At 60.5% G+C, this 57,671-nt stretch carries 45 protein-coding genes, 1 tRNA gene and 1 pseudogene (1 of these 47 running past the window's edge); 29 read left to right on the forward strand and 18 right to left on the reverse strand.

All coding sequences use genetic code 11. From position 1 onward, the window contains the following. The 4 genes from ACSHXH_RS08320 to ACSHXH_RS08335 all read left to right on the forward strand — a co-directional run. Positions 1–345, forward strand: a 345-nt coding sequence (locus ACSHXH_RS08320; protein ID WP_435671324.1) for a phosphoribosyltransferase family protein, incomplete at its 5' end; no start/stop codon positions are given. Positions 346–404: 59 nt separating this feature from the next. Further along, a complete protein-coding gene (locus tag ACSHXH_RS08325; RefSeq protein WP_435671325.1) occupies positions 405–824 on the forward strand; it encodes a CBS domain-containing protein in 420 nt (139 codons plus the stop codon). A gap of 61 nt (positions 825–885) precedes the next feature. Next, the gene (locus tag ACSHXH_RS08330) at positions 886–1,164 is read left to right on the forward strand and encodes a glycine zipper 2TM domain-containing protein (protein WP_435671326.1); all 279 of its coding nucleotides are present in this window, start codon (positions 886–888) and stop codon (positions 1,162–1,164) included. Between the two features lie 23 nt (positions 1,165–1,187). After that, entirely contained in the window at positions 1,188–1,739 is a 552-nt protein-coding gene (locus ACSHXH_RS08335) for an HPF/RaiA family ribosome-associated protein (RefSeq protein WP_435671327.1), read from the forward strand. A gap of 73 nt (positions 1,740–1,812) precedes the next feature. Here ACSHXH_RS08335 and ACSHXH_RS08340 read toward each other — a convergent pair whose 3' ends face one another. Next, on the reverse strand, positions 1,813–2,583 hold the full coding sequence (locus tag ACSHXH_RS08340; protein WP_435671328.1) for a Crp/Fnr family transcriptional regulator: 771 nt from the start codon (positions 2,581–2,583) through the stop codon (positions 1,813–1,815). Between the two features lie 208 nt (positions 2,584–2,791). Here ACSHXH_RS08340 and ACSHXH_RS08345 point away from each other — a divergent pair, with 208 nt between their 5' ends. From ACSHXH_RS08345 to ACSHXH_RS08360, 4 genes are all read left to right on the forward strand, one after another. Beyond that, positions 2,792–3,250 carry a host attachment protein gene (locus tag ACSHXH_RS08345; protein ID WP_435671329.1) on the forward strand — a complete coding sequence of 153 codons (459 nt, stop codon included), beginning with the start codon at positions 2,792–2,794 and terminating at the stop codon, positions 3,248–3,250. Next, on the forward strand, positions 3,247–4,047 hold the full coding sequence (locus tag ACSHXH_RS08350) for a Crp/Fnr family transcriptional regulator (protein ID WP_435671330.1): 801 nt from the start codon (positions 3,247–3,249) through the stop codon (positions 4,045–4,047). Before ACSHXH_RS08345 ends, ACSHXH_RS08350 begins: the two co-directional genes overlap by 4 nt. Before the next feature lie 136 nt (positions 4,048–4,183). After that, the gene (locus tag ACSHXH_RS08355) at positions 4,184–4,708 is read left to right on the forward strand and encodes an Hsp20/alpha crystallin family protein (RefSeq protein ID WP_435671331.1); all 525 of its coding nucleotides are present in this window, start codon (positions 4,184–4,186) and stop codon (positions 4,706–4,708) included. Between the two features lie 269 nt (positions 4,709–4,977). After that, a complete protein-coding gene (locus ACSHXH_RS08360; protein WP_435671332.1) occupies positions 4,978–5,268 on the forward strand; it encodes a YgiT-type zinc finger protein in 291 nt (96 codons plus the stop codon). Here the strand turns inward: ACSHXH_RS08360 and ACSHXH_RS08365 are convergent. The 3 genes from ACSHXH_RS08365 to ACSHXH_RS08375 form a co-directional block, all read right to left on the reverse strand. Further along, positions 5,265–5,780 carry a hydrolase gene (locus ACSHXH_RS08365; RefSeq protein WP_435671333.1) on the reverse strand — a complete coding sequence of 172 codons (516 nt, stop codon included), beginning with the start codon at positions 5,778–5,780 and terminating at the stop codon, positions 5,265–5,267. The genes ACSHXH_RS08360 and ACSHXH_RS08365 overlap by 4 nt on opposite strands. A 97-nt stretch (positions 5,781–5,877) precedes the next feature. Then, entirely contained in the window at positions 5,878–14,157 is an 8,280-nt protein-coding gene (locus tag ACSHXH_RS08370) for a GH36-type glycosyl hydrolase domain-containing protein (RefSeq protein WP_435671334.1), read from the reverse strand. A 92-nt stretch (positions 14,158–14,249) separates the two neighbouring features. After that, positions 14,250–15,266, reverse strand: coding sequence for a universal stress protein (locus ACSHXH_RS08375; RefSeq protein WP_435671335.1), 1,017 nt, complete (start codon positions 15,264–15,266; stop codon positions 14,250–14,252). A 567-nt stretch (positions 15,267–15,833) separates the two neighbouring features. On the opposite strand from ACSHXH_RS08375, the gene groL reads away from it, so the two are divergent. Both groL and ACSHXH_RS08385 read left to right on the forward strand, forming a co-directional pair. Continuing rightward, the gene (groL, locus tag ACSHXH_RS08380) at positions 15,834–17,459 is read left to right on the forward strand and encodes a chaperonin GroEL (protein WP_435671336.1); all 1,626 of its coding nucleotides are present in this window, start codon (positions 15,834–15,836) and stop codon (positions 17,457–17,459) included. Further along, on the forward strand, positions 17,452–18,384 hold the full coding sequence (locus ACSHXH_RS08385; protein ID WP_435671337.1) for a DNA-binding protein: 933 nt from the start codon (positions 17,452–17,454) through the stop codon (positions 18,382–18,384). Before groL ends, ACSHXH_RS08385 begins: the two co-directional genes overlap by 8 nt. A gap of 24 nt (positions 18,385–18,408) precedes the next feature. Here ACSHXH_RS08385 and ACSHXH_RS08390 read toward each other — a convergent pair. Both ACSHXH_RS08390 and ACSHXH_RS08395 read right to left on the reverse strand, forming a co-directional pair. Then, positions 18,409–20,412 (reverse strand): annotated as a pseudogene (locus ACSHXH_RS08390) (protein-L-isoaspartate(D-aspartate) O-methyltransferase). Between the two features lie 676 nt (positions 20,413–21,088). Continuing rightward, positions 21,089–21,790: a BON domain-containing protein gene (locus ACSHXH_RS08395; protein WP_435671338.1), complete on the reverse strand. Its 702-nt coding sequence runs from the start codon at positions 21,788–21,790 to the stop codon at positions 21,089–21,091. Between the two features lie 605 nt (positions 21,791–22,395). Here ACSHXH_RS08395 and ACSHXH_RS08400 point away from each other — a divergent pair. Then, positions 22,396–22,581 (forward strand): helix-turn-helix domain-containing protein, encoded by a 186-nt coding sequence (locus tag ACSHXH_RS08400; protein WP_435671339.1) that lies wholly within the window; start codon positions 22,396–22,398, stop codon positions 22,579–22,581. Between the two features lie 1,025 nt (positions 22,582–23,606). On the opposite strand, the gene ACSHXH_RS08405 is transcribed toward ACSHXH_RS08400, so the two are convergent. The 4 genes from ACSHXH_RS08405 to ACSHXH_RS08420 all read right to left on the reverse strand — a co-directional run bounded on the left by ACSHXH_RS08405 (position 23,607) and on the right by ACSHXH_RS08420 (position 27,988). Further along, positions 23,607–23,683 (reverse strand) — tRNA-Arg (locus ACSHXH_RS08405). Positions 23,684–23,960: 277 nt separating this feature from the next. Further along, a complete protein-coding gene (locus ACSHXH_RS08410) occupies positions 23,961–26,108 on the reverse strand; it encodes a malate synthase G (RefSeq protein ID WP_435671340.1) in 2,148 nt (715 codons plus the stop codon). Positions 26,109–26,309: 201 nt separating this feature from the next. After that, on the reverse strand, positions 26,310–26,459 hold the full coding sequence (locus tag ACSHXH_RS08415; protein ID WP_435671341.1) for a DUF2256 domain-containing protein: 150 nt from the start codon (positions 26,457–26,459) through the stop codon (positions 26,310–26,312). Further along, entirely contained in the window at positions 26,459–27,988 is a 1,530-nt protein-coding gene (locus tag ACSHXH_RS08420; RefSeq protein ID WP_435671342.1) for an FAD-binding domain-containing protein, read from the reverse strand. Before ACSHXH_RS08420 ends, ACSHXH_RS08415 begins: the two co-directional genes overlap by 1 nt. 178 nt (positions 27,989–28,166) lie before the next feature. Between ACSHXH_RS08420 and pepN the strand changes: the two genes are divergently transcribed. Beyond that, the gene (gene pepN / locus ACSHXH_RS08425; protein WP_435671343.1) at positions 28,167–30,716 is read left to right on the forward strand and encodes an aminopeptidase N; all 2,550 of its coding nucleotides are present in this window, start codon (positions 28,167–28,169) and stop codon (positions 30,714–30,716) included. Between the two features lie 196 nt (positions 30,717–30,912). Continuing rightward, the gene (locus tag ACSHXH_RS08430; RefSeq protein ID WP_435671344.1) at positions 30,913–31,773 is read left to right on the forward strand and encodes a 1-acyl-sn-glycerol-3-phosphate acyltransferase; all 861 of its coding nucleotides are present in this window, start codon (positions 30,913–30,915) and stop codon (positions 31,771–31,773) included. On the opposite strand, the gene ACSHXH_RS08435 is transcribed toward ACSHXH_RS08430, so the two are convergent. Continuing rightward, entirely contained in the window at positions 31,770–32,489 is a 720-nt protein-coding gene (locus ACSHXH_RS08435) for a transglycosylase SLT domain-containing protein (protein WP_435671345.1), read from the reverse strand. The two genes, ACSHXH_RS08430 and ACSHXH_RS08435, sit on opposite strands and share 4 nt — an antisense overlap. 168 nt (positions 32,490–32,657) lie before the next feature. Between ACSHXH_RS08435 and ACSHXH_RS08440 the strand changes: the two genes are divergently transcribed. The 3 genes from ACSHXH_RS08440 (at position 32,658) to ACSHXH_RS08450 (ending at position 36,058) form a co-directional block, all read left to right on the forward strand. Further along, a complete protein-coding gene (locus tag ACSHXH_RS08440; RefSeq protein ID WP_435671346.1) occupies positions 32,658–33,935 on the forward strand; it encodes a hypothetical protein in 1,278 nt (425 codons plus the stop codon). Positions 33,936–34,019: 84 nt separating this feature from the next. Beyond that, positions 34,020–35,534: an Asp-tRNA(Asn)/Glu-tRNA(Gln) amidotransferase subunit GatB gene (gatB, locus tag ACSHXH_RS08445; RefSeq protein ID WP_435671347.1), complete on the forward strand. Its 1,515-nt coding sequence runs from the start codon at positions 34,020–34,022 to the stop codon at positions 35,532–35,534. A gap of 143 nt (positions 35,535–35,677) precedes the next feature. Further along, positions 35,678–36,058, forward strand: a complete 381-nt coding sequence (locus ACSHXH_RS08450) for a DUF4177 domain-containing protein (RefSeq protein WP_435671348.1) — start codon at positions 35,678–35,680, stop codon at positions 36,056–36,058. A 39-nt stretch (positions 36,059–36,097) separates the two neighbouring features. Here ACSHXH_RS08450 and ACSHXH_RS08455 read toward each other — a convergent pair whose 3' ends face one another. Continuing rightward, on the reverse strand, positions 36,098–36,355 hold the full coding sequence (locus ACSHXH_RS08455; RefSeq protein ID WP_435671349.1) for a BolA family protein: 258 nt from the start codon (positions 36,353–36,355) through the stop codon (positions 36,098–36,100). Positions 36,356–36,430: 75 nt separating this feature from the next. Between ACSHXH_RS08455 and ACSHXH_RS08460 the strand changes: the two genes are divergently transcribed. Continuing rightward, positions 36,431–37,063, forward strand: a complete 633-nt coding sequence (locus ACSHXH_RS08460; protein ID WP_435671350.1) for a DnaJ domain-containing protein — start codon at positions 36,431–36,433, stop codon at positions 37,061–37,063. 170 nt (positions 37,064–37,233) lie between these two features. Here ACSHXH_RS08460 and ACSHXH_RS08465 read toward each other — a convergent pair whose 3' ends face one another. From ACSHXH_RS08465 to ACSHXH_RS08475, 3 genes are all read right to left on the reverse strand, one after another. After that, a complete protein-coding gene (locus ACSHXH_RS08465; protein WP_435671351.1) occupies positions 37,234–38,358 on the reverse strand; it encodes an aminotransferase class V-fold PLP-dependent enzyme in 1,125 nt (374 codons plus the stop codon). 97 nt (positions 38,359–38,455) lie between these two features. Continuing rightward, entirely contained in the window at positions 38,456–38,914 is a 459-nt protein-coding gene (locus tag ACSHXH_RS08470; protein ID WP_435671352.1) for an Lrp/AsnC family transcriptional regulator, read from the reverse strand. Between the two features lie 10 nt (positions 38,915–38,924). Next, positions 38,925–39,380, reverse strand: coding sequence for an Lrp/AsnC family transcriptional regulator (locus tag ACSHXH_RS08475; protein ID WP_435671353.1), 456 nt, complete (start codon positions 39,378–39,380; stop codon positions 38,925–38,927). Between the two features lie 236 nt (positions 39,381–39,616). On the opposite strand from ACSHXH_RS08475, the gene ACSHXH_RS08480 reads away from it, so the two are divergent. The 3 genes from ACSHXH_RS08480 (at position 39,617) to ACSHXH_RS08490 (ending at position 43,161) form a co-directional block, all read left to right on the forward strand. Continuing rightward, positions 39,617–40,711 carry a Hint domain-containing protein gene (locus ACSHXH_RS08480; protein WP_435671354.1) on the forward strand — a complete coding sequence of 365 codons (1,095 nt, stop codon included), beginning with the start codon at positions 39,617–39,619 and terminating at the stop codon, positions 40,709–40,711. Between the two features lie 145 nt (positions 40,712–40,856). Further along, on the forward strand, positions 40,857–41,879 hold the full coding sequence (gene ilvC / locus ACSHXH_RS08485; RefSeq protein WP_435671355.1) for a ketol-acid reductoisomerase: 1,023 nt from the start codon (positions 40,857–40,859) through the stop codon (positions 41,877–41,879). 352 nt (positions 41,880–42,231) lie between these two features. Continuing rightward, positions 42,232–43,161, forward strand: a complete 930-nt coding sequence (locus ACSHXH_RS08490) for a DMT family transporter (RefSeq protein WP_435671356.1) — start codon at positions 42,232–42,234, stop codon at positions 43,159–43,161. Here the strand turns inward: ACSHXH_RS08490 and ACSHXH_RS08495 are convergent. Next, on the reverse strand, positions 43,145–44,881 hold the full coding sequence (locus ACSHXH_RS08495; protein WP_435671357.1) for a serine protease: 1,737 nt from the start codon (positions 44,879–44,881) through the stop codon (positions 43,145–43,147). The genes ACSHXH_RS08490 and ACSHXH_RS08495 overlap by 17 nt on opposite strands. 155 nt (positions 44,882–45,036) lie before the next feature. On the opposite strand from ACSHXH_RS08495, the gene ACSHXH_RS08500 reads away from it, so the two are divergent. The 9 genes from ACSHXH_RS08500 (at position 45,037) to glmM (ending at position 56,420) form a co-directional block, all read left to right on the forward strand. Then, positions 45,037–45,966: a glycine--tRNA ligase subunit alpha gene (locus ACSHXH_RS08500; RefSeq protein WP_435671358.1), complete on the forward strand. Its 930-nt coding sequence runs from the start codon at positions 45,037–45,039 to the stop codon at positions 45,964–45,966. Further along, a complete protein-coding gene (locus ACSHXH_RS08505) occupies positions 45,966–46,670 on the forward strand; it encodes an FkbM family methyltransferase (RefSeq protein ID WP_435671359.1) in 705 nt (234 codons plus the stop codon). The genes ACSHXH_RS08500 and ACSHXH_RS08505 overlap by 1 nt, the downstream gene beginning before the upstream one ends. 3 nt (positions 46,671–46,673) lie before the next feature. After that, the gene (locus tag ACSHXH_RS08510) at positions 46,674–47,201 is read left to right on the forward strand and encodes a DUF6446 family protein (protein WP_435671360.1); all 528 of its coding nucleotides are present in this window, start codon (positions 46,674–46,676) and stop codon (positions 47,199–47,201) included. Next, positions 47,201–49,480, forward strand: a complete 2,280-nt coding sequence (gene glyS, locus ACSHXH_RS08515) for a glycine--tRNA ligase subunit beta (RefSeq protein WP_435671361.1) — start codon at positions 47,201–47,203, stop codon at positions 49,478–49,480. Before ACSHXH_RS08510 ends, glyS begins: the two co-directional genes overlap by 1 nt. Positions 49,481–49,581: 101 nt before the next feature. Further along, positions 49,582–52,161 (forward strand): putative PEP-binding protein, encoded by a 2,580-nt coding sequence (locus tag ACSHXH_RS08520; protein WP_435671608.1) that lies wholly within the window; start codon positions 49,582–49,584, stop codon positions 52,159–52,161. 185 nt (positions 52,162–52,346) lie between these two features. Then, positions 52,347–52,979, forward strand: a complete 633-nt coding sequence (locus ACSHXH_RS08525) for a cell wall hydrolase (protein ID WP_435671362.1) — start codon at positions 52,347–52,349, stop codon at positions 52,977–52,979. A 121-nt stretch (positions 52,980–53,100) separates the two neighbouring features. Then, positions 53,101–54,027, forward strand: a complete 927-nt coding sequence (locus tag ACSHXH_RS08530) for a dihydroneopterin aldolase (protein ID WP_435671363.1) — start codon at positions 53,101–53,103, stop codon at positions 54,025–54,027. A gap of 40 nt (positions 54,028–54,067) precedes the next feature. Beyond that, positions 54,068–55,087 (forward strand): dihydropteroate synthase, encoded by a 1,020-nt coding sequence (folP, locus tag ACSHXH_RS08535; RefSeq protein WP_435671364.1) that lies wholly within the window; start codon positions 54,068–54,070, stop codon positions 55,085–55,087. Then, positions 55,077–56,420, forward strand: coding sequence for a phosphoglucosamine mutase (gene glmM / locus ACSHXH_RS08540; RefSeq protein WP_435671365.1), 1,344 nt, complete (start codon positions 55,077–55,079; stop codon positions 56,418–56,420). The genes folP and glmM overlap by 11 nt, the downstream gene beginning before the upstream one ends. Positions 56,421–56,511: 91 nt before the next feature. Here glmM and ACSHXH_RS08545 read toward each other — a convergent pair whose 3' ends face one another. Together ACSHXH_RS08545 and proS are read right to left on the reverse strand one after the other, a co-directional pair. Beyond that, entirely contained in the window at positions 56,512–56,940 is a 429-nt protein-coding gene (locus ACSHXH_RS08545) for a serine hydrolase (protein WP_435671366.1), read from the reverse strand. Then, positions 56,937–57,671, reverse strand: the 3' portion of a protein-coding gene (proS, locus tag ACSHXH_RS08550) for a proline--tRNA ligase (protein WP_435671367.1). 612 nt of this gene lie beyond the right edge of the window; 735 of the gene's 1,347 nt are visible here — the last part of the coding sequence; the start codon falls outside the window, past its right edge; it ends in the stop codon at positions 56,937–56,939. Before proS ends, ACSHXH_RS08545 begins: the two co-directional genes overlap by 4 nt.

The raw sequence follows: 57,671 nt of genomic DNA on the forward strand, positions 1-57,671 counted from the left end.
GTGGTCTCGGGTACGCACTTTGCCGGCGATGTAGAGGGATGTGCGGTCTACATCGTTGACGACATGATCTGCGGCGGCGGCACGATCCTGCGCGCTGCCGAGGCGGTGCGCGCGCGCGGTGCCGCCGAAGTGCATGCCATCGCGACGCATGATCTGCTGACGGACGCAGCCGTCTCGGCCTTCTCCCAGACCACCCTTGTCGACACGATCACCGTGACAGACAGCGTCGCTGCGCTTGAGACAGCCAGAGGTAAGCTTGGCGACCGGCTACGCATCTTGTCATGTGCCCCGATGATTGCCGATGCGATCAAGCGATTGCACCCGCCGCTTGACGGCAGTCAATGAAACCAACGCGCGATTGATCCTACCATATATCTAAAGCGAAGCTGGAAGGAGTGCTCCAAATGGAAATTGCCGCGGCAATGCATAAACAGGCCGACTGGGCCAGTGCCGACACGCCGGTCAGCGAGGTGGCGAAGATCATGCAAAAGGACGATATTGGCGCGATTCCGATCGGCAAGGATGACAAGCTGATCGGCATGGTCACCGATCGCGATATCGCGCTTCGGGTGGTCGCGGCAGGACGTGATCCGGCAAAGACAACCGCCGAGGAGATCATGACCAAGGGCATCGTCTATTGCCGGACGACCGAGACGGTGGAAGACGCCATCCATCTCATGGACCAGAAAAAGATCCGCCGTCTTCCGGTCCTCGACGACAACAAACGGCTCGTGGGCATGCTGAGCCTTGGCGATATTTCCCATTCGGTCAGCAGAGAATTGTCCGGCGAACTGCTGCATGCGGTCGCGGATCATCACAAGTGACCAGAGGCACGCAACAGGTGTCGGTGGGTTTATGCGGCACCGGAAATCGTGAGGAAATTCTATGAAACATATCTATGCAAATGTGTTGGCCATCGCAGGACTCCTTGCGCTGACAGGGTGCGAAAACCTCACTTCGGAACAGCGGACGGTGGTCGGCGTCACTGCCGGAGCCGCCGCTGGTCTGATTACGGCCGAGGCGCTTGATGCCGATAACAACTGGCGCCTGATCGCCGCGCTCGCCGGGGCGGCGGCCGGTACGCTTGTCGCGCAAAATTCAGCGACCGATCTTTGCGCCTATGCCCGCGGCGACGGCACCTATTTCACCGCGCCCTGCCCATAGCGACCAGAACGAGGACTGATCATATGCAAACCGTACCGATCATCGCTTATCACCATGTCGACCCCTCACCGGCGGTCGAGAATCTTGTGCACCGACGCATAAAGGTGCTGGAACGGCGGGACGACCGCCTCACCGGGTGCGAGGTGACGATGGAGGCGCCACAGAAAAGGAAACGGCACGGGCGTGTCTTCAAGGTTCGGCTCAACCTGCATCTGCCCGGCCCTGATGTGTCGATTTCCCGGGAAATCGCCCAAGGCAGCGCGCAGGATGATTTGATCCTGGCGGTGAACCGCGCGTTCACCGCCGCCGAGAAAGCATTGAAGAAGCGTAAAAAGAAGATGGACGGCATTGAGGTGAAGCATCATCCGCCGGTGCTTCACGGCGAAATCGCTGAACTGGAGCCTGAACTTGGATATGGCTGGGTCCAGGCCGATGATGGCCGCAAGGTGTATTTCCAGCGCGACAGCTTGGCCTCTGACGACTGGGAGCGTCTGCACAAAGGCACCCGGCTCCGGTTCCGCGAGATGCAGGGTGACAAGGGGGCCTACGCGGTGTCTGTGACGATTGCCGGTTGAAGGAGATCAGCCCAGGGGAAAACCCGGACACCCGAAAAAAACCATCGCGATCCACGGCTGAACCTGACCTCGGTCAGTGTTCGGGACGATGGTTCTTCAACAGATCCTGCAGGGTGGCAATGGCCTCGATTTCGTCTTCGTCCGCCACACGGGCCAAGGCTTTTGTGTCCCGGATCAAAATGCGGTCGGGTTCGAGAATGTCGATAGCCCCTTGATCGTTGAGAGAATGCAGGGCGCGAGATATCGATTCCGGCCGTGTGCCCAACAGGTGGGCCAGATCGGCCCGGCTGATAGGTATCTTGACCTCGATGCCCTCCGGCCTCGGCAGCAGAATATGGTCGATATCGCGAAACCGCGAACACATCAGGAGCAGGAACCCGGCAATGCGGCCGACGATCTTCTGGTTTGACAGGACGATCAACCATTCCCGCGCCCGGTCAAGTTCGTTGGTGATGTCCAGCAGGAGTGCGCGCTCAAGGTCCGGCGATTGCGTCAGAAGGGTCTCGAATTCCGTCTTGGGAAATGCGCAGCATTCGACCTCTGTCGCCGCCTCGATGGAAAATTCTGCCGCGCCATCAAAAGCCCGACCGAAAATATCCCCCTGGACAAGCAGCCCGACGATATGCTCCCGCCCATCCGCCAATGTCTTTTGCATTCGCAAGATGCCCGTCAGAACGCAGCCAATGAAGCCCATCTCCTCCTGCGCATGAGCCACTATTTGTCCGGCGGAAAAGCTTTTCACACGGCACATCGCGTCCAGCCTGTCCCGTGTTTCGGGCCGAATCTGCGAAAATGACGTCGATCCCAACAGTCCTTGGCGAACTTTTTTTATCTCGCTGGTCATATCACCATCGCTCCTAGATCAGCTGGCCCACGAGGGCGAATCGCTCCAACTTTTCTAAAACACCTTCAGATAATGCTATCATGAATGTCCCACAACCGCCACGAGCGGCAAACCGTCGGAAGGTGCCGGCGTTGACAGATATCAATGACCTTTCGGCGCGGATCAGCTTCCATCCCAAGAGCGCAAAGTGTTCAGAGTGGGGGATGTGATGCGTTACAAAACATGGGCCTTGGTGACCGATGGCGTCCGTGCCCGCATTCTGCGGGATCTCGAGGACGGCAATTCGCATGACCCGATAGAACTCGTCAGCAAGGCGAAATCGACCCATCTGCGCGATTATCTCTCCGACAAGGCGGGCCGCAGCTTCGCATCGGGTGCCGACGGGCGGCGCTCTGCCATGGAACCCGGATCCGACCCGGTGCTGCGCGACATGCAAGACTTTGCACAGGAAACCTTCAGTGTTCTGGAAGACCATTTTCGCAAGAGGAATCTGACCCGGCTGGCGATTTTCGCCGCACCCAAGATGCTAGGGGTCTTGCGCCGCGAAATACCCGCGTCCCTCAAAGATGCCGTGACCCTCGAACGCGATCTCAATCTCGTCAACCTGCCCGAGGCGGATCTGCGCAACGCCGTAATCCGGGCGCTTGGAAAGGAGCCAAAGACATGATTCAGACTTCAAGTGGTTTGGCAGCAGATGTCGGATGCATTGGCGCCGATGCCACCACATCTCTTGCCCAGTGTCGCGGATGCAAGTTGCGCGGATCACAACTTTGCCGCATCATCCTCGATGAACCATCATGCGGCACCCGTCCGCCAGTCCTCCGCCGACTTGGTCGCGGAAAGCGAATCGTCGGGCAAGGTGAGGCCAGCGGCTTTCTCGGAGTGATCCGACGCGGATACGCACGAAAATCCGTGATAAAGCTGAGCGGCAAACGTACCCTGGTTGGCTTGGCAATGCCTGGAGACATCGTTGGCGGGCTTCCCGAACGGGAGCATGACTATGATTTCGAGGCTGCCACCGACATCGAAATCTGCTTTTACGATAGTGCGACAGCGAAGCGGCAACTGGAAGTAAATCAGCCTTTCCGAAGGCGGATGCTGCAGGAAATAGACCATCAGCACCATCGCCTTCTCGGCCATCTCTGGCGCAATGGCACGTTGACCAGCCGCGAGCGGATCATCGCCTTTCTCGTCAGGGCGGTCGAGTTCATGCCGACCGAGCCACTCCCCGACGGAAGCCTCGTCCTGAGCATGGAAATGGACCGGGGCGACTGGGCCGATCTCACCAACACAGCCGTCGAGACGATCAGCCGGACGTTACGGTATCTGGAAGACAAAGGCCTGATTGACAGCCTTACACCCTACCGGTTCCTGCTTCGCGATGTCGACTTGCTTGCGACCATTGCAGGTGTGGAGCCGCCCGCGCGTCGTACTGGAGCGAATGACAAATATAGGCGGATGTAAACTCGCTTCAGGTCAGTGAAATCTGACGACCGGATGACCGCCGTCAATGCACTGGCGCGCGGTGCACATAGATTCAACGCTGTCATGAAACCTGTGTCCGTGCACAAGCGCGGCCTTGCCAGAAGGAGACCTGATCATGTCCAAGAAGAAGTCCGAGATTGAAGTTCGCAAAGAGACGCCACCAGCCACCGTCGAGGGGTGGCCGTCGATGCTATCCCTCAGAAACGAGATCGACCGATTGTTTGACGATTTCGGCGCAGGACTCTGGCGGCAACCGCTGTCACGCCGGGTTCATTCATTGTTCCCCGCAAGTGCCGAATGGGCGCTGCAGCCGGCGACGGAGCTTGTGGAATGTGACGGTGAATACCGGATCACAGCCGAATTGCCGGGAATGGCCGCCGAGGATATCGACATCAAGATGAGCGACGGAACGATCACCATTCGCGGTGAAAAATCGGAGGAGAAGAAAGAGGAAAAGGAGGACTACCTCGTCAGTGAACGCCGCTACGGCGAATTCCAGCGCACCCTTTCCCTGCCCTCCGGCGTCGACGCCGAATCCGTTTCTGCGGATTTCGCCAACGGCGTACTGACCGTGACGTTGCCGAAGACCCCGGAAGCGAAACAGAAGGAACGCAAAGTGGAGGTGAAATCCGCCGCCTGAGCAGACGGCGCAGTCCGAGGCACGGTGCGCCTCCACCCTATAGAGGCGCACCGTGCCTCGGCAGTCATGTCCCTGACCTGCCCCCAAACTATCGGCTGCCGGGGTTTTCTTTTTGATGGCCATCTTGTGGATCTGGTCGAAGGCCATGGTTGCGCGTTCAACTGTGGCGGAGCCGAGGTTTAGCGCCTCATGGACATTCAAAAAAGGCTGGACCGCCTGAACTTACCCCCCATCTTGCAGCCAATCAGAATTTCAGAAAGGCCTTATGCATGACCGCAACCAACGTCTCGAACGTCAACAATCGACCCGACAGAACTTGCTCCCGTTGCGGCGGGGATGACCTTGTCGAATGCGAAACCACGACATCAATCTGGAGCGGGGAAAAGCCTTATGTAATAGAACAAATACCCGCACTGCGTTGTGAAACGTGTTCGGAAGTCCTGATCAACGGCGAGACGGCGGAAACCTTGAAGCAGATTGGTCATGACGTTCTGAACGGAGGCATGACCGGGCGCACGATCGAGGTTCCGGTAATTGCCTTCCCGGCGCCTTCCTACTAAGCTGCGCGTGTTTCCGCCACACCTACGACGTAGTTCTCGCCATAGGCTTTCGCGCAACGCGGGCAGGTTGTGTAGAAGAAATAGATGTCGCCCGGCGTTCCGCCGCGTTTCCTGACCAAGTCCTGCATCTCCTGATACCAGTTGCGCGCCTCACGATAGGGTCCCTCGAAGACCTTGGTGACGAAGTCCCCGGACAGCGTTGTCATCTCCTCGTTTTCGACAGGCTTGCCGACGGAAAAGTAGTGCTCGCTGGCCCAGGGCGAAGTGTCCCGGGTCAGCACGATGCAGTCGTCCGGGTCAACAGCACAGGCATCCTCGATGTGGCCTTGCACACGGGAAAACACTCGGCCCATATTCAGAGGCACATGCATGGCCGACATCGTCACCGCCCGTACCATGGGCTTGTCGCGAAAATGCAGATCCTGCCCGTCCCATCCCTCGGGGTTGAACTTGGGGCAACACCCCGTCGTGTTGATCGACATGTCGTAGCGTGGCAACTCGTTGATCTGCATCCGCCTCTCTCCTCCATCATCTATTGTTTAACGATAGACAGATCGGCACATCCGACATTGATGGCGTGCAATTCGGCGTTCATGACCTCGCGTTGGCCTATCGCGTGCGCTCGATGCTGCCACGGCGAACTTGCACGCGAACCTGACGGGTAGATCCGTCGGTTGGAAACTCCACGATCGTGCCGTCTTCACTGCTCTCATCCTGTGCGTCGACGGCACCGACGTCGCTGCAGTCGACTTGCTGCACCTCTATCGCAATGGAACCGGCCTGCCCCCGCACCGTCGCACGGTAACCGCTCCAGTCGCTCGGAAGGCAGGGCGCGATGCGCAAGGCACCCCCCCGCAGTTCCAGCCCGAGGATTCCTTCCACCGCCAGACGCCATGCCCAAGCTGCGGCACCTGTATACCAGGTCCATCCGGCCCGGCCTTCGAACGGGGCAGCACCACCGACATCTGCCGGCATGACGTAGGGCTCACCGCGGTATGCGCGCATGTCCTCGGGCCGCGCGCTACGGCGCGCGGGGTTGATCAGGTCGAATATCCGGTACGCTTCATCGCCGTCACCGAGCCGCGCGAAGGCCAGCCCGAGCCACGTGGCCGCATGGGTATACTGGCCGCCATTCTCGCGGATACCCGGAGGGTAAGCGCGAATGTAACCGGGATCGCGTGGCGTCTTGTCGAAGGCCGGTGTCAGGAGCCGCACAAGCCGGTGTTGGGGATCGATCAGATGGGCGGCGGCTGACCGAAGCGCCTGCTCGGCGCGCCCCCGGTTCGGAGCCCCTGCCAGAACCGCCCAGGACTGGGCGATGCTGTCAATCCGGCATTCGTCATTCTGCGCCGAACCCCACGGCACACCGTCATCGTCAAAGGCGCGAAGATACCATTCGCCGTCCCAAGCCGAGCTTTCCGCAACTTGCCGCAATTCCCGAGCACGCTTGCGCCAGAACCCCGCCTCATCCGCCCGGCCAGAATGGTCGGCCAGATCGGCACAGGCGTCGCCGCAATAGGCCGCGAACCAAGCCAGCCAGACGCTTTCGCCGCGCCCGCGAGAGCCGACCCGGTCCATGCCGTCATTCCAGTCTCCGCCGCCGATCAGCGGCAGACCGTGGTGCCCGCTGGTCGCGCCGCGCTGCATCGCGCGAAAACAGTGATCGAGCAGCGTTGCCTCCAGTCCGATCTCGAACGCGGCATAACGGTCCTCCTCGTCCTCGGCCAATGGCGGGGCGGAAAGAAAGGGCACCTCTTCCTGCAGGATGGAAGTGTCTCCGGTGGCGCGTATATAGGCGTGGGTGGCATAGACCAGCCAAAGCATATCGTCCGAACAGCGGGTCCTGACACCGCGGTCCTCCGGCGGGTGCCACCAGTGCAGCACATCGCCATCTTCGAACTGATGGCGCGCGCAATCCAGAATGTGGGCGCGCACGCGATGCGGCTCGGACAACAGAAACGCCATCATGTCCTGCAACTGATCGCGGAACCCGATGCCGCCGCTGGCCTGCTGGAGCCCCGCTCGCGCGAGGATGCGGGACGCGAAAGACTGGTAGGGCAGCCAGCGGTTCACCATCAGATCGAAGGTCTCATCCGGTGTCTCGGCACGGATCGCACCCAGACGTTCCTGCCAGACATCCGCCACAGCCTGAGTGGCCGCAGCCGCCTGTTCCGATGACGCGAATGTCTCGGCGAGCTTTTCGATCTCGGCCAGACTGGTGGCAGATCCAAGCACGAAGACCACCTTTTCCGTCGCGCCCGGTGCGATATCGAGATGCACCTGGTAGGCCGCGCATGCGTCGTCTACCGACTCTGTCCGCCCCCAGGGGCTCCAACGCCGCAAGCCTTCGGGCATTGCTATGCCGCCGGGGCCGAGGAACGCCGCACGGTCGCACGTCATCGCATGCGCCTGTCGGCTGGCGGTCAGGAACGCGATCTGGTCGGCAAACGCCGATGACCAGCCGTTTTGCGCGATCAACGCCCGGGAGGTGCCGTGATAGCCTGTTCTGACATGCGGCTTGGCGGTCGACGGCGTCGCCCCCAACTGCCACTCCGCATAACTGGTCGCTGTGATGCGCCGCGGGCGCGTCGTGGTGTTCTTCAGCTCCAGGCTGATCAGCTTGACCGGTGCGTCCTGTGGCACCGAAATTGAAAGGCGCTGCGCAAGTCCGTGCGATGACTGCTCCCAAACCGTCTCACCCGCCTGGTGTATGATGCGGCATTGCGCCCGATCGCCCCTTGGCAATGGTGTGACTGTCCAGACCTGCGCGGTTTCCTCATCCCGCAGATAGACTACTTCGCCCTGCATGTCCGTGACCGGATCGTTTGACCATGGCGTCAGGCGAAATTCCCCGCTGTTCAGGCTCCAGGTGAACCCCAGCCCAGATTCCGTGACGATCGTGCCGAATTCGTCGTTGGCGATGACATTGCACCACGGCACCGGGGTGGCCTCGCCAGGGCCAACCTGCATGAGATAATCGCCACTTTCGGGTACAAAGCCCCCGAGGCCGTTGTCGCAAACGAGGTCTTGGCGCAGGTCCAAAAGCCCAGGCGCCTCGACCATCGGCGAGCCGCCCGGGTCGAAGACCGGTGGTTTGACGTAGTCTTCTTGCGATGTCGGCAGCGCTGCATCCAGCGTCGGCGCTGCACCATCGAGCGTCACCCGCGCAAGCGTCTCGAGAGCGCGCACTTGGGACGGCGAGATCCGGTCGACGCTGTGCAGATGCACTCCGCCATCGCCGCCAAGCCCCTCGGCGAGTCCGGCATCGCGCAGAGCGTCGCGCAGTCTCGTTCCGATCGGCGCTTCGTAGCTTGAAGCCTTCGTGCCGAGAACCACAAGATCGGAACGCAGACCATTTCGTCTGAGCCAACGCTGCGTACGCACGATGGGGGGCAGCAGATCGGCGTTTTCAGCATCCGCGACCCGAACGAGGATGATCGGGTGATCACCGGAAACGCCAAGCCCCCACAGGTCCGGCTGTCCAGGTCCCGCGATCTCTCCGTTTGCGGCAGCTCGTGCAGTCGGACAGAGCAGACGGGTGGCCAGGCGCTGTGTCCCGGCCATATCCGATGGTGTCAGGCCAACACGATTTGCCTGATCCGCGGCTGACCGTGCTGCATCCTCGAAGGCCCAGTCCAGTGCGGGAGCGGTCGCGTAGCGTTCCGCCGTGTCGATAGCCTCTTGTCGCGAACCTGCTCCGATCGTGAGATATGCGAATGTTGCACGTTGCCCCGGCGCAAGACTGACCCGCGCCCGCAGCGCTGCAACCGGATCGAGCGTCCAACCGGCCGCCTGTGTCATTTCTGCGTTTGCGGCATCGAGACAAGTTCCGTGGCGACCGACCAACGCCCGCCTGTCCGTCTCGGTGCCCACATGGACCACACCCCCATCCTCACACAAAAGTCGGTGCAGCATCACCGGAGGCGCATCTTCGGGCCGTCGTGGACGCCGGGTGAAAACCACGGCGTCCATATCCGATAGGATCTCGCTCCTGACGAATAGCTTGCTGAAGGCCGGATGGCGTTCATGGGCCGCATGAGGCGCAAGGATCGGTTCCGCATAGCTTGTGACATCGACGACCCGACGGCGGTCGTCATGATTGACCAGCGTCACACGCCGGATTTCCACGTCATCCGCCGCAGCGACGCAAATCTCCTGTGTTGCGGCGATGTCATGGCGTTGCAGGTGGAAGGACGCTTTTTCGGCATGGAACATGACATCAACCCACTGCTCGGCCGTGCGCCGGAATTCCCATGTCGCGCCATCCTCGGCATCGCGCAGCAAGAGCCGCGCCGCGCCATCGTCAATGACGGGGTCGCTGACCCAACGGGTCAACGACTGCCCGTGCCGCAAGATACTCCCCGTTGCCGCGCTCGACAGCCAGACCGAGAGATGGCCGTTTCCGAGCGTGTGGACCTGCGGCGCATCCGTTTCCTCGGCGGGCCAGCCGTGCAGCGGGCGTATGCGTCGTTCGATCTGCTCCGGAAGCGTCGAGCCTGCGTCCGGCAACGGCTCGGGGATATACTCCCACGGCACCCGTTCATGCATCAGCAGATCGATGGCCGAAATGCGCGGGTCGCGGTGGAAGCGACGCACGAAGACACTGTTATTGAGCGCGTTGCCAATGGCGGACAGAAGCATGCCCTGGTGGTGCGCCATATAGGTGAAAACCGGCACATGGGTGGCTGTTTCGGGTATCCGTGAAGGCGTGAAGTCAACTGCATCGAAAAATCCGTAGCGCCCCCGGATTCCCAGCGCCTCGAGTCGGCGCAGATTGTCCGCGGCGGCCCCAGGCCGAACCGACAGCGCAAGCGCACTGGCGTAGGGGGCAACCACGTAATCCTCCGCAAGTCCCTGGCGCATGCCCAGCCCGGCCACACCAAACGCGCGATACTGGTAGTTCTGTGCCGTGTCTCGTGCGGCAAACGCGGCTTCTGACACGCCCCAGGGCAAACCGAGCCTGTCCCCGTAGCGACGCTGAATATCGACGGCAGCTTGCTCGCTCTGGCCCAGCAACTGACCCGGCGCGCTGCGGATCAGCAGCGCCGGCATCAGGAACTCGAACATCGATCCATTCCATGACAGGACCGTCAGAGGACCGGAGGAACGTGAGATCGGTCGCCCCAGGTGGAACCAGTGCTCGGACGGAACATCGCCTTTGGCGATGGCGATGTAGCTGGCCAGCCGCGCCTCGGAGGCAAGCAGATCGTAGCGATGGTCGTCCATCCGGTCGAAGCTGAGATTGTAACCGATAAAGAACGTCCGGGTATCGCGGTCGTACAGGAAAGAGAAATCCATTCCCATCGCCAGTCTGTCGGCCTTCTCGGCAAGGGACAACAGGGTGTTGCGCAAAGCCGCCTGTGCGGTCTGTCCGGTGGAAATGGCCGTTTGCAGTTCCACGAACTTGAGGCCCGTTTTCCCGAGGCTTTCAAGGCCATCTTGCATGTGTTCGAACACATCATCGAGCTGCCCAAGCGACATGTCCGGCTTCAGCCGGTCCGCGATCTCGGCACCGCATCCCTCGATCTCCAACCAACCGTCCATCGCCAGCCACGGGCAAAGGGTTTCGAGACCACGCAGGAAGCTGGCCGCGTGATGGCGGCAGCGCTCGAACCAGAAATGCAATTCGCCCGGATCGGCGCCCGGCTTGGCATCCAGGGCTTTCAGGATCGCCCCGGATAGCTTGGGCAAGTCTTCGTCGAGACTCCGACACAGGGCTCTGCGCCAGCCAGCCGGATCATCGCGAACCGCTTCGGCAGTGTCGCAAAGGGCGCGGATCCGCGCCTGTATCGCCTTTGAATGTTCGGTCGGCAGATCTTCGGCCGCCTCCGCCAGGACGCCAAGCGTATCGATGAACCCGTCCCAGAGGGAACGCGACAGCGCCGGGCCATTCGCGGCCTCGATAAGGCCTTCGCGCAGCGTCAGAAGTGCCACCGCGAGGTTGCCACTGTCCACTGTCGAGACATAGCGCGGCTCCAGCGACAGAAGGGTGCGCGTATCGAACCAATTCACGAGATGCCCTTGGTGGCGCTCGATCCGCTCCAATGCCTCAAGCGCATACTCGGTCCGCTGCGCGAGGTCGCGCAGCCCGATATGTCCCAGATCAAGTGCCGTCATGGACGACAAAAATTGCATCCCGACATTCGTGGGCGACGATCGGTGGGCGATTTTCGCCTCGGGATCGGTCTGGTAGTTGTCGGGCGCCAGCCAATTGTCCTCGGGTCCGGCGAAGGTCTCGAAATAGGCCCATGTGCGCCGCGCGATGTGGCGCAACCACGCAACGTCGGTGTCCGAAAGACTGTCCTCCCCGGGCCGCCATGGTCGGCAAATCAGGTACGCGATTTCCGGCGACAATATCCAGAGCGCCAGCAGCGGCAGGGCGCCGGGCAAGGCGACGGGCGCCAGAACGGCCAGTGTTGTCGTCATGGCGAGACCAAGCAAGGGTGCGCCCGCCATTTCGATCCAGAAGCGCGCCCGCGTATCAGCCCCGGTCGCGGCCACGTGGGCAGCGGTCGACCATTCCAGCATCTTGCGCCGCGACACAATAAGCCGCCACAGCGCACGTCCGATGGCATCGAGGCAGATGACGGCCTCGTTCGCCATGAACACGATTTCCAGAAGCCACCGGCCAGCGTGGTCGCGCAATTGTCGCCAGCGGTCCTGCACGGCACCGCGGCGACGCCCGCGCGAGATACCCGTGACGAGATAGGTCACGAGATAGGTGCCTGGGGCCGCCACGAACAGCAGGGTCCAGATGAGTGCCGCTTCGGGGATCACGAGCCAGCCGCAAAGGGCAAGCAGCACAAGAGACGGAGCGATCAGACTCCGGCGGAGGTTATCTACGATCTTCCAACGATCGAGTGCAGACAGAGGATTGCGCAACCGATCCCCGTTGCGCCCCGGTGCCTGCCGGCCGAGCCAGGGCAACAATTGCCAGTCCCCGCGAATCCAGCGGTGCATACGGCGTGCAAAATCCGGATAGCGCGCCGGAAATCCTTCGTAGAGCACGATATCGGATGCCAGAGCCGCCCGCCCGTGCAGCCCCTCGAACAGGTCGTGGCTGACCAGCGCGTTTTCCGGAACCCGGTTCGCGAGGCTGCGCCGAAAGGCCATTGCATCATAAGCCCCCTTTCCGGTGAAAATCCCCTCGCCAAATAGGTCCTGATAAACGTCGGACACCGCGCGGCTGTAGATGTCGATGGCGGTGTCGCCGGTATAAAGCCGCGTGAAGGGCGAAACCGCCCCCGCTTCCGGGGATATCTCGATCCTGGGCTGGATGAACGTGTAACCCGCGACGACACGCTCTCCCTCCCCGGCGAACTCCACCCGGTTGAGCGGATGGGCAAGCGCGCCAAGAAGACTGTGAACCGCACCCGGGGGCGCAATCGTGTCGGCATCGAGCGTCACGACAAACCTTGCGGCGCGCAATCCTTCGGCATCCCCCTCGGTCAGGGGGAAGGCATCCTCGGCCTCGTCATGCAGGAATTCGTTGAACGCTTCGATCTTGCCGCGCTTGCGCTCCCAACCCATCCAGATGCCGTCCGCCTCGTTCCATCTGCGTCGGCGATGGAGCAGGACGAAGGGCGCGGTCTTCTTGTATCGGCGGTTCAACTCGCGGATTCCGTTGACGAGCGCGGCCTCAAGCGCCTGGTCCCCATCCATCACTTGTAGCGCGGCATCGGCAGGGTCGCTCAACAGCGCATAGTGCATCCGCGGATCCGGGTTTGTCAGCATGTGCCGTTCCAGCTGCGCAAGAACGGGCGCAACCTCGTCGGGACTTCGAAAAATGGCCGGGATGATGACGGCGGCTTCGACGCCTTCGGGCAGCCCCTTTCGGAAATCCATCTTGGGCAGAACCCGCGGTGGCAGGATCTGCGTGACAAGCCAGTTGGTCACCGTCACCGCAATGATCGACGCAGGCATTGTGAGCAGCAATGTGCCAAAGGCAAGAGCAACCCCGCCTGCATCCCTGGCCATGAGAAGCGCAAGCGGTACGGCAAGCGCCAATGCGGCAACTCCGAAAAGGCCCGTGACGTAAACCCAACCCGGCCGGCGGAGCGCCAGGCGGCGGAACGCGGCGGCGCGCTTGCTGCGGTAGCCTGCCCGCGCCTCGAATGCGCCACGGCCACCATCGACCAGCCACCATCCGACATGGCTCTGGCGAAGCGACCCCGTATGGTCGCGCGACATGCGAACAGCCTCGCGCGCGATGTCCGGCTCCGACTGTCCGGTTCCTTCGGCGAGGTCCTCGATCGCCTGCCGATACCGATCTCGCGTGTCGAAATCCATCTCAGGATAAAGACCGTCGGGTGACGTGCGCAGGACTGCCTCGACATGGCTTGTCGCTTCGACAAATGCTTTCCAGTCGATCCGCTCAATTGCGCCAAGCGCCATGATCGCGCGCGACAGGGCATCGGTCGGATCCCGGTCTCGCCAGCTCCTAGGCCTCTCCAGCCCTTGAAATGGTTGTGCGAGTTCCGGGACAAGACAACAGAGGGTCGTCATGATTTCTTCAATCGCCACGAGCCTGAGCATCGCAGGGAAAGCCCAAAGCTCGGCGAGGGAGAGCCCCTCCCCGCCTTGGAAATCATCCACGAAAGCCGTGGCAGTGGCGGCGTCGATCTGCGCATGCGTTTTATCAACGTAGTTGCGTGCAGCGAGAAGCGCACGCGGAATTCCATGCGCTTCGGGCAGGGCGGATCGTGCTAAGCGGCGATAGAAGGCCGGCGGCATATCCTCGCGCACCCGGCGCACCGCACGACGCACATGATACTCGTTGTCAAGCAGCCACTCTGCCGCCTTCGAGACTTCGGGCGGTGGCGCGCGGCAAAAGCGCCGCGCCTCATCCAGCCACGCGGGAACCCTGTCGAGGCGCTTCCATACGGGCACTGCCCGCGGCGGACCAGGGTCCACGCCATTGTGCTGTTCTTGATTTTCGGACGCAGCGAGGACAGGTTCGTGCAATGGCGAATACGGCTCCGTCACGTCGCTTGCCGCAAGACGGCCGACCTTCTCGGTGCCGCACCGCCAGCACGATGATTGCTCATCTCCGCGTTCCGGATCAGCAGGACCGGTGTCACGGCACGGGAGAGAAGATATTCCGCAGTGCTTCCGATAGGCAGATCGGGGTCATTTCCCAGCCCGCGGGCCGAAAGCACCACGAGCTCGCCTCGTTCCTCGCAAATAGCCTTCATCAGAGCCCTGCGTGGCTCATCGCCGCTGAGTTGACGGACCCGGTTGCCGTGCTTGTGGGCCGGGAGCAAGCGACGCAAACGCTCGAGCCGGTCTTCGACAGTGCGAGCCGCCTCCTGCTTGAGTTCGCGCCCGAGCGCCCCATCTCCCTTTTCTGTCCGTCCAGCGCCGAGCGCCTCGACAGGCGAAGCCGCGTGAAGAATGACGAGTTCTGCCGCGCGGACCCGCGCAATCGCGGCGGCAAAGCGAAGCGCGGCCTCCGAAGGCGGTGATCCGTCCATCGGCACTATGATGCGGCGGGTCCTGGGAAGCTCACCAGCGATTTCGTCTGGAACAATCAGAACCGATCCGTGAAAGATTTCTGCAAGGTGCCTTGCCGTCCCTCCCAGGCCCCATCGGCTCGGGGTCCCGAAAGCCCCTGCGCCCAAGACCAGAAGATCTACATCGCATCGGAGTGCCTCGTCGTGGATGCACCGTGCGGCGGAACCGCAAGCCACGATCGCACGTATGTCGGTGGTTGCCCCGGCCATGTCGGACATTCGCAGGAGATCGGCAGTCTCATAGCGTCTGGTCAATTCCCAGTCGACGGGATCGGCGCACTGAACCCTGGACGGCCCGGCGGGCACGACTCGCATGGCTGTCAGGTCAGCCCCCGTCTGATTGGCCAGCAAAACGGCTTGTTCCAGTATGGGCGCGGCATCTGGGGACCGGTCGACGCAAGCCATCACATGGTTGAACAGGCGAGCTTTGTTCCCTTTCCCAGGTGGTCGGTCCGCTATGGCCGACCCGGAATGAATTTCAGTCATGGTACCTCCTGTTCACGGGACGCAAAGTTGTTGCACAAGGCGTGGGCTTACTTGCTATCCGCACAGGCGTGGCGTCCATTGACAGGGCGCAATTGGCTCGCCTTGTGCCTGACACTGCCATAACGCGATCAAAGCGGTTTGATGTCATTGATAGCGGTCAATGAAGCGGTTTTGGCTGCGTTTAGAACGGTAAACGTAGCGAGTGCACAAGTTGCTGTAATGTTTCGCCCGAACCCGTTGTCGAGTCAGATCGTGTCGGCGGGCGAGTTGGATACTCGGTGTGTGCGTCTTGGAGCGCAACTCGCGAACATAGTTCATCTGCCTTCGACGACACGAAGTTCGGGCAGCAAACCGGTTGTGTAAATGGTGGGTGGGTAGAGAACGGCGGCGACCAGTCGGTTGCCGCCGTGCTTATTGATAGATAACCCGCTACACCCGAGGTTGCGTCACCGGATGCGGCCTGCAGAGGTATCCTACCTGGCAAAACGTCGGCCCATTGACCGCCATCATCGACAGTAAGATACTGCGGCACCAAATTGGCACGAGACAAATTCGATGGAGGCAGTGATGGCCTACAAAAAGCTGCTGTTTCGATCAGAAGCCCGCGAATCGCTCCTGAAGGGTACCGGGGCTCTGGCGGATGCCGTCCGTATTACCCTCGGTCCGAGGTCCAAGTCCGTTCTTATCCAGAAGAGCTTCGGCGCACCAATTGTTTGTGACGACGGGGTCACCATTGCCAAGGAGTTCCGGCTCAAGGAACGCGAAGAAGATATGGGCGCGCAACTGCTGCGCCAGGCGGCAGAGAGGACTGGTGATGCCGTGGGCGATGGAACCACGACCTCGACACTCATCGCACATTCACTGTTCTCGGAAGGTGTGCGGAACGTGGCTGCTGGCGCTACGGGGGTGGAAATCAGGCGCGGGTTCGAGGAGGCCCTAAACGCCGCCGTGGCGGCTCTGCGCGACTTGTCCCGACCGGTGCAGTCCCGCAAGGAGAAAAGCCAGGTCGCCTCGATTTCCGCGCATGGCGATCAGACGATCGGCGAGCTTGTCGCCGATGCGATGGAGAAAGTCGGTGACGACGGCGCCATCATGGTCGAAGAATCCCGCACGACCGAAACGGTGCTTGAGGTCGTCGAGGGGCTGCAATTCGACCGCGGCTACATCTCTCCCTATTTTGTTACTGATTCCGAGGCATTGACGGCACAACTCGAGGATCCCGCGATCCTGCTGCACGAGAAGAAGCTTAGCGGGCTGCGACCGCTGGTGCCGCTTCTCGAATCGGTGATGCAGGCAGGTCGCGCGCTGCTCATCGTGGCCGACGATCTGGACGACGAGGCGCTTGCGACACTTGTGGTCAACAGACTGCGCGGGACACTCAAGGTTATTGCCGTGAAGGCGCCGGGTTTCGGCGACAGGCGGCGCGCCATGCTGGAGGATATTGCGGCGCTGACAGGCTGTCGCCTTGTTTCGTCCGACCTCGGGGTCGACATCGAAAAACTCACCCTTGATGACTTGGGGCGGGCAACATCCGTTCGTGTCGACAGGGATTCGACAACCATTGTCGGCGGAGCCGGCGACCCGGCCGAGATCAAGGCCCGGATCGCGCAGATCAAGCTGCAGATCGACGAAAGCACATCGGACTACGATCGTGAGAAACTTAGCGAACGTCTTGCGAAACTGTCCGGAGGCGTGGCGGTCATTCGGGCAGGTGCTGCGACAGAGGCGGAGTTGAAGTCGCGCAAGGAGGCGCTGGACGATGCAATCAATGCCACGAAGGCCGCGGTCGAGGAAGGCGTCGTGCCCGGTGGTGGCCTCGCGCTTGTCCGCGTGATCGAAACCGTCGAGACAGTGGCAAAGGAGATGGAAGGCAACCGCCGGACAGGCGTGCTTTGCCTCGCCCGAGCTCTCGGGGCGCCTGCCCTACAGATTGCGGAGAACTCGGCCATGGATGGAGGTGTCGTGCTTGCCGAAATGAAGAAGGGGGCCGGCGCATGGGGGTTCGATGCGGCGCGAAACATCTACACTGATTTGCTGGAGGCCGGTATCCTCGACCCGACAAAGGTTGTCCGCATCGCCCTCGAAAACGCGGTGTCCGTTGCCGGTACGCTACTTCTGACCGAAGCGACGATGGTTGAGGTGTCGGAAGACGACGACAAACCCGCGCGTCAGGCGCTCGACGCCTATGCCTGATCGCGCAGCAGCCGACATGCCGCTTGTGCCGACGCAAAACAAGTTGATTGCTGCACGTTTGAACGAATACGCAGACCTGTTGGAGGCTCAGGGCGACGATGGGTTCCGGATCAAGGCCTACCGCACCGCCGCCCGCGAAATCGAGGCGCTCTCAGATTCCCTCCGCAACGTTTTTGAAACGGGCGGTGCAAAAGCGCTCGTCGCGTTGCGCGGGGTCGGTTGGGGCATCGCCGCTGCGATCGTTGAGATGTTGACAACCGGGCACTGGCAACAGCTCGACCGCCTGAAAGGCAGCCTGACGCCAGAAGCCCTGTTCGGTTCCATTCCCGGCATCGGCGAGAAACTTGCCAGCCGCCTGGTCAATACGCTGGACATCGAAACGCTGGAAGATCTGGAAGCAGCGCTTCGTCTCGGCGAAAAACCTGTCCCCGGCATCGGGCCAAGGCGGCGGGCGGCCATTCTGGCGGTGCTGGGTCAAAGATTGGAGCGACATCGCCGCGAGACTACGATGGCCCATGGTGGTGATGAGCCACCGGTTTCACTTCTGCTGGATGCAGACGCTCTCTACCGCGCCAAGGCCGCAGCCGGAGATTTACGGCGCATAGCGCCGAAACGCTTCAATCCGACCGGCGAGGCGTGGCTGCCGATCATGCACGCCCGGCGCGGTGACTGGCATCTGACCGTATTGTACTCGAACACGGCGCGAGCGCATGAACTCGATCGCACACGCGATTGGGTCGTAATCTATTTCCAAGACGCAGACGGGCCCGAGGGTCGCCGCACCGTTGTGACCGAACGGACGGGTTCGTTGGCCGGAATACGTGTCGTCCGCGGTCGTGAGGAGGAATGCAGACAGCACTACGCGACATCCCCGACCGGCGTCACTGCTGCTGTCAAGAACACGCCACCCCTTGAAACGGGGTAACGCGTTCAGGGGGCAGCACTCTGTTCATGTCCCGAACGGGTAGGTATCGGGCAAGCCCTTGGTTTGTCCGGTCGCCAGCGGCACCACCGCGCTGGTTTCATCGACCCAGATGTATTCGTCGAACTGGCGAGGAAGCTCGGCTTCGAAATAATGGCTGGCAAGCTCGGTCTCGGGGCGATAGATTACGCCGATGGCGCGTTCCAGACGGGGTTTCGAGAGCTCCTTGGCAATGTCGCTCCCGGATCCTGCGCGCAGCGGCAGGATGAGGCCCGGGAGACCGGATAGTTGGAACTGCCGCTCGTAGCTTTGAAGATGCGACGGCGTAATCTGCTTGACCTCCATCGGCCCGTTCCAGTTGCTCGCCGCAGCAACGGTCCCACGATCGGTGCCCATTCCGATCCGGTAGCTTTCGCGGTCAAACCCGCCTGCGCAAAGCTAGCCCAGGTTCCGCTCGCCCCGGCGTGACATTTCGGTCGCCCGAGCATCGCCGATATGGGAATTATGTGCCCAGACCACCGCCCGTGCACCTTCTCCGTGGAATTCCATGACGTTCAGGAGGGTTTCGTACATGTGATCATCGCGAAGATTCCAAGATGCGCGCGAGCCGTAATACATGATCCGGTAATATTTTTCGGCATTCGCCACCAACGCGGCGTTTTGTGCCGCGTCCAGAAATCGCTCGCCATCGTTCAGAACATATTCCTGACGTTTTCGCATCAGATCAATGAGCATCGCGGTCACATCGTCCTCGCAGTTGCGATACGCGCCAGTGAGGGCCGCGTGGCCATAAGCCGCCGGATCGGCCTCCCATGGGCTGAGGCAGCCGTACCGGTGGCGGGCGATCCGGGCGAGATCGGGGTCAACATCTTCCAGATAGTCGATGATTGCCAGTGTCGAGTTGAACAGGCTGTAGAGGTCCAGACCATAAAAGCCGACGCGCGTCAGCGGAGCGCGTGGTGCGTTCCACTCGTGCAGCCAATCGGCAAAGGCACGAACCTCCTCGTTGCGCCACATCCACGTGGGGAAGCGAGCGAAAGCCTGCCATTCCGAAGACGGTGTCTCACGGTGGCGCACATAATGGTCGATGCGGGCGGCATCAGGCCAGTCGGCCTCGGCGGCAACAATCGTAAAGCCCTTTTCCTCAATCAACCTTTTCGTAATGAGCGCGCGTATCCGGTAAAACTCGGACGTGCCGTGGCTCGCCTCGCCAATCAGCACCACGCGGGCATCTCCAATACGCTCCATCATCAAGTCGAGCGGTGCGTTCTCCACCTCCTGGAATGGCTCGGCGAAGGTCCGAATGAGCCTCGGCAAGTCTTCCGTCTGGCGTGGACGGTGCTGGATCAGGCGCGGTGGTGCCGTGTGCGCCTCCTCCGTCTCGCCTTCCCAGCCCTGTTCGCCGATCAGGGGCACGAAACGCACATCGGCCAGATCCTCGCGGTCGAATTGTCCCTTGCCGCGCCGCGTGACGCGGACCAATTCCTGGGCGCGCGGGTCGCTGCCCACGGGTACGACCATCCGTCCGCCCCTGGCCAACTGGGACTTGAGAGTCTCAGGCACGAAGGGTGCTCCGGCTGACACAAGAATCGCATCGAACGGGGCCTCGTCCTGCCAGCCCCGGGTGCCGTCCCCGTGAAAGATGTGGACATTCGTATAACCTGCGTCCTGTAGCGCCGCCGTGGCCCTCGCGGCCAGTGTTCCGTGGCGTTCGATGGCAAAGACCTCGCCCGCGATCTCGGCCAGAACGGCAGCGGCATAGCCCGAACCCGCGCCGATCTCGAGCACCTTTTCGCCGCCATTAAGCGCCAGCGCCTCAACCATATAGGCCACAATATAGGGCTGCGAGATGGTTTGACCGGCATCGATGGGCAGGGGACCGTCGCGATACGCCTGATCTCTCAGGTGGTCGGGCACGAAATGCTCGCGCGGCACGCGTCCCATCGCATCCAGAACCAGCGAGTCGCGCACCCCGCGCGCCCTGATCTGGCGTTCGACCATTTCCTTGCGACGGGCATCGTAGCCGGGCATGTTATGCCTCCTTTCGAGATCTCCCTGGTGGGGGATTTGTAGCGGGGCCGGGACCACAGATGCCCGGCGATCAATACGGTTCAGCCCTCTTACGGAATCTCCGGCGGCGGAGCGGGTGGCACTTCGCCGGGCAAGGGCACCACATCCGGGGGCGTTTGAGGCGGAATTTCGCCCGGCGGTTCGGGATACTCCTCCGGTGGAGTCTCTGGCGTCTCCTTTGGCGGTGCCGCCGGTTCTTCGGTTGGCACCGGCTCAGAAGGTTCACCGCCAACCGCGGGCGTTGCGACCTTTTGTTCAAAATTTTCAGATTGTATCGCCATGACGGTTATTTCTCTTTGTCAATTCCGTCACAAACCTGCATTAAGCGCGCGCGCTCACGCATTGATCGCAGTCAACAGATCCGCCCCGCTATGCTTGCGAGCGACCGTCTAGACAAGCACATGTCGAAGCAGGCTCATATCCTGGGTGAAGCGCTGCTCCGTCTGGCCGGAATGCGCGGATGGTGGCGTGGTCCGTTCTCCGAGATGACCCACCGGCTACGCTCACATTCCTCGCCCAATCCTCGAACATCGGATGAGCGCATGAACTGGACCCAATGCCTATCTGGGTGATAATCTGCTTTCAGGATTCTGATGACCAGGCAAGCAGCTGCGCCGTCCAGTTTGAGATTAAGCGGTCACCGCACCGCCAGGTGATCGATCACGTTCGTCACGCCGGGGGCCGCCCACGCCGCGCGCTCCGCGCTCCTGCGTTCGCCCAGATAACGGACCTTGCCCTCAAGCGTTACGGTCCCGTCATGAACCGCCACGCGGATTCCCGAGGCATCGAGTTCAGCATCGCGCACGAGAGTCTTCTTGATTCGCTCCGATACGTCCGAAGCCTTTACTGACGGCTGGACCTTGAGATGGTTGTTTATACCGGTGACACCCGTCAGCCGACCGATGGTACGCGCCGCGGCATCAGCCTGATACCGCCATTCCACCTCGCCCTCGAGGGTGACCCGGCCCTTGGCGACGGTGACATGGATTTTGTCTTCCGGTACCGAGGTGTTCCACTTCAGCGAGTCTGCGACGCGTTTTGCGATCTCATCGTCGTCGGTGATATGAGCGCCAATTGGTCGGACTTCGATTTCGTCGGCGATCGCACGAACGCCCACGACGTTTTCAACGATATCCAGCGTCGTGATCTTGTCGCTGTAGCTGCGGACATGCCCTGTCAGCGTCACGACACCCTGATCGACTGCCACGCCGATATCGGCAGCATCGATGCTTGGCTCGAAATCAAGCTCGTCGATGATGTCCAGTCGTAGTTGTTTATCAGTCATTTCTTCCTCCATCATGCAAACCATGTCGAGGATTGTATTTTTGCGGACTTTCATTGGCATTGACGGCTCGCAACGACCGTTCCGAAAGGCGCTGGACGAGGACCTGATCTGTCCAGATCAGTGGGTACTCGAACCCAGAACACGCGACTATCCCGCCTGGCAGCTCCTTTCATCTTGGACATGAATTACTGCAGGCATCGGGAACACGAGATTTTCCTGAACCGAACTATGTGGTTGCGCTCCAATTCCCAAACGGGCTTTTGAGCAGTCACCTCCCGGATCAGTTTGCATGCATCCCTCCAAGCCAAATCGCGCTGAACCGCAGCCCGCCTAGCGCCAGTAAGTGTTTCTGCCATAGATGTCGACACCACGGGCCATGCAGCCAGCGCACTGCGCAAGGCACGCGGCGTGCGGCCGGGCAAAGATGGCGTCTGGGTTTCCGCACACTTAGACTTTGCGCCGATCTGATCCAGATGACCCATCGCCGTCAAAGCGGCGCTATCCATCCCTTCGAACCGGCACCCAAGTCGATCGGCAGGCACGCCTCCGGCGCGCAACTTCCCTGCCTCGCCCATGGCGCGCTTCTGTAACCGCCGGATGTAAAAAGCCCAGAACAGCCGTTTGACAATTTCCCAGTCGTGAGTGCGAGGGGCAGGCAGGTGAAAGGACTGAGGGAGATCGCCTTGATCCACGATTTGAAGAAACAGGGTCTCAGCATTTCCGCGATTGCGCGGAAGGTCGGCTGTGATCGGAAGACAGTGCGAACGCATCTTGCACGCGGCCTAGAAGCGCTCGGAAAGATCCTTGATGTTCCCAGGATCGCCACAGCCCTGGAAGACTGCTGAATCGGCCATTGGGCCCGCATCAACTGTCAGGCGACAAGCACTCACCCAATCCGGCTAATGCATTGGGATCATCATGCGCATCTGACAAACGCATGGATATCCAAAGCACCAGACGATCAAGACTCATCTGAACGCCTGAGAGCCAGCGGAGGTTTGCAGCCTCGATCAGAGCCAGTCTATGCCACCAACCTTCTGGGCAGCGAAACAACCGATCATCCAACACACCCGCGCGTCTGGTCACCTTTGAGCGGCGCGCGGCGTGAGCCGCTTCCGCCTTCGCCCTTGCATCAATGACCTCAGGTTTGGGCGGCTCTGTCTGCGGCCCGGAGGGCAATTCGTCCGGTTCTTATTCGACTGGGTCCAAACCGGCACTAATCCCACCCAAAAGTGGTTCGCCACATCTCCGAATAATGGGGGCCGACCCTTTAGGAGTTCTTTAGTGAAGTGAGCGCTTAGATCGCGCAAATGAGCCGCATTCGGATCACATCAGTAGACCGCAGAATACCCGAAAGAGCGCGCTAGAGGCCGACTTGGTATCGCACATTTAGCGCACACAATACCCATCATCTTATTGATAATAAATATTAATCCCTCCAATCCATCATTGGGCCGCCTCTCATTCCAACGTATTGTTTTACAGTAGATATTCTTCATTTGGCAAAATGCTGGCGGCGAATATGACTACGCTAGATTACGGCGCAGTGTGCCAGAATTTGCCCCTCTACGACGACACGTTGCACACACAGTGCACACGAAACTGTCGTCCGCCGCCATATCCCTGCTGTGCTTGCCGGAACCAGCAGCTGCGTCTTTCTCGACGCGATACTTGGCGAGATGAAAGAAGGCGATGCAAGCAGGAACGCTGGAGTCACACGCCTTCGACCAGGAGCACGCGCTAAGGATTCGATGGGTTATCGATGCAACTTCAGCTGACTGTCGAGATTGCACTGCTTACGCGACTTTCCCACGTAAGCACTAGGCCCACAAATGCGCGGAAGAGTAAGTTATTGAGTTATAGTGTTTTTTGGCGCACCCGAGAGGATTCGAACCTCTGGCCTCTGCCTTCGGAGGGCAGCGCTCTATCCAGCTGAGCTACGGGTGCATACCGTTCGCGAGTTGCTTACGCCATGCTTACGCGAGATTTTCGTCGGCATGAAAAGCGAACCCGACATTCGCTCAAACCGTTGTTTAGTCACTTCTTTCTTCCAACACCACCAGCCATCGCCGGACTTGACATCTGCCTTCGGAGGGCAGCGCTCTATCCAGCTGAGCTACAGGTGCCTGACGTCTCTCTACACACAAGGGTTTGGCGGCGCAAACGCAAAAGTCGCCCGGCGGGTGTGTTTTCGCCGGGCCTTGATGCGTGGACGCAGAGCGCCTTACTGCGCCGCTTTTAGCTCCAACCGGCGCTTGTGCAAGACCGGCTCTGTGTAGCCCGAGGGCTGCACGCGGCCTTCGAAAACCAGATCGCACGCCGCTTTGAACGCGATGGTGTCAAAGCCCGGAGCCATCGGCGTGTAGGCCGCATCGCCCGCGTTCTGGCCGTCCACCACAGCCGCCATCCGCTGCATGATTTCCATCACGTCGTCTTTCGACACGATATCATGGTGCAGCCAGTTGGCGATGTGCTGGGCGGAGATCCGGCAGGTGGCGCGGTCTTCCATCAGGCCGACATTGTTCATGTCCGGCACCTTGGAACAGCCCACCCCCTGATCGACCCAGCGCACCACATACCCAAGGATGCCCTGGGCGTTGTTCTCGACCTCGCGGGTGATCTGATCTTTCGACCATTTCTGGAATGCCGCCAACGGGATATCAAGGATCGTATCCACATGCGCCCGGCGACCGCCTTTGCGCAAGCGATCCTGCACGGCAAACACATCGACCTTGTGATAATGCAGTGCGTGCAGCGTGGCAGCAGTCGGCGACGGCACCCAGGCACAGTTCGCACCCGCCTTGGGATGTTCGATCTTCTGCTCCAGCATCGCGGCCATCATATCGGGCATGGCCCACATGCCCTTGCCGATCTGCGCCTTGCCGGACAGACCACATTCAAGCCCGATATCCACATTGCGGTTTTCGTAACCGCCGATCCACGCCTTGCGCTTGATGAAATCCTTGCGGCTGAACGGCCCGGCTTCCATCGAGGTGTGGATCTCGTCGCCGGTGCGGTCCAGAAAGCCGGTGTTGATGAAGGCCACACGATGCTTGGCGGCGCGAATACATTGCTTGAGATTGACGCTGGTGCGCCGTTCCTCGTCCATGATGCCCAGCTTGACGGTGTAGTGCGGCAGGCCCAGCGCCTTTTCGACAAAGCTGAAGGTCTCGTCGGCGAACGCCACCTCGTCTGGCCCGTGCATCTTGGGTTTGACCACATAGACCGACCCGTGATGCGAGTTGCGAAGACCGTCGGTCTTTTGCAAATCATGCTTGGCAATGAGCGCGGTGATCATCGCATCCATCAGACCTTCAAAAACCTCGGTCCCGTCCTTGAGAAGGATCGCCGGGTTGGTCATCAGGTGGCCCACATTGCGCACCAGCATCAGCGCCCGGCCCTTGACGGTCACACTGCCCCCATCCGGCGCGATGTAGGTCATATCGGGGTTCAACGCGCGGGTGACGGTCTTGCCGCCTTTGTCAAAGCTGTCTTGCAGGTCGCCCTTCATGAGGCCCAGCCAATTGGCATAGGCCAGCGTCTTGTCGGCCGCATCAACGCACGCCACCGAATCTTCGCAATCCATGATCGCCGACACGGCGCTCTCCAGACGTACATCCGCCAGACCCGCCTGATCACGGCTGCCGATGAAATGCGTGCGGTCAAAGACCAGTTCGACATGCAGACCGTTGTTGCGCAACAGCACGGCATCGGGGGCTTTGGGATGACCCTTGTAGCCAATAAATTTCGCAGGCTGTGCCAGCGGCATGTCATCCACCAGCAGCGCGCCGTCATGCACATAATAGCGGCGTGCATCGGCATGGCTTGTACCTTCTAGCGGGAAGGCCTCGTCCAGAAACACGCGGGCACGGGCCACGACGCGGGCGCCCCGGCCCTTGTCATACCCACCTTTGGGCGCAGGGGTGCCCATCGCGTCAGTGCCATAGAACCCGTCATAAAGGCTCCCCCACCGCGCATTGGCCGCATTCAACGCGTAGCGCGCATTCGTGATCGGCACGACAAGTTGCGGACCGGGCACACTGGCGAATTCGGGGTCGGTGTTGGTGGTCTCAATCTCGAAATCGTCGCTTTCGGGCAGCAGATAACCGATCTCGGCCAGGAACGCCTTGTAGGCTGCGTGGTCATGCGGCTGGTTGCGGTGGCGGATGTGCCACGCATCAATTTTTGCCTGCACATCTTCGCGGATCGCCAGCAACGCGGCGTTCTTGGGTCCATACTCATGCGCAAGCGTCGACAGCGCGCTCCAAAATGCGTCCGCCTCAACCCCGGTGCCGGGCAGCGCCTGCCCTTCGATGAAGTCAAAAAGCGTCTTGTCGATGTGCAATCCGTGACGGTCGATCCGGCTGGTCATGTCGCAGGTCCCTCGCTGTATACCTTGGCATCCAATTAGAAAGAAAGTTTCCGATCCGCAACAGGGGTGGTCAGGTTTTCTGACCAAAAGCCATGTTTGGATTTATTTGAAAGTCCGGACGCATTGTTTCGCATATCGACAGAGTGCGCAATTTCACACCCCCTCAACAAACGGGAAAATTGGTGCACACAAGCACAGGGCTTACGCCTTGCCCTTTCCACGCCGACACCGGTCCGAGCAATACTTGACCTCGTCCCAAACCTTTTCCCACTTCTTGCGCCATGTGAACGGCAACCCGCAGGTCACGCAAGTCTTGCTGGGAAGGTCAGATTTCTTGCGTTGCTTGGCCATCAAAGATCCAGTGTCAGTTGCGCATCGTCCTGCTTGGCCTTGCGCAGTTTGGCGGTCAGTTTTCTGGGCGCGCGGTCGTTCACAAAATGCCCGGCCGAATCCTTGCGGCTGGCATGTTTGTGAATGACCCGCTGCGTTTCCGTCCAGTCCACGCTGCGGCGCATCCCGAAAATGCGGTCCCGCGCCACCCGTGCGGCCTCGGCCACGTCAATGATCGGATCAGGATACACCCTGCCCAGCACACGCCCCGCCCCGTCCCACATCCACGGCGTTTGCAGATGCCGGTCTGGCACGTCTGCCAATTCGGGCAGCCAATGGCGGGTGAACGCGCCCGTGGGATCCTGATCGGTGCCCTGCTTGATCGGGTTGTAGATGCGCGGCGTGTTGATACCCGTCGTGCCCGCCTGCATCTGCATCTGGCTCCAATGAATGCCCGGTTCGTAATCGGTGAACATGCGTGCAAGGTGCTGGCCCGTGCTGCGCCAATCCAGCCAAAGGTGATAGCTTGCCACGCTGACAACCATCGCCCGCATACGGAAATTGAGCCATCCCGTCGCCTGCAAAGACCGCATGCACGCATCCAGAAACGGCAATCCGGTTTCGCCACTTTGCCACGCGGCCAGGCGCGCGGCATCAGGTTGACGCGGGCGCATCCCTTCATAGGCGCGGTGCAAACAGCGCGTTTCGAGCGCCGGTTCATCTTCGAGCTTTTGCATGAAGTGATCGCGCCATGCGAGACGGGACTGGAACGACTTGAGGCTGCCGCCCCACCCATCCCGCGGCCCGCCTTTGTCCTCGTGCTGGCGCGCGGCTGTGGCTTGCACCACTTCGCGGATCGTGAGAGCGCCGAGCGCCAGATGCGGCGAGACGCGCGAACAGGCGGTTGCCCCGTCAAGCGGCGACGACATTGCCCGGCGATAGGTCTGCCCACGGGTAGTCAGGAACCCGCCCAGCACCGACAGCGCGTGGTCCCGCCCGCCCGTTTGCCGCTTTGGACAGGGGTCTGGCGCGCATAGGTTTGGGATTGCATCAGAAGCCAAAGCGCATGGCGGCAGTGTTTTGGGTGCGATCACCTGCGCCTGACCGACAAAGACATTGCGCTGCCGCGCCCAGCCATCGCGGCCCCGCAGGCGGCGCACAACACCCGACTGCGGCAGTTCAGTCCATCGCACGCCCTGCCCCCGCGCCCAAGCACCGACGCGTTTGTCGCGGGTGTATGTCCAGGCGTTGCCAGTCTCTTCATGGCTGACCATGTGGTCAAATTTGACCGCTTGGTACATATCCTCGAGCACCTGAACCGCGTCGCCGACCCGGATCACAAGATCGCTGCCCAAACCGCGCAGGGCAGTTTGCAAATCGGCCAGAGACTCTTGCAGAAATGCAAACTGGCGACCGGATGTGTCGGAAAGCGCCCAATAGTCAGGCTCGACGATATAAAGCGGCACAACCAACATATCCCGCGCGGCCAAGGCAAGCGCCGGATGGTCATGAATGCGCAGATCGCGTTTGAACCAAAGCAATGTTGTCATGGTTCGCAAGCTAGGGGGCGCGACGCGCATGACCAGAGCATGTAGCGCAAAGACAATTGGGCACCGCGCCAAATGAATATGATCGACGGCCCCACGCGACCGCTACCCGTTTCCCTTCTTCCCAAACCCGGCTTAGACAATACGTCATGCCCAAAATGACCCATACCGGAGCTTCCCGATGAAAGATGCCGCCCCCCAGACGATCTACCTCAAGGATTACACGCCCTTTGGTTTTACCGTGCAAAGCGTGCATCTGACTTTTCGGCTGGCCCCTACAGCAACACGGGTGATCAGCAAGATCGCGTTTGTGCCCAACCCGGATGCGACGGATCGGGCGTTTTTCCTGCATGGCGAAGACCTTGACCTGAAATGGGCCAAGATCAACGGCACCGATGCTTCCCCCATTCTGGCCGAGGACGGCCTGCGCTGCGACGTGCCAGACGGTCCGTTCACATGGGAGTCCGAAGTCGAGATCAGCCCACAAACCAACACCGCACTTGAGGGGCTTTACATGTCAAACGGCATGTATTGTACCCAATGCGAAGCCGAAGGCTTTCGCAAAATCACCTATTATCCGGACCGCCCAGACGTCATGAGCATTTTTACGGTACGTGTCGAGGGTGAAGAAAAGGTAAAGCTATCCAATGGCAATCCCGTAGGCCGCGGCGATGGCTGGGCCGAATGGCACGATCCATGGCCGAAACCGGCCTATCTTTTTGCCCTGGTGGCGGGGGATCTGGTGAACCACCCCGACAGCTTTACAACCCTTTCGGGCAAAGCGGTTGAGTTGAACATCTGGGTGCGTCCGGGGGACGAGGACAAATGCGCTTTCGGGATGGAATCGCTAAAGAAATCAATGGCTTGGGACGAAAAGGTGTATGGTCGTGAATACGATCTCGACATCTTCAACATCGTTGCAGTGGATGATTTCAACATGGGCGCGATGGAAAACAAGGGGCTGAACGTCTTCAATTCATCCTGCGTTCTGGCCTCGCCCGAGACCAGCACCGATGGAAATTTCGAAAGAATTGAAGCGATTATTGCCCATGAGTATTTCCACAACTGGACCGGGAACCGCATCACCTGCCGAGACTGGTTTCAGCTCTGTCTGAAAGAGGGTCTGACCGTGTTTCGTGACGCGCAATTTACCGCTGATATGCGGTCTGAGCCGGTCAAGCGCATCAGCGATGTTATCGACCTGCGCGCGCGTCAGTTCCCCGAAGATCAAGGCCCGCTAAGCCACCCGGTGCGGCCAGAAAGTTTTCAGGAAATTAACAATTTCTACACCGCTACGATCTACGAAAAGGGTGCCGAAGTGATTGGCATGCTGAAAACGCTTGTGGGGGATGATGCTTATACACGCGCTGTTGATCTGTATTTTGACCGCCATGATGGTCAGGCCTGCACCATCGAAGATTGGCTTTCCGTGTTCGAGGATGCGACGGGCCGCGACCTTGCGCAGTTCAAACTGTGGTATTCCCAATCCGGCACCCCCCGCCTCAATGTGTCTGAGGAATGGGCGAACGGGGTCTATACCCTGAACTTTGCGCAACACACCCCGCCCACGCCAGGGCAGGACATCAAAGACCCCAAGGTCATCCCGATTGCGATTGGATTGCTCAATCCTAACGGCGACGAAGTTGTGCCGACAACAGTGCTGGAAATGACACAAGCCACCCAAAGCTTTGCCTTCGACGGGCTGTCCAGCAAACCGGTGCCGTCGATCCTGCGCGGATTTTCGGCCCCTGTTGTGCTCGACCGCGAGGTGAGCCGCGAAGAACGGGCGTTCCTGCTGGCGCATGACACCGATGCGTTCAACCGCTGGGAGGCGAACCGCAACCTGGCGCGCGATTGTCTGGTGGCTATGATCCGCGAAAGGGCCGCACCGGATACCGCATGGCTGGACGGCTTGGAACGTGTGGTCCGTGACGACACGCTTGATCCGGCCTTCCGCGCGCTGATGCTGTCTTTGCCAACCCAGTCAGAGACGGCACAGGTTGTGTTCGAGCTGGGCACCGTGCCTGACCCCGACGCGATCTGGCAGGCATCCGAGGATTTGCGCAGCCATATGGCCAAGGCATGGCAGGGATTTCTGCCAGAGTTGCGCGCTTCGGTTGCGGTGACTGTTCCCTATGCGCCTGACGCGGATCAATCGGGCAAACGCGCCTTGGGATCATCGTTTTTGGCACTGCACACCCGGCTGGATGGCGGCGCGGCGGCGCAGGCGCAATACAACAGCGCCGACAACATGACATTGCAATTGTCAGCCCTGTCACAGCTGATTGCCGCCGGGATCGGTGACACCGCGCTTGGCGCGTTTGAGGATCAGTGGAAAGACGACCGTCTTGTCATGGACAAATGGTTCGGGCTTCAGGTTGGCATGGCCAAACCCGATGCCGCCGTGGATGTGGCCAAGACCTTGGTGAAACACCCCGCCTTTGACATGGGCAACCCCAACCGCTTTCGCGCCGTGATGGGTGGGTTTGCGATGAACCATGCCGGCTTTCACCGCAAGGATGGTGCCGGCTATACATTTCTTGCCGATTGGCTGATCAAACTGGATGACAAGAACCCGCAAACCACCGCGCGGATGTGTTCGGTGTTCCAGACGTGGAAACGCTATGACACGGATCGACAAGCTCTGATCCAGGCGCAATTGCAGCGGATCAAGGCCAAGCCGAACCTCAGCCGCGACACCGATGAAATGGTCAGCCGTATTCTGGGGTGACGCCATTGGGTTTGGGCGGTCATGCGCCCGCGCACCCAAACCCGTGTTGGGAACCGGCAGCGCAGTGCCTGCGTTACAGACCAAGCGGCATGACATCGCGCATCAGACAACCTGCGGGATTTTTGGCTTGCCCATCTGTGCCAAATGTCCTGCGGTTGTCACGCCATTGTCACGCCGCTCTGGCAGGAGACGCCATATGAAAGACCGGATCGACCCTTTGATAGAAGACCGCGCGCCGTGGTTGTATCGCCCCACGCTGGTCGCTGCGTTGGCACGTCCAGCATTGAACCGATTGCTTGGATATGACCGGACGGTCGAACTTGGCCAAGAGATGGAACACCTATCCTCGGGGTCGATCATGGATATCATGGCAGACCGGCTTGCCCGCGATGTGATCATGTCGGGTCAAGGCCATGTGCCCCGACATGGTGCCGCGCTGATCGTGGCCAACCACCCAACGGGGATTGCCGATGGGATCATCCTGCACGCGCTGCTGCGGTCGATCCGGCCGGACGCGTATTACTTTGCGAACCACGACATTCTCAGGGTACTGCCGCAGATGGGCGACAGGATCGCGCCGGTGGAATGGCGCAAGGACAGGCGCAGCCATGGCAAAACCCGCGAGACGATGATCTTTGCGCGCAAGGCGGTCGAAGAAAGTCGGCTTGGCGTCATTTTCCCGTCCGGACGTCTGGCCAAGCGGCGCGGGTTTCGGCTTCATGAACGGCCTTGGATGGCATCGGCGGCGATGCTTGCGCGAAAATTCAACCTTCCAGTGATCCCTGTGCACCTTCAGGCGCGCAACTCGGCCTTGTTTTACCTGTTCGACGCAATCCATCCGACGCTGCGGGACATCACGCTGTTCCACGAAACACTAAACAAAAACCGCCAACCCTTTGAGATCAAAGTCGGAGAGCCAATATCCCCCAAGGCGCTGCCAGAGAATTCGGAAGACGGGATCGCGCTGTTGCGCCGGGCAACCCTTGCGCTTGGAGAGCCGCAAAAACAAGGTGTGTCGCTTTTGGCAGCGTCGCGGTTTCCCCTCCGGCGCGCCTAGTACCCTTGCGTCGACACAACGCCGTCCCACAGGGCGCGCACAGGCCGTGCGACAGGGCGCAACGACCGCGACAGACCTGCGCAATAAGGCTGCGACCGGGTCCATTTCATCATGTCGGCGCGCTTGGAACCGCTGTGAAACGGGCCCCAGTCTGCCGCAACGCCGCGCATGCCGTGGGACACAACACCATCGCGCGGCACGGTCACGGCCATGATACGCAAAGCGCATTGCAGGTTGGCCGCTCCATTCTTGAGCGCATCGCGAGAGGTGGCATTGCAGCGATAGCCGCGCGCCGTGGCGGGCAGGATTTGCAAAAGGCCGTACCATTTGCCGCCGCCACCGACCGCCTTGGGCTGATAAGTGCTTTCGTGTTTGGCAAGCGTCGACAACAACCCGATCCAGAACGCTTCGCGCCCTGATGAATCGTTGGTGACATAGGCCGGGCACCAGTCACCGATATCCTGGGGCACCGTCCGGGGCAGCACGCTGGCGTGGCTGCGCAACGCGGTCAGGGCGGCGCGCGACCAGCGGTCAGCCTCGCTCCGGTGGCTCCAACGCATATCGGGAAGGGGTGTGTAGGTTCGCGCAACCGGGCGCAAGGACACGGCGACCGCGTTCGTTGACGATCCGTCAACTATTGTGGCAGGTGTCGCAGAAACAGAACCGGCAAGGCCAAGCACAAACACCGCCACGCCTATGATCCCCCAGCGCGACATCGCATGGTGTCTTTCCGAATTTTCGCCCGAAATCAAGAAAAAGCACATCGCGGGCGCAGACTGCGCGGGAAATCGCGCACGCTTGGCCGGCTGGCCGACCCGTGGCCCCCACCCTCACGACGCCCCCGGAATACCCTTGCAAGATCGTTTTGACGCCAGATTTGAGACATGATTTCCCGCTACATCCTTGGCAACAGCCCTGCCCGTCCGGCCACTGTACCGGACAAACCGAAAGCCTGCCAAATGCCTGTTCTGGACAACCTGACCACCTTGATCCGCAAAGCCCGAAGCGCCTCGTATCCCGGTGCGTTGTCCACTTCTGTTTTGCATATCGAAGCCATGCCATTGGTGCCAAAACCAGACATTCCTTTCCTCAAGACCAGCGAGGAAGAAGACCTTCACGATGCCTTGTTCGAGGCGGGTCTGTATCTTGCACGGCAGGACGCATGGGGCACGCTGGGTGACCGCATCCGCACCGCCGATGTCAACCGCGCGACCACACCGGGCGGTGTGCCAGAAGCTGATATTCTTGCCGAGGGTGCGCGCGCCGATGCGGTGACGGCGGCCACACGGGCGGTGTCATTGGGGGACGAGCTTGGTGCGGTGTCGATCACGAACGACATGCAGCTGGTGTTGGACGAGACCAATTTTGATCACGGTGTCGCCTATGTGGTGGCCACCGCGCATATCGACATTGGTTGGGCATGGCGCGGCGAAGGCTGGCGGCAGGATATTCCCGCAGCCCACCGCGCCGCCTTTTTCCGCCACTTCAAATCTGCCGGTGCCCTTATCGACCGCTATGACGCATTTGAACTTGATTCCCCCATGCTTGCCGCTGTGCGCTGTGCGCTGCTGTCATCCGAAACGCGCCCCCGCATCCGGGCCAGCGATGATTACGAAGACCTGATTGATTTGGCCCCTGGCATTGCCAAATACATGCGCGCGCTTGGCAATCATATGTTGCCGCGCTGGTTCGGCAGCTATGAACGGCTGGACCACGAGGCGCGTCGCACGATGGAGCGTACCGCGGATATCTGGGGTGCGGGCGGCTATACCTGGACCTACCTTGATGCGCTGAGCGTCGATGACGACGCTTTTGCCCTGCTGGATGCCGAGCTGTTTTGCAGTGGCCTGCGCGATATCCTGACCCGCCAAAGCGACCAGCACACCGCCAATGTCTTTGCCGCCTATACCGGCACCGCGCTGATCACAAATGGCGTCAACCTTGATGCGCGCAAGCAGATTGCGGCCTGTTTCGACTGGATCGTGACCGATCACCTGACCGAGGTGCATCCGCGTGTGTGGTATGCGGCCAAAGGCGTTTGGGCATCGCGGCTTGACGATCAGGACCGGCTTGCAAAGGGGCGTCAACGGGCCTCGGCGGCATTGACCCGCCACGCCCGCGGACTTGCGCCACTGACCGCACCTTTGGCGGATGACGCATAGGTTCCCAAAACCGCACACCGCCCCCTTGCCCCCTGCCCCCCTCTGGCGTATTCCACGCGGCGTTAATGCCCGAGAGGATGAGCCATGTTGGACCTGAGTTTTGAGACCCCGAAACCCAAGGTGATCGCCGGGGCCAAGCACGACTGGGAACTGGTGATCGGGATGGAGGTCCACGCCCAGATCGCCACGAAAGCCAAGCTGTTTTCCGGGGCATCGACGCAATTTGGCGCGGAACCCAATTCCAACGTCGCCTTCGTGGATGCCGCCATGCCGGGCATGTTGCCGGTCATCAACGAGTTTTGCGTCGAACAGGCAGTGCGCACTGGGCTGGGCCTGAAGGCGCAGATCAACCTTGTCAGCGCCTTTGATCGCAAGAATTATTTCTACCCCGACCTGCCACAAGGCTACCAGATCAGCCAGCTTTACCACCCCATCGTGGGCGAAGGCGAAGTGATCGTGGACATGGAGCCGGGCATCGCGCGGCTGGTGCGGATCGAACGCATCCATATCGAGCAGGACGCGGGCAAGTCGATCCACGACATGGACCCGACAATGTCGTTTGTCGATCTCAACCGGACCGGTGTGGCGCTCATGGAAATCGTCAGCCGCCCCGACATTCGCGGCCCCGAGGAAGCGGCGGCTTATGTGGTCAAGCTGCGCCAGATCCTGCGCTATCTTGGAACCTGTGATGGCAACATGCAAAACGGCAGCTTGCGGGCGGATGTGAATGTGTCGGTGTGCCGCCCCGGTCAATACGAAAAATATCAGGAAACGCAGGATTTTTCCCATCTCGGCACCCGCTGCGAAATCAAGAACATGAACTCCATGCGGTTCATCCAGATGGCGATTGATTTTGAAGCGCGCCGTCAGATCGGCATTCTGGAAGCGGGCGGAACGATTGATCAGGAAACGCGGCTCTACGACCCTGACAAGAACGAAACTCGGTCCATGCGGTCCAAAGAAGAGGCGCATGATTACCGCTACTTCCCCTGCCCCGATTTGCTACCGCTTGAGATCGAGCAGGCATGGGTTGACGAGATTGCCGCGTCCCTGCCCGAGCTGCCAGACGCGAAAAAAGCGCGCTTTGTCAAAGATTTCGGCCTGTCCGAATATGACGCGGACGTGCTGACGGCGGACACTGCGAACGCGGCCTATTTCGAAAGCGTTGTGTCTGCCTGTGGCGACGGCAAGCTGGCCGCGAACTGGGTGATCAACGAATTGTTCGGACGGCTCAAGAAAGAAGACCACGACATTACGCAAAGCCCGGTGTCACCGGTGCAACTGGCTGGCATCATTGCGCTTATCAAGAACGGCGATATCTCGGGCAAGATCGCGAAAGACCTGTTTGAGATCGTCTATACCGAAGGCGGCGACCCGGCCGCGATCGTGGAGGCGCGCGGCATGACCCAGGTGACGGACACTGGCGCGATTGAGGCGGCAGTGGACGAAATCATCGCGGCCAACCCGGCGCAGGTGGAAAAAGCCCAGCAAAACCAGAAACTTGCGGGTTGGTTTGTGGGTCAGGTCATGAAAGCCACAGGCGGCAAGGCCAACCCTGCGGCGGTCAACCAGATCGTGACGTCAAAGCTCGGGCTTTGACGTTGGGCTGACGCTAGGCCGATACCAGTTCTTGCCTTTTTGGCGGCACGCGTGTGTTGGACAGGGCGTGCCTATCCTACGGGGCTGGTCTCGGGCCGTACGCTTGGGTATGAGGGCGACGGTTCAGTTGTGAGGCGTGTTGCATGTTTGAATACAAGGTGGTTCCAGCCCCGGTAAAGGGGATCAAGACCAAAGGCGTCAAAGCACCTGAGGCGCGGTTTGCGCTTGGGGTTGAAGCGGCGATCAATGCGCTGGCGGCGGATGGTTGGGAATACCTGCGTTCAGACGTCCTGCCATCGGAAGAGCGGGTTGGGCTGACCGGATCAGAGACGCATTGGCGGACTCTGCTGGTTTTTCGTCGTGCACTTGTCACCCCCCCTGCATCGGACACGGCACAGGCGCGGGTTGAACCGATGTTGACGGCGGCCCAGGCTGATGTCGCCGAGACGGCCTCAGACGCTGCGCAAACCCCTGCCACCAAAATCGAGTTCGAAGAGGGCCTTGAGGAAACGCGGCCTGCCTGAGCGGTGGTGGGCAAGGTTGCCCACCCGAAAAGATGTAGCTTACGTGTCGAGATCCATCGACAGCGCGTGAATGGCCGCGACCAGCTCTGGCCCCAAAGCGCTGTGCACCATGCGGTGACGGCTGATGCGGGACTGTCCGGCAAAGGCGTCCGAGCGCAGGATCACGTGAAAATGGCTCTCGCCGCCTTCTTGAAATCCGGAATGGCCACGATGCGCTTCGCTGTCATCGCGCACTGTGAGTTCCCGCGGAGCAAGGGCTGCGCGCAATCGTGTTTCAATCTGTTCGGTTCTCGTCATTTTTTTCGCGTCCTGCACCTTACCTCTGTCGCGTTATGGTCTAGACTGTTGCCTCCGAGTCGAAAAGGGCAGGCAATGAGCAAATCAGATCCATTCGGTTTCGATATGTCGATCAAGTCGGCAAAAAAGAAGAACCCCCGGGGCCGACGGGGTATGTCGGGCGCATCCGAAACGTCGGTGCGCATCTGTGACCATGAGGGCTGTGAGGAAGCGGGCAAGTTCCGTGCGCCAAAAGCGCCGGACGTGCTTGATGACTTTTTCTGGTTCTGCCAAGAGCATGTGCGCGAATACAACAATAAGTGGAATTTCTTTGACGGAAAGACCGAGGCCGAGATGAACGCGCAGGCGTCCTCGGACAAGGTGTGGGAACGCAACACCAAGGACTGGCGCGATCCCGAGGCCAAGGCCTGGGCCCGATTGGGGATTGAGGACCCGCATCAGGTGCTTGGCAACAACGCAACGCGCAACCCCGGAAAGGCCGGCAGCTCGGCGGGCTTTAACAAACGATTGCCGCCCACAGAACGCCGGGCGATTGAGATCCTTGAGGGCAAAGACAGCTGGACCAAGGCGGAAGTGCGCAAGTCCTACAAGGCGTTGATCAAGGTGTTGCACCCGGACATGAACGGCGGCGACCGATCGCAGGAAGAACAGTTGCAGCTGGTGGTCTGGGCCTGGGATCAGATCAAGGACAGTCGGAATTTCAAGTAGCGGATCAGCGGGATGTGGCGGACAGATCTGCCCACCCTCTGCGTGCTGACCCGACCAAATCTGGTTTTGCGTATTTTCAAAAAGAAAAAGCCGGGGATGGCGCGCTGTCCCCGGCTTCTTCTTTTTTCATATATGCCCGTGGCCAAAACTTGGCTGGATGTGTCTTTGGGTCAAAGCACGTCGTCAAGAACCCGTTTTAGGCGCGCGACGGTGGCATCCACGTCATAAAGCTTGTCGAGGCCAAACAAGCCAAGCCGGAAGGTGCTGAATTCGGGCGGCTCATCGCATTGCAGCGGCACTCCGGCCGCGATTTGCATGCCGCGCGCGGCAAAGGCGCGGCCAGATTGGATTTCGGGGTCTTTCGTGTAGCTGACAACCACGCCCGGCGCGCCGAACCCGTCTGCCGCAACGGACTGGATGCCACGCGCTTTCAGATCGGCGCGCACAGCATTGCCCAGCGCCCATTGCGCGTCTTTGAGTTTGTCAAAACCGTATGCCTGCGTTTCCAGCATGGTATCGCGGAACGCCTTTAGGCCGTCAGTGGGCATGGTCGCATGATAGGCGTGGCCTCCACCCTCATAAGCCAGCATGATCTGGTGCCATTTCTTGAGGTCGGTGGCAAAGCTGTTCGACGTGGTGTCCTGCATCCGGGCAACCGCTCGATCCGACAGCATCACGAGGCCCGCGCAGGGGGTCGCAGACCAGCCTTTTTGCGGGGCAGAGATCAGCACGTCGACGCCTGTCGCTTTCATATCGACCCACGCACAGCCGGACGCGATACAATCAAGCACCATCAGAGCGCCAACTTCGTGGGCGGCAGCGGCAAGCGCGGTCACGTAGTCGTCAGGCAGGATGATGCCTGCGCTGGTTTCCACATGCGGCGCAAAAACGATGTCGGGTTTTTCGGCGCGAATGCGGGCGGTCACGTCCTCGATGGGTGCAGGCGCGAACGGAGCCCACGCTGCGTTCCCGGTTTGGCGGGCCTTGATCACCACTGTGTCGCCACCAAACTGGCCCGCATCGAAAATCTGCGTCCAGCGATACGAGAACCAGCCATTGCGCACGATCAGGGTCTTGGCCCCCTGCCCGAACTGACGTGCGACCGCCTCCATCCCGTAGCTGCCGCCACCGGGCACAAGCACCACCGCATCGGCCTGATAGACCTCTTTCAGCATGCCCGAGATATCGGTCATCACTTTTTGGAAGCTGACGGACATGTGATTGAGCGACCGGTCGGTGAAAACAACCGAGAATTCATCAAGACCTGTGGGGTCAACTGTGTCGAGCAAAGCCATTGGCGTGCCTCCCTGAGCGTTTGCACCGGGGTAACCGCTGGGGCGCGGTATGGCAAAGTCTACTTTGGTGTACCGACACGGAAAGCCACGTTCGAACTTAGCCGATCGGACCCGGAAGGCGCTCTTCGGAAAGCAGGACATTGGCGTCAATATTGCCCACCCCGGGCAGCGTCATGATGCGTCGGCGCAGAACGCGTTCGAAATCGGCAATGTCCCGTGCCACCACCCGGAGGCGGTAATCATACGAGCCAAGCACATGCTCGACGGTTTGCACTTCGGGGATTGCTGTGACGGCACGTTCGAAATCTTCAAGACTGACGCGGCCTTTGGTGGCAAGCTTGATCCCCAGAAAGACCGTGACGCCAAACCCAAGCGCTTGCGCATCAAGGTCGAGCCGGTGGCCCCGAAAGACACCTGCGTCCTTGAGACGTTTGAGCCTGCGCCACGCAGCGGGCTGGCTGAGGCCAAATTGGCGGCCCAATGCGCCTGCACTGATAAGCGCATCTGCGGCCACGGCGCGGATCATGGCACGGTCGGTGTCGTCAAGGTCGATCACGGCGGGGCCCCTATATGGGTAATGTTTCGTCGAACTTGACGCGGGCGACATGCATCAGCGCTTCGACATCAGCGATATGCGGCAGGGTCAGCAGCTTGTCCCGGTAGACCTGCTGGTAATGCGGCATGTCACGGGCGATCACGGACAGGCGCGCATCGACTTGCCCAAGAAAGGTTTGCGCCTCGATCACCTCGGGGACAGAGCGGGCAGCAGCGAGGAATTCATCGAAAGCGCGCGGCTGGGTCTTGTCAAGCTGGACTCGCAGCGAAACTTCTACGCTGTAGCCGAGGGCTGCCCAATCTATGACCGTGGTGACGGCGCGGAGGATACCTGCCTCGCGCATCCGTTGCAGACGCCGCGCGCAGGTCGCCGTGGACACCCCAGCAAGATGCGCAAGCTCGGCGATGGGCAGGGTCGGGTCGGTCTGGAATCGGCGCAGGATGCGTTTGTCAGTATCGTCGAGCATGAATTCTACGACTCTGTATCATTATGGGCATGTATTTCTCGCAAATATCGGATCATTGGTCAAATGGCTGCGCGGAATGCAACATGATGCGGAACCACACGCCGCGTCACACAAAAGCCTTTGAAACCTGGTGGGGGATTTCATACACTTGACGTAAGGGCGCGCGAAAAAAGCAGCGCCCACGGCAGGTGCAGGACGTGGCCGAGCGAACGATATACATTTTTGCCAAAAGCACGGTGACGATCACCCGGGATCTGGGCGGCGGTGCGACAAATCAGGGCGATGTCATCGGCGCGGCGCTGAACGGTGATGCGTTCAGTTGGGAGAATCCCAGTAACCTCAGCCTGACCTTTTCCGGACCGATGGTCGGCCTCACCTTCAATGACAGTGATGGCATACTGACGGATGACCCCTATTCCGGGGCAACCGTCGTAGATCAGCAGCTGACCGCGCCGGTGACGATCAACGGCGTAACCTATACCCCAAGCAGCGAGACGGTGCGGTGGCGCAACCCGCAGCCCGTGACGGTCGAAAACGAATACGAGGTCACGCTTTTTGATGGGGCGGGCACAGCCTATCGCATGGTGGGCGTGTCGATCACACAAGGCTATTCGACCACCGTGGTGGGTGTCACCTTTGACGGGCCTGCGCCATCTGCGGGCACTACGCTGCGTTATATTCAGGGTGTGTCGAGCTATGGCGGCAGTGGCCAATCGGTCCCCATTCCGACGGCGGCGGTGTGTTTTCTGGCGGGCACGATGATCGAAACGGCGCAAGGCCCCTGCCCGGTCGAAACTCTGACCGAAGGCCAGTCTGTTCTGACATTGGATCACGGATATGAGCCGATCCGTTGGATTGGCCATGGCAAAGTATGCGGGTTTGGTCGGCTTGCGCCTGTGTGCATCGCTGCCGGGGCGCTGGGCAATCGACGCGATTTGTACCTGTCGCCCAATCACCGGGTGTTGCTGCGGTCCCCCTTGGCGGAGTTGTGGTTCGGTCAGCCAGAGGTGCTGGTGCCAGCCAAAGCTTTGGTAAATGGCGGCCCAATCCGGTCGGTTCCGATGGCGCGGGCCGACTATTACCACATCCTCCTTGATACGCACCGAATGGTGTTTTCTGAAGGAATCGCTACAGAAAGCCTTTTTACCGGAGCCATGGCCCGGAACATTTTGGATCCCGACGCGCTCGCTGAGCTATACGCGATATTCCCGTCACTGGCCGATGACGGCATAGAGCTGAGCTATCTCGGGCTGACTGTGCGGGAAACACAGTCACTGATGCGCGGTGCGACAGGGTGCGCACTTCACTCTGTGCAGCTGTGCGCTGCATGACGGAACAAATTACGCATGATTTTCTCGCAAAATGTCAAATTTTTGCATGACGTCAGCAAACATATTGAAAATTGCAATAAATTTGACGGCACATTGATCCTGCCGATGCCTATGATGCGCCGGACATCACTGAAAGGACAACCCGATGCGCGTTTACTATGATCGCGATTGCGACATCAATCTTATCAAAGACATGAAAGTGGCCATTCTGGGCTACGGCAGCCAGGGCCACGCCCACGCGCTGAACCTGCGGGATTCCGGTGCGAAGAACGTCGTTGTGGCGCTGCGTGAAGGCTCCCCCTCGGCCAAGAAAGCCGAAGGCGAAGGCCTTAAGGTTATGGGCATCGCCGAAGCGGCGGCCTGGTGTGACCTGATCATGTTCACCATGCCCGATGAGCTTCAGGCAGAAACCTACAAGAAATATGTGCATGACAACCTCAAGGACGGCGCGGCGATTGCCTTTGCCCACGGTCTGAACGTGCATTTCGGCCTGATCGAACCCAAGCCGGGCACCGACGTCATCATGATGGCCCCCAAAGGCCCCGGCCACACCGTGCGCGGCGAATACACCAAAGGCGGCGGCGTGCCCTGCCTTGTCGCGGTTCACAATGACGCGTCGGGCCGCGCGCTCGAAATCGGTCTGAGCTATTGCTCTGCCATCGGTGGCGGCCGTTCGGGCATCATCGAGACCAACTTCCGCGAAGAGTGCGAAACCGATCTGTTCGGCGAACAGGCGGTTCTGTGTGGCGGTCTGGTCGAACTGATCCGCATGGGTTTTGAGACGCTGGTTGAAGCCGGGTACGAGCCGGAAATGGCGTATTTCGAGTGCTTGCACGAAGTGAAGCTGATCGTGGACCTGATCTACGAAGGCGGCATTGCCAACATGAACTACTCGATCTCGAACACGGCCGAGTACGGCGAATACGTATCCGGTCCGCGCATTCTGCCTTACGCCGAGACCAAAGCGCGCATGAAAGAGGTTCTGACCGACATTCAGACCGGCAAATTCGTGCGGGACTTCATGCTGGAAAACGCTGTGGGTCAACCGTCGTTCAAAGCAACACGCAAGATCAACGATGCGCACCAGATCGAAGCCACTGGCGAAACCCTGCGTGGCATGATGCCGTGGATTTCGGCTGGCAAGATGGTCGACAAATCGAAGAACTGATCTCAGCGATCTGTTGTGATTTTTGGGGCGGCCTTTACGGGCCGCCCTTTTTCCGTTGTCAGCCCCCCGGACACGATGTGTTGACGTATCTCAGCTTTGCGCTGACGCAAAACAGTTTTCCCTTTCTACATATCGTCTTTGAGCTGCACCACACACCACGCCAACAGCGCGAGAAGAATGACGATGGGTAGAATGAAAAACGCGTCCATTTGGTTCTCCTGATAGGATCTGGGCCCAAGATTTGGGTGTTGATGCGCCAAGAGCGCACCCCTAAAGAGCTAGTTGCCCCGACCACAGTTGCAATGTTTTGCGGCATGTCCGGTGGCCACATCGTCAAGGATGCCCAATACTTATGCAAAATCCACCCGAAATCACCCCAGTGAACTGGGTCATGGTCGGCGTGCTGGGCCTTATCTGGGGTGCCACATTCCTGTTCATCGAATTGGCACTTGAAGGCATCACACCCTTCTGGCTGGCCGCAGGGCGGATCGGGTTTGCGGCACTTTTGGCGGTTGCCGTCTGGCGCTGGCGCGGCGGGCGGGTGTTCACCACACAGGACACAGCGTGGACGCCCCTGGTGGCCTCTGGCGTGCTCAACTCGGCGATCCCGTTCATGCTGCTGAGTTGGGGGCAACAAACCGTCACATCGGGCTTTGCCGGAGTGTCGATGGCAACGGTGTCGCTGATCGTGCTGCCGCTGGCGCATCTATGTGTCCCCGGAGAACAGATCACACTACGCCGGTTGATCGGGTTGATCATCGGCTTTGTGGGCGTAACCGTCTTGTTGGGCGGACAGGTCTTTGCCTCAAGCGGCGATCCGTTGGAACCGTTTGGACGGTTGGCCTGCCTTGGCGCTGCAGCCTGCTATGCGGGCAGTTCGGTGCTGGTGCGCCGCTTGCCGCCGATTGATCCGTTTGGCCTCGCAGCCCTGTCACTGGTGTTTGGATCCTTGCTTGTCGTGCCCACCGCCTGGGCTGTTGAAGGACCGCCGCCTATGCCGGCCACGGACATTCTGCTGTTGATCGCCATTTTGGGATTGATCCCGACAGCAGGCGCAAATCTCTTGCGTATTCTGGTCATTCGCAGCGCCGGACCCGTGTTCATGTCGCTGGTCGGCTATCAGGTACCGATGTGGTCGGTGATCCTTGGCATCGTGATCCTGGGCGAAGCGTTCACGCCCGTCCTGTTGCTGGCGATGGGGTTGATCCTGCTCGGCATGTGCATCACCCAATGGGGCGCATTGCAGCGGTTGTTCCGGCGCAAGCCTAGTCCCAACAGCTGACCAGAACGGTCATTGCCGCAGCCTTTTGTGTCAGGTCCACCGGGTCGAGCCGTGCAAGGGCTGGTGTGATCTGAGGCGACACACCGGCCCGTTCCAGAAGCCCGCGCAGGGCAGAGCCCTTGGCGGCAAAGTTGACACCGTCGGGCAATTGCCGCCCACCCGCGCTGTGCGGGACCAACATGCCAAGCACGGCACCACCCTCGTCAAGAACCGGACCGCCCGCATCCCCATCAAGCGTGGTGATGTCGAGACGGCTGAGTGTGTCTTCACCATTCAGACCTTGCAGATCGGACAAGCGGCCAAAGGTCATGGTCGCCGATGGCAACACGCCCCCGAACGAAAACCCGGCCACAGCGATCTCGGATTGCAGGCGCGGGCTGCCATCGCGGAACTGTGCCACGGCATTGGGGGCCAGCGGCTGCGTTGCGCGCAGTACGGCAATGCCCAGCGACGGATCGGTGGCCATAACCTCGGCGTCGTATTCAGTGTTGAGCGTGATCCGGCCACATTGCGCCACGGCGGCTTGGGTGGTGACCACCCTGCCCTGACGGTCAACGAAAAAGCCCGATGCGGTCAGCTTGGGCTTGCGAATGCTAAGACCCGCAACAAGGTCGATGCGCTGGCTGTCTTCGGCGATGGTGGCAGGGTCCAACACCCCGTCAATGGGTGCAAAGCTGCTTTGCATGGCGGCCAGAATACGGGTGCGGCGCTCTTCCTCTCCGGTGGGCCAGATCAGGGTGAAGCCCTTGATCGCATCCCCGTCAAGCCGCGCTTCGGTGTGGGACACGATGCGGCCATTTTGCCCGGTCAGGGTAAAGCTGTCGCGGTCTCGATCGCGGTCGCCTTCGAGCGGGACAATGTCGAGGGTCTGCATGATCTCATAGAGACCGGAAAGACGGTCGCGGTCGCCCGGTTGGCTGATAAGCAGGATGCGTGCGCCCTCGACCGTGCCGGTCGGCTCAAAATGGGCAAACGGGCTGTCATAGCGATCAAACGCCACAGCGCCCAAAGGCAGATCAATAGCGATGCCAGCACGGGTGTCGCGCACGGTCTGGATATCCATACCGTCCAGCACCGCATTGAATTGACGGAAGAGTTCACCGCGCTGCGCAGTGGTCAGGACGCCAGTGTTCTCCAACCCGTTGGCCGATTGCCAGTTGCGCATGGCAGCGCGGGTGCCACGACCAAACGCACCGTCAATGGCCGCGTTGTAAAACCCCGCCCATTGAAGTGCAATTTGCAGGTCTTCACGCTCTGCACGTGTCAAAAGCGCCTCTGAGGCGGCAGCTTCGCGCGGGGATTCGTCGGGTACAACGGGCAACGGTGCGGGCTCTGGTTCAGGTGCGGCGGTGACCACAGGGTCCTCGACGACAGGCGTGCTGACCGCGGGACCGGCGCCAATCGGCCAAATGCGCTGACCGTAGCGATCGGCATTTTCAACATAGCTGTCGCTTGGGATCAGGCGTTGCGCACGCAGGTCGCGCAGCACACGGGTCGCCTCGTCGCGCGGATACGGGCCAAGTGCGATACCGTACCACCCAAGGCCAAGGTCAAAGCCGTTCACATCCGGCAGGATAGCAGCAAAGTCGCGCAGACGGTTTTCGGTCACCGACAGGCTGGGATGCGCTTCGATTTGAACAAACGCGTTGTCCTGCGCCGCTGCCGCATGGACCCACACGACAAGCGTCGCCACCACCGAAAAGAAAAGTTTGCGCATCATACCGAAAGCCACCTAACCGAAAAAAGCCGTTTCAACGTCCCGCTCTACCAAGAATGGGTCGACACTGGAACGCGAAAATTAGGCGCTCTCGCGCAATTGACCCTTGGACCCCATGCGCCTAATCAGACGCCAGAACAAACCGGGGTGCCATCGCCATGGATCAGACCATCACGAAGCCACGCAGTTTTCAGGAAATCATCCTGCGGCTCCAGTCCTACTGGGCCGATCGGGGCTGTGCGATCATGCAGCCCTACGACATGGAAGTCGGTGCTGGCACTTTCCACCCGGCCACGACGCTGCGGTCGCTTGGGTCGCGCCCTTGGGCTGCGGCCTATGTGCAACCGTCGCGCCGCCCCACCGATGGGCGCTACGGTGAAAACCCAAACCGTTTGCAGCATTATTACCAGTACCAGGTGCTGATCAAACCGTCACCGCCTGACCTGCAAGACCTGTATCTCGGATCACTCCGGGCCATTGGGATCGATATGGCGCTGCACGACATCCGTTTTGTCGAGGACGATTGGGAAAGCCCGACGCTCGGCGCGTGGGGGCTTGGCTGGGAAGTGTGGTGCGACGGGATGGAAGTGTCGCAGTTCACGTATTTCCAACAGGTTGGCGGGCATGATTGCCACCCGGTGTCGGGCGAACTGACCTATGGGTTGGAACGCTTGGCGATGTATGTGTTGGGTGTCGATCACGTTATGGATATGCCCTACAATGATCCCGACGCGCCGATTGCGTTGCTCTACGGCGATGTGTTCCGCCAGACCGAACAGGAATATTCCCGCTGGAACTTTGATGTTGCAGACACCGATATCCTGCTGCGCCACTTTGAAGAGGCCGAGGCGGAATGTGCCCGCATTCTGGATCAGGACGCCGACGACCCCAAGACCGGCAAGCGGATCATCATGGCGCATCCCGCCTATGACCAATGCATCAAGGCAAGCCATATCTTCAACCTGCTGGACGCGCGCGGCGTGATCTCGGTCACCGAACGCCAGTCCTATATCGGGCGGGTGCGGACACTGGCGAAACGCTGCGCTGATGCATTTGTGCAAACCGAGGCCGGGGGCCTTGCCGCCTGATGGCACACGCCAACCGAAATACGGCTTTGCGGCGGGCCAAATACGGTCTGATGCAGCACCTTCCGGGGGCGCTTGGGCAAAAATATCGCCGCAAGCTGCGCAAGCTTGTCGACACGCCCCGTGCCGAAGCCGCATTTCGCGCGGCCTTGGCCGGGGCCGAGGGCCAGATCTGCATCGACCTCGGGGCCAATCTGGGTCAGCACACACGCATCATGGCGGCGCAGGCCGCCAAGGTCTATGCGTTTGAGCCCGACCCTTGGACAGCAGCGGAACTGCGGACCCGTCTGGCCGACATCCCCAATATAGAGATTGTCGAGGCCGCCGCAGGCACGGCCGAGGGAACGTTTCCGCTTTATCGGACCGCGTCCTTTGACAGTGACCCTGAAGAACAATCGCAATCCTCCTCGCTCATGGCGGCGAAACGCAACATCGACACCAGCAGCGCGGTGGATGTTGCGGTGATCGATTTTCCCGCCTTCCTGCAAAATCTGAATGCGGATATTGCGGTGATCAAAATGGATATCGAAGGGGCGGAAGTACCGCTTCTGGAGGCGCTTTTTGACCATCCGGTAAAATCCCGGATCAAACATCTGTTTGTCGAGACCCACGAAAGCCGTATCCCCGAGCTACTGGAGCGCACAAACGCGCTGCGCAGCCGGGCTGCGCAAATGACACAGCCCCTTGTGAACATGGATTGGAAATAGACGATGACCGGCAAAATCCTTAGCATCGTCATAGCCGTCAGTGCCGTGATCGCGGGCGTCGCAATGTATTACCTTCAAGTGTATGCATTCTACGACACAGTTACTCCGTCTGGTACGGATGATGTCCAACTCACCACGCTGGACGGCACGCGCGAGGTTATTCTTTATGAGGATTTCCAAGCGATTGACTCCGAAAGCTCGCCCATCCGGTTCAGAGCGTGCTTTACCACGCAGACGCCCATCTCGACCCTGTCGGCGACCTATGAGCCCTATCCGGGCGCAGCCCCGCGCAACGCGCCGGGGTGGTTTGAATGCTTTGACGCCGACGCCATCGGCAACGACATCCGCGATGGGCGCGCGCAGGTGTTTACCAGCCAGCGCAACCGCGAATTCGGGATCGACCGTGTGGTCGCCATCACCGAAGATGGACGCGGCTATATCTGGCACGAAATCAACGATTGCGGCGACAAGGCCTATGACGGCAGCCCGCTGGGCGACGACTGCCCTGACCGCGAAATTGGAGGCAATTGATGCCCGACCTTATGATCGAGCTTTTTTCCGAAGAAATCCCCGCCCGCATGCAGGCGAAGGCCGCGGATGACCTTAGGACGCGCGTGACCAATGGGCTGGTGGATGCCGGTCTGACCTATGCCGGGGCTGTGGCTTATGCGACGCCGCGCCGGTTGACATTGCGGGTCGATGGCCTGACCGATCGGTCCCCGGATGTGACCGAAGAACGCAAAGGCCCGCGCGTCGATGCGCCCGAAAAGGCAATTGACGGCTTCCTGCGCGGGGCTGGCGTGACGCGCGCCGATCTGGTGGAGCGGGACGAAAAGAAGGGCCGCGTGTTTTATGCGGTGATCGACAAACCGGGCCAAGCCGCGGCTGACATCGTCGCCACCGTGCTTGAGGACACGATCCGCAATTTCCCGTGGCCCAAGTCGATGCGCTGGGGGGCCGGATCGTTGCGCTGGGTGCGCCCGTTGCACCGTATCCTGTGCGTGCTGACGCGCGAAGACGGCTCAGAGGTGGTGCCGCTTGATGTGGACGGCATCGTGTCGGGGCGCAGTACCGAAGGGCACCGTTTCATGGCGCCCAGTGCGTTCGATGTGACCAGCTTTGATGATTACGAGGCCAAGCTCAAACGCGCCTTTGTGGTGCTCGATGCCGCCGAACGGGCCGAGGCGATCTGGCAGGACGCGACCAATCAGGCCTTTGCCAACGGTCTTGAAGTGGTTGAAGACGCGGGACTTTTGGCCGAAGTGGCAGGGCTTGTGGAATGGCCGGTTGTGCTCATGGGTACGATTGGCGCAGATTTCCTGGGCCTGCCGCCCGAGGTATTGCAGACCTCCATGAAAGAGCATCAGAAGTTCTTTTCGGTGCGCAATCCAAAGACCGGGCGGATCGAACGGTTCGTCACCGTCGCCAATGTTGAAACCGCCGATCACGGCGCGACGATCCTTGCGGGGAACCAGAAGGTGCTGTCAGCGCGGCTGTCGGATGCCAAGTTCTTTTGGGAGAACGACCTGCGCGTTGCCAAGGATAGGGGTTTGACGGCGTGGACAGACAGCCTGTCGAACGTGACCTTCCACAACAAACTGGGATCGCAGAAAGCCCGGATCGAGCGGATCGCCGCGTTGGTGCGGGAGCTGGCCCCTATGGTAGGCGCGGATGCCGAACTGGCGGAACAGGCGGCGCGTGTGGCGAAGGCCGATCTGGCGTCGGAAATGGTATATGAATTCCCAGAACTTCAGGGGCTTATGGGGCGCTATTACAGCGATGCGGCAGGGCTACTTTCGGAAGTTGGGGTTGCGTGCCAGGAACATTATTCGCCGTTGGGGCCGTCGGACGATGTGCCCTCAACGCCGGTATCCGTGGCCGTGGCGCTGGCCGACAAGATCGACACGCTGACCGGGTTCTGGGCGATTGACGAGAAACCCACGGGGTCGAAAGACCCGTTCGCGCTGCGCCGTGCGGCGTTGGGTGTTATTCGGTTGGTGTTGGAGAATGGGTTGAAACTTAGCCTGCGGAAAAGCATTTCGCAGGCTTGGGAAACGATTGCCGTCAACGGTGACAACTCTGCGATTGCTAGCGAGACGACGACATATGAGACCGACGAGAAACCCCGATTTAGTATCATTCAGCTGGACAAAAAGGAACTGCGGTCAAAAGACTGGCCAATTGTTATGCTCATGAAATCAAGTGAATTGAGCCTACCGGGTGAACAACCTTGGATCAATCCGAATGACATCCAAGCAATTATTCTTGGCCGGCGAATTGTTGAGGACGATCTCCTCTCCTTCTTCCACGACCGCCTCAAGGTCTACCTCCGCGACCAAGGCGTGCGGCATGACGTGATTGACGCCTGCATTGCGATGCCCGGCAATGATGACCTCGCGCTTTTGGTCAAGCGGGCCAAGGCATTGCAGGCCGTACTTGAGACAGAGGACGGGGAAAACCTTGTGCAGGGGTTCAAGCGCGCCAACAACATCCTGACCCAGGCCGAGGAAAAGGACGGGGTCGAATACTCCTACGGGGGCGATCCTAAATTCGCCGAAGACCCAACAGAGATCGCGCTGTTCGAGGCGTTGACCAAGGCCGAGGCCAGGATCAAACCCGCCATGCAGGCGCAGGATTTCAGCGCGGCAATGGCGGCAGTGGCCGATCTGCGCGGGCCGGTGGATGCGTTCTTTGAGGCGGTGCAGGTCAATGCAGACAGCGCTGTCCTGCGGCGCAACCGTTTGAACCTGCTCAGCACGATCCGCACGACCTGTCTGCAAGTGGCGGATCTGACGCGCATCGAGGGGTGATTTTTCCACCCGGCACGGCAGTGCAAACCCCGGCTTGGCCTTTTGCAATGATGCGCTGATCTGCGCCATCAATGCCCCTTGTCAGACCGCGCTGCAAACGTATGCTGCGCGGAACTCCAAGAGGTGCTGCGGTGCAGAAACCAAGTCCTGACAACCCGGATGTGACGCTGATCACAGCCACGTCACCCATGACCACCCCCACCCACGGGGGCCGCGCGAAGTGTTTGCAGCGCTTGGTGCGGCTGGATTTGCCTGTACCGCGCACGGTGGCGTTGTCTTTTACAACCGTGCACCAGATCGCAGCGGGCTATCGTCCCGATGTGACGGGTGTTTTGGCGCAATTCGATCCCAACGCGTTGCTGTGTGTGCGACCGTCATCGGAAGACCCCGATTGGGGCGGTCCGGGTGCAGTGCTCAATATCGGGATGAACGATGCGCGCTATGTCGATCTGTGTGATCAGATCGGCAAGGCGGCGGCGACCGAGATTTATCTGCGCTTTGTCGTGAACTACGCCGTGGATGTGGCGCGCCTTGATGCCGAAGGGTTCGACGATATCGACGGCGACGATCATGATGCGCTGATCGAGGCGTTGCAGCTCTACGAGGAAGAGGCGGAAGAACCGTTCCCGCAAGACCCGGCGGTGCAATTGGCCGAAATCCTGCGGTCCATGGCCCGGGCGTGGGAAGGCACGACAGCCCGGCTTTTGCGGCAGGCCAAAGGTGCGCCCGTCGATGCGGGGCTTGGCCTTGTGGTGCAGGAAATGGCGCTGGGTCTGGGCAGCGGTGAATGCGGATCGGGGGTGTTGCAGCTTGTCAATTCCGTAACGGGCTTGCCGCAAGTCACAGGCCGATACCTCAGCCAGAGCCAGGGGCGCGAGGCGCTGGACGGCGGCGCGGAATCGATCTTCCTTGAGAAAGACCCGCGCGGCCCGTCGCTTGAAGACTTGGCTCCAGAAGCGTTTGCCGCGTTGAAGGACCACGCGGCGTTGATGCGCGCGCGGCTGCGTGAAGAAATGCAGATCGAGTTCACCATCGAAAATGGCCGCTTGCACATTCTAGATGGGGTCCGGGTCGATCGCAGTGCGCGTGCAGCGTTGCGGATCGCGGTGCGGCTGGCCGAGGACGGGATCATCACCCGGCAAGATGCTGTCATGCGGATCGAACCGCGCGCATTGTCTGAATTGTTGCACCGGCAGGTCGCGGCCAAAGCCAAGCGCGACGTTCTGGGATCCGGCATTGCGGCAAGCCCCGGCGCCGCAACCGGGCGCATCGTGTTTTCCTCCGAAGCCGCACAGGCAAGTGCGGCGCGCGGCGAGGCCTGTGTGCTGGTGCGGCGCGAGACCAGTCCCGAGGACATTCGCGGCATGCATGTGGCGTCAGCAGTGCTCACCGAACGCGGCGGCATGACCAGCCACGCTGCCGTGATCGGTCGCGGGCTTGGACTGCCCTGCGTTGTGAACGCGGTGAACCTGCGCTTTCAGGTCAAGCGCAAATCGCTTGTCGCCAGCGACGGGCGGCTTTTGCGCGAAGGCGACGAGATCACGGTAGACGGCACCAATGGTCAGATCCTTGCCGGATCGGTCGAGATGATCGAAGCGGTGTTGGACGAGACCTTCCGCACCTTTATGAGCTGGGCCGACGCAGAGCGCGATATCGGTGTGCGCGCCAATGCCGACACGCCGGCGGACGCGAAAACCGCGTTGCATTTCCGCGCCCAGGGGATCGGGCTGTGCCGGACCGAACACATGTTCTTTGAGGCCGAACGCCTGACGCCGATGCGCGAGATGATCTTTGCCCAGAACCCCCAAGACCGGCAAGCGGCGTTGGAATTGGTGCTGCCGATGCAGCGGGCGGATTTTCTTGAACTGTTCCAGATCATGCAGGGCCAGCCCGTGTGCATCCGTCTGTTTGACCCGCCCTTGCACGAATTCCTGCCGACCAGCCGCGCCGGTCAGCGCGAGCTGGCCGAGGCGCTCGATATTCCGGTCAGCGATGTCACCCGCCGGATCGACAGCCTTGCGGAATATAACCCGATGCTGGGGATGCGCGGCGTGCGACTGGGCATCACCGTGCCCGAGATTTACGATATGCAAGCCCGCGCGATCTTTGAGGCGACAGTCGAAGCAGGGCGCGAGGGCATCACCGTGGTGCCAGAAATCATGGTCCCGCTGGTGTCAGCCAAGCGCGAGGTTGAACTGGTGCGCGCCCGTGTCGAGGCTGTGGCGGCCGCCGTGCGCACCGAAAGCAGCACTGAATTCACCTACCGTTTGGGCGTTATGGTCGAGACACCGCGCGCCTGTTTGCGGGCAGGCGATATCGCCGAGCACACCCACTTCCTGAGTTTTGGCACCAATGACCTGACTCAGATGACCTACGGCCTGTCGCGTGATGATGCCGGGCGGTTCATGTCGGAATATGTGCGGCAGGGTGTGTTTACGGAAGACCCATTTCACATCCTTGATACAGAAGGGGTGGGAGAATTGTTGCGGCTGGGCGTGGTGCGGGGTCGTGCCGCGCGTCCAAACGTGGTTTTATCTATTTGCGGTGAACATGCCGCCCATACCGATTCGATTGCCTTCTGTCGGGCAGCGGGATTCGACTATGTCAGCTGCTCTCCGTTCCGGGTTCCGGTGGCGCGACTGGCTGCCGCACAACTTGCGTTGGCCGACAAGATACGGTAGCAATCGGCACCTTTCGGCCCAGATTTTGCCACAATCCGGCAAAGCCTCTGAGCTGTGCACGGAGCGCATAGCCCCATAACTTGTAGAAAATAAATTTTTTCTGTAACAGCCCGTCGAACGCGCGGCGCTGCTATCTTTTTGTGCATCTCGCCGCCACCCACAACACTGCGAGATGAACACTCCGCATGACGCGATTGTTTGCTTTGATTATGGCGGCCGCCGTCCTGGCGTCCCCGACCTTTGCGGAAAGGTCGAAGGACGCAGCGCAAGGTCTTGTTGCGCGAGAACACATTGGACTGAAATCCGCCGGTCAAGAGCATTTGACATCGCTGGTCACACCGGTTTCTCGCAAGGGCGCGATATACAATGCATCCTGGCTGAATGCACAAAGCAAGGCCTCGGGCGGCGCGCAATGGGAATGTCTGGCCGAAGCGCTGTATTTCGAAGCGCGCGGCGAAACGGTCAAGGGCCAGTTTGCGGTGGCCGAAGTGATCATGAACCGGGTCCAGAGCGCGCGCTTTCCCAACAGCGTCTGCGGCGTGATCAATCAAGGCACCGGCAAGAAATACCAATGCCAGTTCACCTATACCTGCGATGGCATTCCCGAACGCATTCATGAACCCCGCGCCTGGGATCGGGTGGGCAAGATCGCCCGCGCCATTCTGGATGGTCGCGCGCCGATGAACCTTACCGATGGAGCCACCCACTACCACACCACTGCTGTGCGCCCGCGCTGGTCGCGCACCTACACCAAGACGACGGCCATCGGTGTGCATCTGTTTTACCGCCACACATGGCGCGTCAGTTCCAACAGCTAAGCGGCGCTGCGCCCGATTTCGGTCGATCAATGTCGCAGGCGGTGCCTCGATTGCCCTTTCGCGGCATTTTCGTTCGGGGCATCCTCTGATAGCCCGGTCACGACCGAACCGGAGACCCGCCATGAGTTCTGAAATTCGACTTGCCTTCGCCCACCCTTCGGAACGGGCGATTGCCACGGCGCATGAGGGGCCGGTAGACCGCATTTCGCTGCGCGACCATATCGTCGAGGTTGAGATCGGCGCTTTTCAAGCCGAGCGCGGCACCACGCAGCGGGTTTGCTTTAACGTCGTCGTCGAAGTCCAACCAATCGTTGGACATATTGACGATGATGTGGACCGCATCCTGTCCTATGATCGGGTGACCGAGGCGATTGCGACCGAGCTTGCGGCAGAACGGCTCAACCTGCTTGAAACACTGGCCGCCAGGATCGCCGAACGCATCTTGCTCGAGCCGCAGGCGTTGCGCGCTTTTGTGCGAATCGAAAAGCTGGATCGCGGCCCCGGCGCGCTTGGCGTCGAGATCGTGCGGTCCCGGTCGGATCTGGACGGGCCTATACAGGACAGCAGTCAGGAACGCCCGCATCCGCGCGTCGTGTACCTGTCGAACGACGCGGTTCGATCTGCCCATCTCGGGGTGTGGATCGACCAGCTGGCAGCTGACGCTGTGCCGTTGATCCTCTGTGTCGGTCTGCCCGATGGCCCCCGTCCAACTGTAGGGAGCCCGCTGGCACAAAGGCGCATTGATCTGCTGGCCATTGAACAGAATGGCTGGACGCTGGCTGCAAAGGACGGGCGCTGCAAGGTGGTGGCCACCCGAACCGAACTGGATTGGGCGATGAAGAACGGTCAGCTCTGCATATGGGCCCCATCAAAGATCGTGCTCGATGCCGTTACAGGGCCTGACAGCAACACAACCGACACGGTTGCGCTGACGACATGGTTTGCCCAAGAAATGGACGCGCGCGACCTGTTGGTGATCGGGGCGGATGCGCCGACATCCGCCACCTTGCCCGTGCGCAGCGTCCCCATCGACGAAACCCTGCTCTAGCTGACTTGCAAATGCCCCATTTGCATTTCATGGACGCGGTATGACGATCTATTTTCGCCCTTTGCCCCAATCCGGGATTTTGCGTCCAAGGGATGCCTTACCTTTGGCGGGTGGACCGCTTTGGTTTACCGACCTTGTGGCGCTGCGCCGGGATGCTGTGCCTGAGATCATCCCGGCGAAAGCCGCGCCAGACACGGTGCTGGAGCGCCTGACCACCCCGCGCGCGGCCATTGCGGGCTGCGACATGGGGCGCGTGACCCTGATGGGCATTCTTAATGTCACCCCCGACAGCTTTTCCGACGGGGGCCGGTACCACGCGCCAGAGGCGGCCGTGGCACAAGCCCGCGCGCTTGCCGCGGACGGTGCCGGTATCATCGACATTGGCGGTGAAAGCACCCGCCCCGGCGCTGCCCCCGTCCCGATCGACGAAGAGATTGCACGGATCGAGGCCCCAATTGCAGCGGTGTCGGCGCTTTTGGATGTGCCGATCTCGATCGACACGCGCAAAGCCGCCGTGGCCCAAGCCGCATTGACTGCGGGTGCTGCGTTGGTCAATGACGTGTCCGGCTTTACCTATGATGCGGCGCTGGCGCCGCTGTGTGCGGCGCAGCAGGTGCCCATTTGCATCATGCATGCGCAGGGCGATCCGCAGACCATGCAGGACGCCCCGACCTATTCGGATGTGCGGCTTGATGTGTTCGATTTCCTGGCGTCACGGGTTGAGGCGCTGGTTGCGCTGGGGGTGCCGCGCGGGCAAATCCTTGTCGATCCGGGCATCGGGTTTGGCAAGACGCTAGAGCACAATCTGATGCTTTTGCGCGATATTTCCCTGTTTCACGGGCTGGGCTGTCCGATATTGCTGGGCGCATCCCGCAAAAGGTTCATTGGCACGATTTCACAGGCTGACGCGGCGGACACACGTGTTATGGGATCGGTTTCGGTGGCCTTGCATGGCGCGGCGCAGGGCGTACAAGTTTTGCGTGTGCACGATGTCAAGGAAACGCGACAGGCTTTGGCGCTTTGGCGGGCAATCGAATGGGGAATTGAAGATGGTGCTTAAGCTATTCGGAACCGACGGAGTGCGCGGCACGGCCAACACCTTTCCAATGACCGCCGATATGGCGCTTCGGATCGGGGCCGCCGTTGGGCGACATTTCCGACAGGACTCCAAGGGCGTGCACCGTGTCGTGATTGGCAAGGACACGCGACAATCGGGCTATATGTTCGAAAACGCACTGACCGCCGGTCTGACATCGACAGGGATGAACGTGCTGTTGCTGGGCCCTGTGCCGACCCCCGCAGTGGGGTTATTGACGCCGTCGATGCGTGCTGATCTGGGCATCATGATTTCTGCAAGCCACAACCCGGCGGCGGACAACGGGATAAAGTTCTTTGGCCCGGACGGGTTCAAGCTCTCGGATGCGGACGAGGCCGAGATCGAAGCGCTGGTAGACGCCGGTGTGAACCCCACCCACTCTGACAATATTGGCCGCGCAAAGCGGATCGACGATGGCCGGTTCCGCTATCAGGAGCGGGTCAAATCCACCTTCCCAGCAGGCATGCGGCTTGACGGATTAAAGGTCGTCGTCGATTGCGCCAACGGAGCCGCGTACAAGGCCGCGCCCGAGGTACTTTGGGAACTGGGCGCAGATGTGATCACGCTGGGCGTGTCGCCAGACGGAACCAACATCAACCGGGGCTGCGGATCAACGCAACCGCAGCTGGCCAGTGCCGCCGTTGTCGCCCATGGCGCGGATGTGGGCATTTGTCTGGACGGCGATGCCGACCGGGTAATCCTGATCGACGAGACCGGGCAAGTGGCCGATGGCGACCAGATCATGGCGCTGATGGCCGCCCGCTGGGCCGAAGAAGACCGGCTGCGCGACGGAGTGTTGGTGGCAACCGTGATGTCGAACCTTGGTCTTGAGCGGTTCCTGGGCGGGCGCGGTCTGCGGCTGGAACGCACCGGCGTCGGCGACCGCTATGTGGTCGAGGCGATGCGGCGCGGCGGCTGGAACCTTGGTGGCGAACAATCGGGCCATATCGTGATGACGGATTACGCCACCACCGGCGATGGGTTGATGGCTGGGTTGCAGTTTCTGGCCGAGATGTGCCGCAGCGGAAAACCCGCAAGCGCCTTGGCCCGCAGCTTTGACCCGGTGCCACAACTGCTCAAGAACGTGCGTTATGACCCGTCGGTCGCACCGTTGGAGGCCGTGTCGGTCAAATCCGCGATTGCCGAGGCCGAGGCCCGGCTGAGCGGCAAAGGCCGTTTGTTGATCCGTAAATCCGGTACAGAGCCGTTGATCCGCGTGATGGCGGAATGCGAAGATGAAGGGCTGTTGATCGACGTGGTGGACGGGATTGTCGCCGAGGTCTCGGCATCAGTCTAACGCGGTGGTGTCAGGGAAACACCGCCGACCCGATTGCCCCGTCAAGCGCGCCCATAGCCGCTGGCGGGCGGACGCTTGGGTTTTGATGGTATCATACCACTGGCTGTGGAACCGCATGTGGTCTTCCGCACGCATCATCCAGCCAGCCCCGCATTAGCCCTTGGGTGGCGTCCTGAACGACACCGCTTTGATGCGTGACCAGATCACCGACCGTGATGCCGTCAAAGCCGGGCACATAGCCAGAGACCGCGTCGGTCCAGGTCAATCTGCCCTGCGTGACAAGTTCCAAGGCACATGTGGCGGTGATCGCCTTGGCAAGGCTGGCAAATTCGACGGGCGTATCAGCAGACAGGCCCATCTCTGTCACTGAAACACTGTCATCGGGGGCCTGAACAACCAAAACGCCCTTCGCATTCTGATCCGTCATCCAAGCCTGTACCGACGCAGTGATATCGTCGGCGGTTTGCGCGGCGGCGCTGCCTGCCAGTAACAGCAAGGTGGCGACGCCGCGCCAGATCATGACGCGTGGGCCTTGCCGTAGATGGCTGCGACCTTGGCGATGGCCTGTTCGGGCGGCAGTTCCTCGCTTTCGCCAGTGCGGCGCGAGGTAAGTTCGACAACCCCGTTCTTGAGCCCGCGTGGACCAACGGTGATGCGCCATGGCAGGCCGATCAGGTCCATCGTGGCGAATTTGCCACCTGCCCGTTCATTGCGGTCGTCATAAAGCGGATCAAGCCCAATGGCGGTCAGGCTGGCATAAAGCGCGTCGCAGGCCGCGTCGGCCTCGGCGTCGCCCTGCTTGAGGTTGACGATCCCGCAATGGAACGGCGTCACGCCTTCGGGCCAGATGATGCCGTTGTCGTCATGACTGGCTTCGATGATCGCGCCCAAAAGACGGCTGACGCCGATGCCGTGTGACCCCATATGCACCGGCACGCGGTTGCCGTCTGCATCGGCGACCTTGGCTCCCATCGCGTCGGAATACTTGGTGCCAAAGTAGAAGATCTGCCCCACTTCGATGCCCCGCGCGGTACGGCGACGGTCCTCGGGAACCTTGGCGAATTCGGCCTCATCGTGGGTTTCATCGGTGCGGGCATAGCGCGAGGTGAATTCTTCCAGAACGGCCTGACATTGCGCCACGTCGGTATAGTCGATGGCGCGATCGCCAAAGTTCAGATCGGTGATCTGGCTGTCATAGAACACCTCGGATTCGCCAGTTTCGGCCAGCACAAGGAATTCATGCGTATCATC

The organism is Marivita sp. (assembly GCF_051251565.1).
Lineage (GTDB): Bacteria > Pseudomonadota > Alphaproteobacteria > Rhodobacterales > Rhodobacteraceae > Marivita.

Coding starts and splice junctions, on each gene's coding strand:
- ACSHXH_RS08505 (WP_435671359.1), top strand. CDS start 45,966: ATGGCACACGCCAACCGAAATACGGCTTTGCGGCGGGCCAAATACGGT.
- ilvC (WP_435671355.1), top strand. CDS start 40,857: ATGCGCGTTTACTATGATCGCGATTGCGACATCAATCTTATCAAAGAC.
- ACSHXH_RS08330 (WP_435671326.1), top strand. CDS start 886: ATGAAACATATCTATGCAAATGTGTTGGCCATCGCAGGACTCCTTGCG.
- ACSHXH_RS08435 (WP_435671345.1), bottom strand. CDS start 32,489: ATGTCGCGCTGGGGGATCATAGGCGTGGCGGTGTTTGTGCTTGGCCTT.
- gatB (WP_435671347.1), top strand. CDS start 34,020: ATGTTGGACCTGAGTTTTGAGACCCCGAAACCCAAGGTGATCGCCGGG.
- ACSHXH_RS08325 (WP_435671325.1), top strand. CDS start 405: ATGGAAATTGCCGCGGCAATGCATAAACAGGCCGACTGGGCCAGTGCC.
- ACSHXH_RS08355 (WP_435671331.1), top strand. CDS start 4,184: ATGTCCAAGAAGAAGTCCGAGATTGAAGTTCGCAAAGAGACGCCACCA.
- ACSHXH_RS08530 (WP_435671363.1), top strand. CDS start 53,101: ATGAGTTCTGAAATTCGACTTGCCTTCGCCCACCCTTCGGAACGGGCG.
- ACSHXH_RS08410 (WP_435671340.1), bottom strand. CDS start 26,108: ATGACCAGCCGGATCGACCGTCACGGATTGCACATCGACAAGACGCTT.
- ACSHXH_RS08525 (WP_435671362.1), top strand. CDS start 52,347: ATGACGCGATTGTTTGCTTTGATTATGGCGGCCGCCGTCCTGGCGTCC.
- ACSHXH_RS08450 (WP_435671348.1), top strand. CDS start 35,678: ATGTTTGAATACAAGGTGGTTCCAGCCCCGGTAAAGGGGATCAAGACC.
- ACSHXH_RS08500 (WP_435671358.1), top strand. CDS start 45,037: ATGGATCAGACCATCACGAAGCCACGCAGTTTTCAGGAAATCATCCTG.
- ACSHXH_RS08415 (WP_435671341.1), bottom strand. CDS start 26,459: ATGGCCAAGCAACGCAAGAAATCTGACCTTCCCAGCAAGACTTGCGTG.
- glmM (WP_435671365.1), top strand. CDS start 55,077: ATGGTGCTTAAGCTATTCGGAACCGACGGAGTGCGCGGCACGGCCAAC.
- ACSHXH_RS08440 (WP_435671346.1), top strand. CDS start 32,658: ATGATTTCCCGCTACATCCTTGGCAACAGCCCTGCCCGTCCGGCCACT.
- ACSHXH_RS08385 (WP_435671337.1), top strand. CDS start 17,452: ATGCCTGATCGCGCAGCAGCCGACATGCCGCTTGTGCCGACGCAAAAC.
- ACSHXH_RS08545 (WP_435671366.1), bottom strand. CDS start 56,940: ATGATCTGGCGCGGCGTCGCCACCTTGCTGTTACTGGCAGGCAGCGCC.
- pepN (WP_435671343.1), top strand. CDS start 28,167: ATGAAAGATGCCGCCCCCCAGACGATCTACCTCAAGGATTACACGCCC.
- groL (WP_435671336.1), top strand. CDS start 15,834: ATGGCCTACAAAAAGCTGCTGTTTCGATCAGAAGCCCGCGAATCGCTC.
- ACSHXH_RS08360 (WP_435671332.1), top strand. CDS start 4,978: ATGACCGCAACCAACGTCTCGAACGTCAACAATCGACCCGACAGAACT.
- ACSHXH_RS08460 (WP_435671350.1), top strand. CDS start 36,431: ATGAGCAAATCAGATCCATTCGGTTTCGATATGTCGATCAAGTCGGCA.
- ACSHXH_RS08475 (WP_435671353.1), bottom strand. CDS start 39,380: ATGCTCGACGATACTGACAAACGCATCCTGCGCCGATTCCAGACCGAC.
- folP (WP_435671364.1), top strand. CDS start 54,068: ATGACGATCTATTTTCGCCCTTTGCCCCAATCCGGGATTTTGCGTCCA.
- glyS (WP_435671361.1), top strand. CDS start 47,201: ATGCCCGACCTTATGATCGAGCTTTTTTCCGAAGAAATCCCCGCCCGC.
- ACSHXH_RS08465 (WP_435671351.1), bottom strand. CDS start 38,358: ATGGCTTTGCTCGACACAGTTGACCCCACAGGTCTTGATGAATTCTCG.
- ACSHXH_RS08345 (WP_435671329.1), top strand. CDS start 2,792: ATGCGTTACAAAACATGGGCCTTGGTGACCGATGGCGTCCGTGCCCGC.
- ACSHXH_RS08365 (WP_435671333.1), bottom strand. CDS start 5,780: ATGCAGATCAACGAGTTGCCACGCTACGACATGTCGATCAACACGACG.
- ACSHXH_RS08395 (WP_435671338.1), bottom strand. CDS start 21,790: ATGAAAGTCCGCAAAAATACAATCCTCGACATGGTTTGCATGATGGAG.
- ACSHXH_RS08335 (WP_435671327.1), top strand. CDS start 1,188: ATGCAAACCGTACCGATCATCGCTTATCACCATGTCGACCCCTCACCG.
- ACSHXH_RS08430 (WP_435671344.1), top strand. CDS start 30,913: ATGAAAGACCGGATCGACCCTTTGATAGAAGACCGCGCGCCGTGGTTG.
- ACSHXH_RS08490 (WP_435671356.1), top strand. CDS start 42,232: ATGCAAAATCCACCCGAAATCACCCCAGTGAACTGGGTCATGGTCGGC.
- ACSHXH_RS08420 (WP_435671342.1), bottom strand. CDS start 27,988: ATGACAACATTGCTTTGGTTCAAACGCGATCTGCGCATTCATGACCAT.
- ACSHXH_RS08350 (WP_435671330.1), top strand. CDS start 3,247: ATGATTCAGACTTCAAGTGGTTTGGCAGCAGATGTCGGATGCATTGGC.
- ACSHXH_RS08455 (WP_435671349.1), bottom strand. CDS start 36,355: ATGACGAGAACCGAACAGATTGAAACACGATTGCGCGCAGCCCTTGCT.
- ACSHXH_RS08375 (WP_435671335.1), bottom strand. CDS start 15,266: ATGACTGAAATTCATTCCGGGTCGGCCATAGCGGACCGACCACCTGGG.
- ACSHXH_RS08495 (WP_435671357.1), bottom strand. CDS start 44,881: ATGATGCGCAAACTTTTCTTTTCGGTGGTGGCGACGCTTGTCGTGTGG.
- ACSHXH_RS08340 (WP_435671328.1), bottom strand. CDS start 2,583: ATGACCAGCGAGATAAAAAAAGTTCGCCAAGGACTGTTGGGATCGACG.
- ACSHXH_RS08520 (WP_435671608.1), top strand. CDS start 49,582: ATGCTGCGCGGAACTCCAAGAGGTGCTGCGGTGCAGAAACCAAGTCCT.
- ACSHXH_RS08510 (WP_435671360.1), top strand. CDS start 46,674: ATGACCGGCAAAATCCTTAGCATCGTCATAGCCGTCAGTGCCGTGATC.